Annotated in this window: 46 protein-coding genes and 1 riboswitch (2 of these 47 only partly in view); of the genes, 25 read left to right on the forward strand and 21 right to left on the reverse strand. The window is 65.4% G+C overall.

What is annotated here, in order from left to right; genetic code table 11:
• A protein-coding gene (locus RZV17_RS14500; protein WP_355604446.1) for an ATP-binding protein crosses the window boundary here: on the reverse strand, nucleotides 1-1,837 show its 5' portion. The gene continues 1,739 nt to the left of window position 1, outside the view; the window shows 1,837 of its 3,576 coding nt (coding positions 1-1,837); its start codon is at nucleotides 1,835-1,837; its stop codon lies off the left edge, out of view.
• 96 nt (nucleotides 1,838-1,933) lie between these two features.
• Between RZV17_RS14500 and RZV17_RS14505 the strand changes: the two genes are divergently transcribed.
• The 4 genes from RZV17_RS14505 to RZV17_RS14520 all read left to right on the forward strand — a co-directional run bounded on the left by RZV17_RS14505 (nucleotide 1,934) and on the right by RZV17_RS14520 (nucleotide 4,435).
• Nucleotides 1,934-2,590, forward strand: a complete 657-nt coding sequence (locus tag RZV17_RS14505) for a YceI family protein (RefSeq protein WP_179454374.1) — start codon at nucleotides 1,934-1,936, stop codon at nucleotides 2,588-2,590.
• Entirely contained in the window at nucleotides 2,587-3,150 is a 564-nt protein-coding gene (locus tag RZV17_RS14510; RefSeq protein ID WP_179454375.1) for a cytochrome b, read from the forward strand. The genes RZV17_RS14505 and RZV17_RS14510 overlap by 4 nt, the downstream gene beginning before the upstream one ends.
• Nucleotides 3,151-3,159: 9 nt before the next feature.
• On the forward strand, nucleotides 3,160-3,729 hold the full coding sequence (locus RZV17_RS14515; RefSeq protein WP_355604451.1) for a YceI family protein: 570 nt from the start codon (nucleotides 3,160-3,162) through the stop codon (nucleotides 3,727-3,729).
• 130 nt (nucleotides 3,730-3,859) lie between these two features.
• Nucleotides 3,860-4,435 carry an excalibur calcium-binding domain-containing protein gene (locus RZV17_RS14520; protein ID WP_355604454.1) on the forward strand — a complete coding sequence of 192 codons (576 nt, stop codon included), beginning with the start codon at nucleotides 3,860-3,862 and terminating at the stop codon, nucleotides 4,433-4,435.
• Between the two features lie 94 nt (nucleotides 4,436-4,529).
• Here the strand turns inward: RZV17_RS14520 and RZV17_RS14525 are convergent, their stop codons facing one another.
• Nucleotides 4,530-4,763, reverse strand: coding sequence for a glutaredoxin family protein (locus tag RZV17_RS14525; protein ID WP_355604457.1), 234 nt, complete (start codon nucleotides 4,761-4,763; stop codon nucleotides 4,530-4,532).
• 86 nt (nucleotides 4,764-4,849) lie between these two features.
• Here RZV17_RS14525 and RZV17_RS14530 point away from each other — a divergent pair, with 86 nt between their 5' ends.
• Nucleotides 4,850-6,232: an L-serine ammonia-lyase gene (locus RZV17_RS14530; RefSeq protein ID WP_047697415.1), complete on the forward strand. Its 1,383-nt coding sequence runs from the start codon at nucleotides 4,850-4,852 to the stop codon at nucleotides 6,230-6,232.
• A gap of 576 nt (nucleotides 6,233-6,808) precedes the next feature.
• The gene (locus tag RZV17_RS14535; RefSeq protein WP_355604460.1) at nucleotides 6,809-7,816 is read left to right on the forward strand and encodes an alpha/beta hydrolase; all 1,008 of its coding nucleotides are present in this window, start codon (nucleotides 6,809-6,811) and stop codon (nucleotides 7,814-7,816) included.
• A gap of 199 nt (nucleotides 7,817-8,015) precedes the next feature.
• Here RZV17_RS14535 and RZV17_RS14540 read toward each other — a convergent pair whose 3' ends face one another.
• Genes RZV17_RS14540 through RZV17_RS14550 form a run of 3 tightly spaced genes read right to left on the reverse strand, consistent with a single transcriptional unit; the run spans nucleotide 8,016 to nucleotide 11,346 of the window.
• Entirely contained in the window at nucleotides 8,016-9,104 is a 1,089-nt protein-coding gene (locus tag RZV17_RS14540; RefSeq protein ID WP_355604463.1) for a homoserine dehydrogenase, read from the reverse strand.
• Nucleotides 9,101-10,318: an O-succinylhomoserine (thiol)-lyase gene (locus RZV17_RS14545; protein ID WP_047697407.1), complete on the reverse strand. Its 1,218-nt coding sequence runs from the start codon at nucleotides 10,316-10,318 to the stop codon at nucleotides 9,101-9,103. The genes RZV17_RS14540 and RZV17_RS14545 overlap by 4 nt, the downstream gene beginning before the upstream one ends.
• Nucleotides 10,315-11,346, reverse strand: coding sequence for a homoserine O-succinyltransferase (locus RZV17_RS14550; RefSeq protein ID WP_355604466.1), 1,032 nt, complete (start codon nucleotides 11,344-11,346; stop codon nucleotides 10,315-10,317). The genes RZV17_RS14545 and RZV17_RS14550 overlap by 4 nt, the downstream gene beginning before the upstream one ends.
• A 71-nt stretch (nucleotides 11,347-11,417) precedes the next feature.
• A riboswitch (SAM riboswitch) is annotated at nucleotides 11,418-11,538 on the reverse strand.
• Nucleotides 11,539-11,706: 168 nt separating this feature from the next.
• Here RZV17_RS14550 and RZV17_RS14555 point away from each other — a divergent pair.
• From RZV17_RS14555 to RZV17_RS14570, 4 genes are all read left to right on the forward strand, one after another.
• On the forward strand, nucleotides 11,707-12,564 hold the full coding sequence (locus tag RZV17_RS14555; protein WP_355609402.1) for a M23 family metallopeptidase: 858 nt from the start codon (nucleotides 11,707-11,709) through the stop codon (nucleotides 12,562-12,564).
• Nucleotides 12,565-12,688: 124 nt separating this feature from the next.
• On the forward strand, nucleotides 12,689-14,293 hold the full coding sequence (locus RZV17_RS14560; RefSeq protein WP_047697401.1) for a peptide chain release factor 3: 1,605 nt from the start codon (nucleotides 12,689-12,691) through the stop codon (nucleotides 14,291-14,293).
• A 75-nt stretch (nucleotides 14,294-14,368) separates the two neighbouring features.
• On the forward strand, nucleotides 14,369-15,013 hold the full coding sequence (locus tag RZV17_RS14565) for a hemolysin III family protein (protein ID WP_039413436.1): 645 nt from the start codon (nucleotides 14,369-14,371) through the stop codon (nucleotides 15,011-15,013).
• A 54-nt stretch (nucleotides 15,014-15,067) separates the two neighbouring features.
• Nucleotides 15,068-17,023 carry an AsmA family protein gene (locus RZV17_RS14570; protein WP_355604470.1) on the forward strand — a complete coding sequence of 652 codons (1,956 nt, stop codon included), beginning with the start codon at nucleotides 15,068-15,070 and terminating at the stop codon, nucleotides 17,021-17,023.
• Between the two features lie 161 nt (nucleotides 17,024-17,184).
• Here RZV17_RS14570 and RZV17_RS14575 read toward each other — a convergent pair whose 3' ends face one another.
• The 3 genes from RZV17_RS14575 to mtgA are packed head-to-tail and all read right to left on the reverse strand — an operon-like array spanning nucleotide 17,185 to nucleotide 19,359.
• Nucleotides 17,185-17,613, reverse strand: a complete 429-nt coding sequence (locus tag RZV17_RS14575) for a CBS domain-containing protein (RefSeq protein ID WP_104579822.1) — start codon at nucleotides 17,611-17,613, stop codon at nucleotides 17,185-17,187.
• Nucleotides 17,573-18,619 (reverse strand): glycosyltransferase family 2 protein, encoded by a 1,047-nt coding sequence (locus RZV17_RS14580; RefSeq protein ID WP_166749070.1) that lies wholly within the window; start codon nucleotides 18,617-18,619, stop codon nucleotides 17,573-17,575. Before RZV17_RS14580 ends, RZV17_RS14575 begins: the two co-directional genes overlap by 41 nt.
• 2 nt (nucleotides 18,620-18,621) lie before the next feature.
• Nucleotides 18,622-19,359: a monofunctional biosynthetic peptidoglycan transglycosylase gene (gene mtgA, locus RZV17_RS14585; RefSeq protein WP_047697395.1), complete on the reverse strand. Its 738-nt coding sequence runs from the start codon at nucleotides 19,357-19,359 to the stop codon at nucleotides 18,622-18,624.
• 75 nt (nucleotides 19,360-19,434) lie between these two features.
• On the opposite strand from mtgA, the gene RZV17_RS14590 reads away from it, so the two are divergent.
• From RZV17_RS14590 to RZV17_RS14600, 3 genes are all read left to right on the forward strand, one after another.
• Nucleotides 19,435-20,325, forward strand: a complete 891-nt coding sequence (locus tag RZV17_RS14590) for an Hsp33 family molecular chaperone HslO (protein WP_355604475.1) — start codon at nucleotides 19,435-19,437, stop codon at nucleotides 20,323-20,325.
• 152 nt (nucleotides 20,326-20,477) lie between these two features.
• Nucleotides 20,478-21,314, forward strand: a complete 837-nt coding sequence (locus RZV17_RS14595) for a hypothetical protein (protein WP_047697435.1) — start codon at nucleotides 20,478-20,480, stop codon at nucleotides 21,312-21,314.
• Between the two features lie 241 nt (nucleotides 21,315-21,555).
• Nucleotides 21,556-24,405 (forward strand): TonB-dependent receptor domain-containing protein, encoded by a 2,850-nt coding sequence (locus RZV17_RS14600; protein ID WP_104579825.1) that lies wholly within the window; start codon nucleotides 21,556-21,558, stop codon nucleotides 24,403-24,405.
• Between the two features lie 115 nt (nucleotides 24,406-24,520).
• On the opposite strand, the gene RZV17_RS14605 is transcribed toward RZV17_RS14600, so the two are convergent.
• The gene (locus tag RZV17_RS14605) at nucleotides 24,521-25,129 is read right to left on the reverse strand and encodes a TetR/AcrR family transcriptional regulator (protein WP_039413419.1); all 609 of its coding nucleotides are present in this window, start codon (nucleotides 25,127-25,129) and stop codon (nucleotides 24,521-24,523) included.
• Nucleotides 25,130-25,265: 136 nt separating this feature from the next.
• Between RZV17_RS14605 and RZV17_RS14610 the strand changes: the two genes are divergently transcribed.
• Both RZV17_RS14610 and RZV17_RS14615 read left to right on the forward strand, forming a co-directional pair.
• Complete coding sequence (locus RZV17_RS14610; protein ID WP_355604480.1) at nucleotides 25,266-26,189, forward strand: alpha/beta hydrolase; 924 nt, start codon at nucleotides 25,266-25,268, stop codon at nucleotides 26,187-26,189.
• Nucleotides 26,186-28,660: an acyl-CoA dehydrogenase gene (locus RZV17_RS14615; RefSeq protein WP_355604483.1), complete on the forward strand. Its 2,475-nt coding sequence runs from the start codon at nucleotides 26,186-26,188 to the stop codon at nucleotides 28,658-28,660. Before RZV17_RS14610 ends, RZV17_RS14615 begins: the two co-directional genes overlap by 4 nt.
• Nucleotides 28,661-28,982: 322 nt before the next feature.
• Here the strand turns inward: RZV17_RS14615 and RZV17_RS14620 are convergent, their stop codons facing one another.
• Both RZV17_RS14620 and RZV17_RS14625 read right to left on the reverse strand, forming a co-directional pair.
• Nucleotides 28,983-29,336, reverse strand: coding sequence for a DUF1304 domain-containing protein (locus RZV17_RS14620; RefSeq protein ID WP_104579827.1), 354 nt, complete (start codon nucleotides 29,334-29,336; stop codon nucleotides 28,983-28,985).
• 409 nt (nucleotides 29,337-29,745) lie between these two features.
• Entirely contained in the window at nucleotides 29,746-31,116 is a 1,371-nt protein-coding gene (locus RZV17_RS14625) for an NTP/NDP exchange transporter (protein WP_104579828.1), read from the reverse strand.
• Between the two features lie 365 nt (nucleotides 31,117-31,481).
• Here RZV17_RS14625 and RZV17_RS14630 point away from each other — a divergent pair, with 365 nt between their 5' ends.
• Nucleotides 31,482-32,825 carry a serine hydrolase gene (locus tag RZV17_RS14630; protein WP_184368158.1) on the forward strand — a complete coding sequence of 448 codons (1,344 nt, stop codon included), beginning with the start codon at nucleotides 31,482-31,484 and terminating at the stop codon, nucleotides 32,823-32,825.
• 828 nt (nucleotides 32,826-33,653) lie between these two features.
• The gene (locus tag RZV17_RS14635) at nucleotides 33,654-34,073 is read left to right on the forward strand and encodes a hypothetical protein (RefSeq protein ID WP_052210071.1); all 420 of its coding nucleotides are present in this window, start codon (nucleotides 33,654-33,656) and stop codon (nucleotides 34,071-34,073) included.
• Here the strand turns inward: RZV17_RS14635 and RZV17_RS14640 are convergent.
• The 9 genes from RZV17_RS14640 to nudE all read right to left on the reverse strand — a co-directional run bounded on the left by RZV17_RS14640 (nucleotide 34,059) and on the right by nudE (nucleotide 41,256).
• Nucleotides 34,059-34,649 carry a hypothetical protein gene (locus RZV17_RS14640; RefSeq protein ID WP_355604486.1) on the reverse strand — a complete coding sequence of 197 codons (591 nt, stop codon included), beginning with the start codon at nucleotides 34,647-34,649 and terminating at the stop codon, nucleotides 34,059-34,061. The genes RZV17_RS14635 and RZV17_RS14640 overlap by 15 nt on opposite strands.
• A gap of 416 nt (nucleotides 34,650-35,065) precedes the next feature.
• On the reverse strand, nucleotides 35,066-35,461 hold the full coding sequence (gene gcvH, locus RZV17_RS14645; RefSeq protein WP_039408896.1) for a glycine cleavage system protein GcvH: 396 nt from the start codon (nucleotides 35,459-35,461) through the stop codon (nucleotides 35,066-35,068).
• A gap of 149 nt (nucleotides 35,462-35,610) precedes the next feature.
• Nucleotides 35,611-36,720: a glycine cleavage system aminomethyltransferase GcvT gene (gene gcvT, locus RZV17_RS14650; RefSeq protein WP_166744583.1), complete on the reverse strand. Its 1,110-nt coding sequence runs from the start codon at nucleotides 36,718-36,720 to the stop codon at nucleotides 35,611-35,613.
• A gap of 155 nt (nucleotides 36,721-36,875) precedes the next feature.
• The gene (locus RZV17_RS14655) at nucleotides 36,876-37,310 is read right to left on the reverse strand and encodes an NfeD family protein (RefSeq protein ID WP_184385556.1); all 435 of its coding nucleotides are present in this window, start codon (nucleotides 37,308-37,310) and stop codon (nucleotides 36,876-36,878) included.
• Between the two features lie 3 nt (nucleotides 37,311-37,313).
• Nucleotides 37,314-38,279, reverse strand: a complete 966-nt coding sequence (locus RZV17_RS14660) for an SPFH domain-containing protein (RefSeq protein WP_355604490.1) — start codon at nucleotides 38,277-38,279, stop codon at nucleotides 37,314-37,316.
• Nucleotides 38,280-38,410: 131 nt separating this feature from the next.
• A complete protein-coding gene (locus RZV17_RS14665) occupies nucleotides 38,411-38,746 on the reverse strand; it encodes a YnfA family protein (protein ID WP_104579833.1) in 336 nt (111 codons plus the stop codon).
• Complete coding sequence (mazG, locus tag RZV17_RS14670; protein ID WP_355604492.1) at nucleotides 38,743-39,600, reverse strand: nucleoside triphosphate pyrophosphohydrolase; 858 nt, start codon at nucleotides 39,598-39,600, stop codon at nucleotides 38,743-38,745. Before mazG ends, RZV17_RS14665 begins: the two co-directional genes overlap by 4 nt.
• Nucleotides 39,601-39,910: 310 nt before the next feature.
• Complete coding sequence (cysQ, locus tag RZV17_RS14675; protein ID WP_039408880.1) at nucleotides 39,911-40,711, reverse strand: 3'(2'),5'-bisphosphate nucleotidase CysQ; 801 nt, start codon at nucleotides 40,709-40,711, stop codon at nucleotides 39,911-39,913.
• Nucleotides 40,708-41,256: an ADP compounds hydrolase NudE gene (nudE, locus tag RZV17_RS14680; RefSeq protein ID WP_039408877.1), complete on the reverse strand. Its 549-nt coding sequence runs from the start codon at nucleotides 41,254-41,256 to the stop codon at nucleotides 40,708-40,710. Before nudE ends, cysQ begins: the two co-directional genes overlap by 4 nt.
• A gap of 41 nt (nucleotides 41,257-41,297) precedes the next feature.
• On the opposite strand from nudE, the gene bioA reads away from it, so the two are divergent.
• Together bioA and RZV17_RS14690 are read left to right on the forward strand one after the other, a co-directional pair.
• Entirely contained in the window at nucleotides 41,298-42,716 is a 1,419-nt protein-coding gene (gene bioA / locus RZV17_RS14685) for an adenosylmethionine--8-amino-7-oxononanoate transaminase (RefSeq protein WP_355604495.1), read from the forward strand.
• Nucleotides 42,707-43,441 (forward strand): 16S rRNA (uracil(1498)-N(3))-methyltransferase, encoded by a 735-nt coding sequence (locus tag RZV17_RS14690; RefSeq protein WP_166749080.1) that lies wholly within the window; start codon nucleotides 42,707-42,709, stop codon nucleotides 43,439-43,441. The genes bioA and RZV17_RS14690 overlap by 10 nt, the downstream gene beginning before the upstream one ends.
• A 566-nt stretch (nucleotides 43,442-44,007) precedes the next feature.
• Here the strand turns inward: RZV17_RS14690 and RZV17_RS14695 are convergent.
• Nucleotides 44,008-45,006 carry a glucokinase family protein gene (locus tag RZV17_RS14695; protein ID WP_184368161.1) on the reverse strand — a complete coding sequence of 333 codons (999 nt, stop codon included), beginning with the start codon at nucleotides 45,004-45,006 and terminating at the stop codon, nucleotides 44,008-44,010.
• 716 nt (nucleotides 45,007-45,722) lie between these two features.
• On the opposite strand from RZV17_RS14695, the gene RZV17_RS14700 reads away from it, so the two are divergent.
• The 6 genes from RZV17_RS14700 to RZV17_RS14725 form a co-directional block, all read left to right on the forward strand.
• Entirely contained in the window at nucleotides 45,723-48,401 is a 2,679-nt protein-coding gene (locus tag RZV17_RS14700) for a TonB-dependent receptor (RefSeq protein ID WP_355604499.1), read from the forward strand.
• A 205-nt stretch (nucleotides 48,402-48,606) separates the two neighbouring features.
• Complete coding sequence (locus RZV17_RS14705; RefSeq protein ID WP_355604502.1) at nucleotides 48,607-50,292, forward strand: alpha-L-fucosidase; 1,686 nt, start codon at nucleotides 48,607-48,609, stop codon at nucleotides 50,290-50,292.
• Between the two features lie 3 nt (nucleotides 50,293-50,295).
• Nucleotides 50,296-51,363, forward strand: a complete 1,068-nt coding sequence (locus RZV17_RS14710) for a glycosyl hydrolase family 18 protein (RefSeq protein WP_355604505.1) — start codon at nucleotides 50,296-50,298, stop codon at nucleotides 51,361-51,363.
• Between the two features lie 208 nt (nucleotides 51,364-51,571).
• Entirely contained in the window at nucleotides 51,572-54,061 is a 2,490-nt protein-coding gene (locus tag RZV17_RS14715) for a family 20 glycosylhydrolase (RefSeq protein WP_355604508.1), read from the forward strand.
• 21 nt (nucleotides 54,062-54,082) lie between these two features.
• The gene (locus RZV17_RS14720; protein WP_355604511.1) at nucleotides 54,083-56,785 is read left to right on the forward strand and encodes a glycoside hydrolase family 2 protein; all 2,703 of its coding nucleotides are present in this window, start codon (nucleotides 54,083-54,085) and stop codon (nucleotides 56,783-56,785) included.
• 536 nt (nucleotides 56,786-57,321) lie between these two features.
• Nucleotides 57,322-57,671: the start of a glycoside hydrolase family 3 C-terminal domain-containing protein gene (locus RZV17_RS14725; RefSeq protein WP_355604514.1), read on the forward strand. 2,311 nt of this gene lie beyond the right edge of the window; only the first 350 of its 2,661 coding nucleotides appear in the window; the start codon lies at nucleotides 57,322-57,324; the stop codon falls past the right edge of the window.

The raw sequence follows: 57,671 nt of genomic DNA on the forward strand, positions 1-57,671 counted from the left end.
TGGTCAATCCATCGCGCGTACCGATGTTGCGCACACGCGCCGGCGTCACCGAAGGGTCGATTCGCCACAACCCTCGCAAACTGGAAACCCAGACCCGACCGCTCGGGTCGATTTGCATCGCCGAGGCGTCGAAGCCGGTCAGTCCTTCGGCTCCGCCGATATGGCGCACGCGCGTCCAGCGCGCGCCCCTTTTCTGCCACTGTTCCGCACCGGAGGCGCGATATACCCACACGCTGCTCGGCGATTGGGTCGCAAACGCCTGGATCGGTGTTCCCTGCAGACCCGCCACGGGCACAAAACGCGTCGAGGCCTCGTCCCAGGCGAACATGCCGCCCTCGCCAGCCGCCCACACGCGCCCGTCGGGTCCCTGCTGCAGTTGCTGCACGGCAACGTCGGTCAGGCCATGCGGATCCTGGGCGGTAATGCGCTGCAAGATCCGTCCGCTGCGCAGATCGCGTTGCTGCAGCATGTCGATGTAGGTCATCCACACGGTGTCACCTTGTTCGGTGATCCACTCGGCCGCAGACAGGCCCGATGCCGGATCGGGACCATCCGACGGCCAGTGCTTGAACTCTCCGGTAACCAGGTCCATTCGTGACAGACCGAAGGTCAGGTTGCCCAGCCACACGCGCTGCAGCCGATCCTCCAGGGCCGACACCAGCTCCATGCCTTTGAGATGCGGCGACTGCAGACCGGTCTGATACTTGTCGCCCGTCCTGGGGTCCGCGCGCAGCAGGCGCCCATCCGCATCGACTTGCCAGAGGCCCCCAGAGCGTGTCGCGGGCGCGAGATTGCAATAAATGGCATCGCCATTGGGCGAGGCCGGCGTGAGCACCGCGCTTCGCTTCCAATCTGCAGGAAGATACCCAAGGCCGGCACCGTGTATCGGAACCCACAGCCCACCGTCGGCAGCGCCGAACAGGCCGATGACGTTACGACGAGACAAGGACCCTTCGCCACTCAGGACAGGCACAGGTGGGCGGTTGCCGCGCGTGCGCCACAAACCCCGTCCGCTTCCCAGCCAGAACTCGCCGTCTGGCGCGGCAACGGCCCCCCAGAACTCGTTGCCGCTGCCGAACATCGTTCCCCAGGACAGTGGCAGCCACTGGTCATCGGGCCCCCTGATGTGCAGCCCTGATTCGCTTCCCAGCACCAAATGATTCCCGGTCCACTGCAAGCCGAAAATGGTGGCCTGCCGATTGGACTCGCCCGGCACGTATTCGCGATGCAAGGTCTTCCCGTCGTAGTACGCCAGACCGCCGCTCGTCCCAATCCACAAGCGATGCTGCGCATCCACTGCCAGGTTCATCACCATGGCCTGATCGAGGCTGCCCTCCACGCTGCCGAGGTCCACCGAGGACATCGCCCCGCTTGCCGCGATGCGAACCAGCGCACCGGTAGTGGTCCCCGCCCACAGATCGCCATCGAAGGACGCGATGCTGTAGATCTCCCCCCCTTTCAAGAGGGGATAGGTCGCGGCAGGATAGTGCTTAAAACGGCTGCGATCCGCGTTCATGACACTGAGCGTCTTGCCGCATCCGACCCAGATCCTGTCGTGCGCATCGATGTGCAGCGCCTGGACCGCGTTGCAGGGCAGCGACCCGGAATCGGCCGGGTCGTGACGCCAGGTTCTGAATCCTGCGCCGTCGTAGCGCACCAGGCCGTCCAGGGTCGCCAACCAGAGATAGCCGGCACGATCCTGGGCGATGGCCACCATCATGGTCGAGGGGAGTCCCTCGCTTGGACCGACGATGCGGAAACGCGGCACTTCCGGGATCTTGGCCGAGCACGGCAAGACACCCAGCAGCAAGACCAGCACCAGCAACACACCACGCATGCAGGAATCCCTTCCTCGTCCAGCCGGCATGCTCGCAATGGATCGTTGCAAGCGCAAGCCGCGCGCGTGCCGCCGGGATGTGTCTAGAATCCGCCCATGACGCCTCTTGCCCGCCTGCTGCTCCTTCCCGCCCTGGCATTGACCAGCCTGGCCGCTACCGCCGCGCCGGTGCGTTATGCACTGGACCCGGTGCACACCCGGGTGCTGTTCGCGGTCGAACATGCCGGGTTTTCCAAGGCGTTGGGCACCGTGTCCGGTAGCAGCGGCACGCTGGTGTTCGACCCCGAAGACTGGGCGTCGGCGCGGCTGGACGTTAGCGTGCCGCTGCAGCGCGCCGACCTGGGCGATGCCAAATGGAACCAGGCCACCCTGGCACGCAACCTACTCGATGCCGAGCGGTTCCCCGACGCGCATTTCGTCTCCACGCACGTGGAAACCAGCGGCGAGAACCGTGCCAGGGTCACCGGCAACCTGACCTTGCGCGGCGTCACCCGCCCCGTGACCCTGGACGTCACCCTCAATGCGCTCAAACGCCACCCGCTGCCACCGTTCCGCCGCACCGCCGGGTTCTCGGCCACGGCCACGCTGAGCCGTGCCGCGTTCGGCGTGGATGCGTGGAAATCGATGATCGGCGACACGGTCGAACTGCGCATCGAAGCCGAAGCCGTCCGCGAAGGACGCGCCGACGATGACGCGGCCCCACCGCCAGCCACCTCCCCAGCACCGCCCGCCAGCCAGGAATCCGGCACATGACCCTGAAGAACATCGAACGCTGGGGCGGCATCAGCCAGGCCCTGCACTGGTTGATCGCAGGTCTGATCCTGGTCCTGGGCATCGTTGGCCTGACCATGGGCGAGCTGCCCAAGACACCGAAGTATTTCTGGGTCTACACCGCGCACAAGTCGCTCGGGCTGACCGTGCTGGCACTGGTGATCGTACGGCTGGGCTGGCGGCTCCATGCGGGGGCGCCGCCACCGGTGGCAGGCACGCCGCGCTGGCAGGAGCGCATCGCCGGGCTGACCCACTGGCTGCTGTACGCCATGATCTTCGCCCTGCCGCTGTCCGGCTGGCTATACGACTCCAGCAGCGGCCTGCGTCCGTTCCGGTGGTTCGGCCTGTTCCCGGTGCCCAAGCTCAGCGCGCCGGACGAGCAACTGCGCGCCACCTCCCACGCCATCCACGAGTGGGGCTTCTGGCTGCTGATTGCCGTGGTACTGGCGCACGCCGGCGCTGCGCTGTACCACCATCTGTTCCAGCGCGATGCCACCCTGGTGCGGATGCTGCCGCGCGGTTGGCTCTCCCCCAAATCCTGAGGAATTCCCATGACGTCCAAGCTGTTCGCCTCTCCCTTGCTGGTCGCCGCGTCGCTGGTCGCCACCTTCGCCAGCGTGCCGGTGCTGGCGGCCGACTATGTCCAGGCCCCTGGCTCGACCCTGGTATTCGCCAGCAAGTACGACGGGGAAGTGTTTACCGGCAAATTTCCCGGCTTCGACACCACGCTGAGTTTCGATCCGGCGAATCTTGCCGGTGCCAAGCTCGATGTGCGCATTCCGCTGGCCGGCGCGATCAGCGGCAACAACGACCGCGACTCGACCCTGCAGGGGCCGGATTTCTTCAATGTCGCCAAGTTCGCCACCGCACGCTATCGCGCCGACAAGCTCCGTGCCCTGGGCGGCAACCAGTACGCCGCCGACGGCACCCTGGAACTGCGTGGCGTCAGCAAGCCGGTCACGCTCACCTTCACCTGGACCCCCGGCGCGCAGCCGGTGCTGGCCGGCAAGGCGGTGGTCAAGCGGCTGGACTTCGGCGTGGGCGGCGGCGACTGGGCCGACACCAAGACCATCCCCAACGAGACCGCGATCAGCACCAAGGTCGTGTTGAAGGTGAAGTAACGCCGCAGGCCGCAACCGGACGCGGCCATTGAGCGGCGGGCCACTCGTCGGGTCCGCCGCTTTTTTCTGCCCGTGCGTCGGATGACACCGCAAGACAGCTAGACTCGGCCACCACTTCAGGACGCCGACGATGCGCACCCACGGAACCTTGACCCGCTGGAATACCGACCGTGGGTTTGGCTTCATCACGCCCGCCCACGCCGGGGATGACGTGTTCGTGCATGTCTCCGCATTCCCACGCAGCCCGGAGCCGCCGCGGGTGGGCGAGTTGATCTCGTTCGAAACGGAACCGGGTCCCGACGGCCGCCGACGCGCAGTGCGCATCATGCGCGCCGCTGGGCATGGCGCCGGACCCGTCCGCTCCACGCCACGCGCGGTCTCGCCCACCAATCCCGCACAAGGGCTGAGCCTGGGCAAGGTGCTGCTGCTCATGCTGCTGGTCGGTGGTGGCGCAGTGGCCTACCAGCAGCGCGATCGGCTGGCCCACCTGGTTGCACCAACAGCGGTCCCCGACCAGACACCCGCGCCGTCACGCACGCCAGCGACCGCCGCTGCGGCATCGCCGCAGTTCAGCTGCGCAGGGCGCACGCATTGCTCGCAGATGACCTCCTGCGCCGATGCCAGGTACGTATTGCAGCACTGCCCCGACACCCGGATGGATGGTGACGGCGACGGCGTGCCTTGCGAAGACCAGTGGTGCCGCTGACGCGAGCGGACCTGGCCGGCCTCGCCGGCACCCAGCTTCGCCGTCGCCCCTTGCGCTGCCACCTGCAGATCGTTGCGGCGCCGGATCGGCTTGCTCAGCTGCCGGCGCCCTGCAGCCACGCACGTAGCGTGGGTACATCGAACGGCCACGCCAGCTCGCGTCCGCGGGCATCGCGCAGCACCGGCACCCGCGCACCGTAAGCGGACTCCAGCGCCACATCATCGTCGATGAACACGCTGCCGAACTCGCCCGCGCGCGCCTGCGCCAGCACTTCCACTGCCTTGTCGCATAGATGGCAATCGTCGCGCTGGTACAGGGTCAGAGCCACCGGACAGGTCTCATGTTGCGCTGCAGCCGTGCCGCAATCGTCGAGCGACTAGAATAGCCGGCTTTACGCTCACCTCTCCGGCACGCATGGCTGTCAGCACGTTCGACCTGTTCAAGATCGGTATCGGTCCGAGTTCCTCCCACACCGTGGGGCCGATGCGTGCCGCCGAGCGCTTCGTGCACCGGTGGTTGCTCGATGCCGGGCGCCTGCAGGACGTGGTGCGCATCCGTGCCGAAGTGTTCGGCTCGCTGGCCCTGACCGGCCGCGGCCATGGCACCGACAAGGCGGTGCTGCTCGGGCTGGAAGGCCATCGCCCGAACCTGATCGATCCGGACATCATCCCCGCCACGCTGGAGCGCATCCGCACCAGCAAGCGCATCACCCTGATGGGCCAGCACGCGATTGGCTTCGACGAAAAGCGCGACCTGCCGATGAACAAGCGGCAGAAGCTTCCGTACCACACCAACGGCATGCGCTTTACCGCCTACGACGCCAATGAGGCGGTGATCGCCACGCGCGATTACTACTCGGTGGGTGGCGGTTTTGTGGTCAATCAGGACGACGCTGCCGACGACCGCATCGTGGCCGACGAGACGCCGCTGCCCTACCCATTCCTCAGTGGCGACGAATTGCTCGCGCAATGCGCACGCAGCGGCCTGAGCATCGCCGCGCTGATGTTCGAGAACGAAAAAAGCTGGCGCAGCGAGGACGAGATTCGTGCAGGCCTGCGCGAGCTATGGAGTGCAATGCAGTCCTGCGTGGCGCGCGGCATCCGCGAGGAAGGCACGCTACCGGGCGGCCTGAACGTCTCGCGCCGCGCACCAGCGCTATACCGCGAACTCTCGTCCAAACCCGAAGCGGCCATGCGCGACCCGTTGACCACGCTGGACTGGGTCAACCTGTACGCGCTCGCGGTCAACGAAGAAAACGCGGCCGGCGGGCGCGTGGTCACCGCGCCCACCAACGGCGCGGCCGGCATCATTCCATCCGTACTGCATTACTTCGACCGGTTCTGCGCCGGCGCCTCCGAGCAACGCATTTTCGATTTCCTGCTCACCGCCGCGGCCATCGGCATCCTCTACAAGGAAAACGCCTCGATTTCCGGCGCCGAAGTCGGCTGCCAGGGCGAAGTGGGCGTGGCCTGCTCGATGGCCGCCGGTGGCCTGGTTGCCGCACTCGGCGGCAACCCAGGACAGATCGAAAATGCCGCCGAAATTGGCATGGAGCACAACCTCGGCCTGACCTGCGACCCGATCGGCGGGCTGGTGCAGATCCCGTGCATCGAGCGCAACGCAATGGGCGCGGTGAAGGCCATCAACGCCAGCCGCATGGCCATGCGCGGCGACGGCAAGCACAAGGTATCGCTGGACAAGGTCATCAAGACCATGCGCGACACCGGCCGCGACATGCAGGACAAGTACAAGGAAACCAGCCGCGGCGGCCTGGCGGTAAACGTCATCGAATGTTGAGTCATTCGTGAGCGAGAGTGGCACCGAGTGAGCGCTTGGAGTGTCGAAACAATCCGCCACACAGATGCGCGCCGATCTCCAGGCAAAAGGTTTGCCAGGCGCGCGTTGATGTAAGGCCCCTGTCTCGCAAGCAGGAGAGGGGCGCACAGCTCGAATCACGAAAACACCTGACGTGAACAGCTGCACTGCCCTTCTTCCGCAGTCGGCAGAGGGCGCAGAGTACTAACGAGGCAGCACCTCGCGCGAACCGGTGCACTCCCCTCCTCCCGCAGTCAACAGAGGGCGCAGAGCGCCAACGTGGCAGCACCTCGCGCGAACCGATGCACTCCCCTTCTCCCGCGCAGTCAGCACAGGGCGCAAAGCGCCAACGAGGACTGGACCTCGCGCGAACCGATGCACTCCCCTTCTCCCGCACGCGGGAGAAGGTGCGCGAAGCGCGGATGAGGGCAACAGGCATCGGCGCCTGCGCTGGTCACCCACGCCATCGCCAGCAACGCGCCGGCAGCGCCCGCCAGACGTTACCCGGCTGTACGTCCCCACCACATCTCCGACTGTACCGTCACAGGCTGGATTCGGATGGAGATCACGATGCAAAAGCGCGCTTGCACCCTCACGCTCGCCCTGGCCTGCAGTCCGCTGATGGCGCAGGAAGCCAGTTATGGCCCGCGCCTGGAAGGCTTCGACTACCCGCACCCGGTCAAGACCTACGCATTCACCTCGCAACAGCAGCCGCTGGAAATGGCCTACCTGGATGTTGCGCCAACCGGCACACCCAATGGCCGCACCGCGGTGCTGCTGCATGGCAAGAACTTCTGCGCCGCCACCTGGGAAACCACCATCGCGGCCCTGAGCAAGGCCGGCTACCGCGTGATCGCACCGGACCAGATCGGTTTCTGCAAATCCAGCAAACCGGCGGCCTATCAGTTTTCGTTTGCGCAACTGGCCGACAACACGCATGCGCTGTTGACCAAGCTCGGCATCGAACGTGCGGTGGTGGTTGGCCATTCGATGGGCGGCATGCTGGCGATTCGCTACGCGCTGATGTACCCGCAAGCCACCGAACATCTGGCACTGGTCGACCCCATCGGGCTGGAAGACTGGAAAGCCGAAGGCATCCCCTGGCGCAGCGTCGACGCCTGGTACGACAACGAACTGAAAACCAGCTTCGAGCGGATCAAGAAGTACCAGATGGACGTGTACTACGCCGGCCAATGGAAGCCGGAATTCGAGCGCTGGGCGCGCATGCAGGCCGGCATGTCGCTGGGCAGCGGCAGGCAGGCGGTCGCCTGGAATCAGGCACTGACCTACGACATGGTGTTCAACCAACCGGTGGTCTACGAACTGCCAAAACTGGCGGTGCCGACCACGCTGTTCATCGGCCTCAAGGACCGTACCGCCATCGGCAAGGACACCGCACCGCCGCAGGTCAAGGCGCGCGTCGGCGATTACACCACGCTGGGCAAGCGCGCGGCGGCCGCAATTCCGAATGCGACACTGGTCGAGTTCGCCGACCTGGGGCATTCGCCGCAGGTGCAGGACCCAACACGCTTCAATGCCGCGTTACTCAAGGCGGTGACGCGGTAAGCAGCACCGGCGGCAACACCACTGGCATGACCAACGCATCCCTGAAAGCAACAGCTCGCGTACCGGCGAGCTGCTGCTGGAGACGCTTGCAATCGCGGCGTGCAACCAGGTTATCCGCGCAGTCGATGACGCCATCGACCGCATGCGCATCGACGACGTCCCCCACGGAGAGCCTGCGCCGCCCCGCTCTCTCAACCAGCTACCCGGCCACGATCCGCAACACGTCATCCAGCAACGCAGCCGCCGTTACCTCGGCACCCGCGCCCGGCCCCTGGATCAGCAATGGCTGCGCGCGATAGCGATCGCTGCTGATGGCGACACGATTGTCGGTGCCGGCACCACCCGCCAGCGGGTGATCCAGCGCCAGCTCGCGCAGGCCCACGCTTGCACCATGCGCGTCCACCCGGCCGACAAAGCGCAGGCAGCGCCCTGCGGCGCGCGCCTGCTGCCAGCGCGCACCAAGCCCGGCATCCAGCGCCTCCAGGTGCGCATGCAGTTCGCCCAACGGCACGTTGGCGAGGCCGGCAGGCACCAGCGATTCCACATGCACCTGCTCGGCCTCCAGCTGCCAGCCGGCCGCGCGTGCCAGGATCAACAGCTTGCGTCGCACGTCTTCGCCAGACAGGTCGATGCGCGGATCCGGCTCGGTATAGCCGGCTGCCACCGCTTCACGCACGCAGCCGGAAAACGCACCACTGCCGTCGTACCGGTGAAACAGCCATGCCAACGATCCCGACAACACACCTTCGATCGAATGGATATGGTCGCCGCCCGCCACCAGCGCACGCACGCTGCTCAACACCGGCAGGCCGGCGCCCACGGTGGCGCTGTCGCCGTAATGCGCGCCGGTGGCATGGCGCGCGGCCTGCAGCGCCTGCGCCCGCGCCAATGCCGTGCCCTGGCCCAACTTGTTGGCGGTGACCACGTGGACGCCGCGGCCCAGCCATTCCACATGCCAGTCGGCCACCACGTCGCTGGCGGTCGCGTCCACCAGCACATCGCCGGCGCGCAGCGCCACCGTTTCTGCCCAGGGTTGCAACACCGCCTGCCCGCGCGGGGCGGCATTGGCCTGCTGCAGCGCCTGCTCCGCACTTACGCCACAGTCGTGGGCAATGCGCGAATTGGCCAGCCAGTCGAAGCGCGGCAACCGGAGCTGGCGTTGCTGCAACGCGGTGTAGCGCGTCACGAAGGCACGGCCCACGGTGCCGGTACCCAACAGGGCCAGGCGTGGGGTCGGGGTCACCGATGCGGCCGATGCACGACGCGACTCGGGCAGCACGCTGCTCACGCGTCGACCTGTTTGCGGGTGTCGGTGGTCAGGGTGGCCTCGGCGCGCGCCAGACCGGCGCGCAGATCGATCAGCAGGTCTTCGGCCGATTCGATGCCGATCGACAACCGCAGCAACCCATCGGAAATTCCGGCCGCAGCGCGCGCTTCGGCGGTCATCGCCGCGTGCGTCATCGAGGCCGGATGCGCGATCAGGCTTTCCACCCCGCCCAGCGACTCGGCCAGGGTGAAATAGCGCAATCCATCGACAAACGCGCGCACCGCCGCTTCGCCGCCGTTCAATTCGAAACTCATCATCGCGCCAAAGCCCTTCTGCTGGCGCGCGGCCAGCGCATGGCCCGGATGCGCCGCCAGTCCCGGGAAATACACCTGGTTGACCACCGCGTGCCCATCCAGCAATGCAGCGATCGCGTCGGCGTTTTCCTGGTGCACGCGCAGTCGCGCGTCCAGTGTGCGCAGGCCGCGCAAGGTGAGAAAGGCATCGAACGGCGAGCCGGTCAGGCCCAGCGCGTTGGCCCACCACACCAGCTGCTGATGCAGCTCGGCATCGCGTGCCACCACCGCGCCACCCACCACGTCGCTATGGCCATTGATGTACTTGGTGGTGGAATGCAGCACCAGGTCGGCACCAAATTCCAGCGGCTTCTGCAGCGCCGGCGACAGGAAGGTGTTGTCCACAACGGTCAACGCACCGACCTTCTTCGCCGCTTCGATGACAAAGCGCAAATCGGTGATGCGCAGCAGCGGATTGGACGGGGTTTCGATCAGCACCAGCTTGGGCGACTGCGCCAACGCATCGGCCAGCGAACGCGGATCGGTGAGGTCGGCGGTGATCAGCGCGAAGTGGCCTTTCTTGGCCAGCGCATTGAACAGGCGCCAGCTGCCGCCATAGGCATCGTGCGGCACCACCAGCGTGTCGCCGGGCTGCAGCACCGCGTTGAGCACCAGGTTGATCGCGCCCATGCCGGTGGAGGTGATCACCCCGCCCGCGCCGCCTTCCAGTTCGGCCAGCGCTTCGCCAAGCAGGTCGCGGGTGGGATTGCCGCTGCGGGTGTAGTCGTACTGGCGCTTGTTGCCGAACCCGTCGAAGGAAAAGTTCGACGACAGCACGATCGGTGGGGTCACCGCACCGTAGGCGGTATCGCGGTCGATGCCTGCGCGCACGGCGGCGGTAGCGGCGGTACAAGGGGCGGCTGCAGGGTCACGAAAGCTCATGCGGTTTCTCCGGTGCTGCGAAGGGCAGTAGTGAGGATCGCGTCGATGCGATCGATTTCTTTCAGGAAGGCGTCATGCCCATACGGCGAACGCAACACGCGCAGGCTGCCGCGCGGGCCCAGGCCTTCGACCAGGCTGACCAGGTCGGCCAGCGGCACCAGACGGTCGCCTTCCACCGCTACCACGACGGTGGGCACGCGCACCTGCGCCGGCTCGATGCGGTGCAGGTCGATCGATTCGGACAAGCGCAGGTAAGCGGTGACAGGCGTGCGCGCCACGTACTGTGCGCCGGCGGCATCCAGATAATCTTCGGCCGCCACACGCACACGGCCATTGATCACTTCCGGTGGCGCGTCGAAGCGTTCGCTGAATTCTTCCGGCGTGCGGTAGCTGAGCATGGCGAACTGCCGTGCCAGCGCCAGCCCGTGATGCTCCGCGCATTGCAGCTGGCCCAGCGCCACCGCGCGACGCTGCAATGCGCGCCAGGCCGCCGCATATGGATGCGCACGATGCGCACCGCTCACTGCAATCAAGGTGCCCACGCGGCCGGAATGACGGGTGGCAAATTGCAGGCCGACCAGCGCACCGTACGAATACCCGACAAAGCCGTGCAGACGCGCGATACCCAGCGCATCCAGCAACGCGGCAATCGCGTCGGCCTGGTCGGCGGTATCGATCGGCGCATCCAGCGTGCCATCGGCGCCAAGAAAATCGAACGCCAGCAACCGGCGCCGCGCCGGGTCCAGTGCACGGCCCGTGCCCACCAGGCCTTCCACCCAGCCCTTTTCGGCAAAGACCTCGCTGGCGGCCAGATGCCGGTGTGCCGAGATGCCGCCGGCCACGAACACCACCGGCGCAGTGGCAGCACCGATCAGCTCGTAGCGCAGGCGCACCTCGCGCATGCCGGCATGACGCATCGGCAAGGACACGGCGATGTCGCCGCGCACAGCGAGCGGGCCGTCGATCTCGGCGGCATGGGTGTCTGGAGAATCAATGGTGGTTGGCGATGCTGTGGTCACGAGGCTCATGGCGATGTCCGGGGTGGATCGGCCATCGAGCTTCGCGGGAGCTCGCGTTCGACGTGCGGAAGGCACGAGTCGAACCATCTTTCGGCGGACGCGAAGGTCCCCGCAGGATTTGGCACCAAACGCGGGCGCTTGCGCGCTCCGCTGGCTGCCCCGGCATCAAAGGGCCTGTCCCTCCGCCGGTCTCGATGGTGAGGCAACGATGCCACCGGCCTTGTGCGATGTCAATCTCTTCATGCGGATGGAAAGATATATTTTCATCCGATACCACCCAGCACTGTGATGGGCGGCATACTTGCGCCCCCACCCGTCCAAGCCAATCGCGTGCCTCACCGCGTTTCTTACCCGTGTTCGCCCGTGCATATGACGGTGTGGCTGGCCGCCTTGCTGAGCGCTGCACTGCCTGTCCAGGCGCAGCAACGCTGGCATTGGGGCAGCGCTACGACCATGAACCCGCCTGCCGCCATCCCTGCCCCGACCGGCGCCGGCCCGGCCCTGCAGCTGGAATGGCAGGCGCCGGTCTATCTGGCGTGGGTGACCAATCCGCTGGACGGGCCGGCGCAAGTGCGCCTGAGTGCGCCACCCACCGACGACTATCGCGCCGTGCCGCAGCTGCCGCAGACCCTGTCGCTGGCCGCACGCGAGCGTCGCCTGCTCACGCGGCTGTATCCGGCCAGCAACCAACGCACGCTGGACGGGCTGGGACTCAAGCTGGACCTCGTCCCCGGCGATCCGCGCGCCCAGCCCCAACCGGTGCACTACCAACTGCCGTTCCGCGACGTGCAGATCTTGGTGGATCAGGGGTTTGGCGGCCAGTTCAGCCACGCGGATCTGCCCAACTGGTACGCCGTGGACTTCGCACTACCGCAGGGCACGCCGGTACTGGCGGCGCGCGAGGGCGTGATCATGGAGGTGCGCCAGGACGTGAGCGAGGGCCATGCGCACGACCCAAGTGCCGGCGGCGGCAACCTGGTGCGGGTGCTGCACGCCGACGGCAGCATGGCGCTGTACGCCCATCTGGCTCCGAACGGGGTGGAGGTGCGCGCCGGCCAGCGCGTCGGCACCGGCCAGCGGCTGGGTACCTCCGGCAATACCGGCTACAGCACCGGTGCGCACCTGCACTTTTCGGTGCAACGCAACGCAGACCTGCAGCTGGTGTCGGTGCCGTTCCGCATGCTGGGCCCGCAGGGCGAACTGCAATTTCCCTCCCCCGCCCCCTGAGCGGCCTTGCACCGGGCGGCTCACTCGGCTCCGGCAGATCACCCGGCAGGGCCTGCCCGCCGAAGCCGCTATAATCACCGGCTTCCTCAGTTTCCGCAGGCGTCCGACCGGGCGCGCCCAGCCCATGTCCGAAGTCTCCAACGAAGCCGCGCGCCGCCGCACCTTCGCCATCATTTCCCATCCCGATGCCGGCAAGACCACGCTGACCGAAAAGCTGCTGCTATTCGGCGGCGCGATCCAGATGGCCGGCTCGGTAAAGGGCCGCAAGGCCGCCCGCCACGCCACCTCGGACTGGATGGCGCTGGAAAAGGAGCGCGGCATCTCGGTGACCTCCTCGGTGATGCAGTTCCCGTACGAGGGCAAGATCGTCAACCTGCTCGACACCCCCGGCCATGCCGACTTCGGCGAGGACACCTACCGCGTGCTCACCGCGGTGGACTCGGCGCTGATGGTGATCGACGTGGCCAAGGGCGTGGAAGAACGCACCATCAAGCTGATGGAAGTCTGCCGCCTGCGCGACACCCCCATCATGACCTTCATCAACAAGCTCGATCGCGAGGGCAAGAACCCGATCGAGCTGCTGGATGAAGTGGAAACCGTGCTCGGCATCCAGTGCGCGCCGGTCACCTGGCCGATCGGCATGGGCCAGCGCCTCAAGGGCGTGGTTCATCTGATCACGGGCGAAGTGCATCTGTACGAACAGGGGCGCAATTTCACCCGTCAGGACTCGACCATCTTTCCGTCGCTGGATGCACCCGGCCTGGCCGAAAAGATCGGCGAGCAGATGCTGGCCGAGCTGCGCGATGAGCTGGAGCTGGTGCAGGGCGCAAGCAATCCGTTCGACCTGGAGGCCTATCGCGCCGGTCAGCAGACGCCTGTGTTCTTCGGCTCGGGCGTCAACAACTTCGGTGTGCAGCCGCTGCTGGACTTCTTCGTCGAACACGCGCCGCCGCCGCAGGCACGCGACACCACCGGCCGCCGCGTCGAAGCGACCGAGGCCAGGCTCAGCGGCTTCGTGTTCAAGATCCAGGCCAACATGGACCCGCAGCACCGCGACCGCGTGGCGTTCATGCGCGTGTGCTCGGGCAAGTTCACCGCCGGCATGAAAGCCCTGCACGTGCGCAGCGGCAAGGACCTCAAACTCGCCAACGCGCTGACCTTCATGGCTTCCGACCGCGAGATCGCTGCCGAAGCCTGGCCGGGCGATGTCATCGGCATCCACAACCACGGCACCATTTCCATCGGCGACACCTTCACCGAAGGCGAATCGCTGTCGTTCACCGGCATCCCGAACTTCGCGCCGGAACTGTTCCGCCGCGCGCGCCTGCGTGATCCGCTCAAGCTCAAGCAATTGCAGAAGGGCCTGGCGCAGCTGTCCGAAGAAGGCGCCACCCAGTTCTTCCGCCCATTGATGAGCAACGACCTGATTCTCGGCGCCGTGGGCGTGCTGCAGTTCGACGTCGTGGCCTACCGCCTCAAGGACGAATACGGCGTGGATGCCATCTTCGAGCCGGTGAGCGTCACCACCGCACGCTGGGTGCATTGCGCCAATGCCAAGAAGCTGGAGGAATTCCGCGAAAAGAATGCCGGCAACCTGGCCATCGATGCCGCCGGCGAGCTGGTCTACCTGGCACCGACCCGCGTCAACCTACAGCTCGCGCAGGAACGCGCACCGGACGTGCGCTTCTCGGCCACCCGCGAACATGCGCATGCCAAGGCAGTCGATTGACCCACGCTTGAACTTTCGCAAGCGTACGCTACTGCCTGCAATGCGAATTGCGCGCAGTTGCGGTACCTTTTTGGCATGAATGCAGACGCTTCCCCCTCGACCGACCTGCGCGACGAAATTGCCAGTGCCGTGACCCACGGCCTGGGTGCCATCGCCGCCCTGGCGGGCGGCTCGGTGCTGATCACCCTGGCCGCCATCTATGGCGATGGCTGGCAACTGGCCACCTCCATCGTGTTCAGTGCCACGCTGGTGCTGCTCTACGTCGCCTCCACGCTGTTCCATGCCATTCCGCATCCAGGCGCCAAGGCGCGTCTGCAGGTGCTCGATCACTGCGCGATCTATCTGTTGATCGCCGGCACCTACACCCCGTTTACGCTGATCAATCTGCGCGGCCCCTGGGGCTGGGGCCTGTTCGCCGCGATCTGGACGATTGCCGCGGCAGGCGTGATCTTCAAGCTGTTTTTTACCGGGCGCTTCCGGTTGCTGTCGACCATCCTGTATCTGGCGATGGGCTGGCTGATCATCGTGGCGATCCAGCCTCTGCTTGCCTCGGTCGACACCTGGTCGCTGTGCTGGCTGCTGGCCGGCGGGCTCTTCTACACCCTTGGCACGTACTTTTATCAACGCGATACGCAGCGCTACTTCCATGCCATCTGGCACCTGTTCGTGCTTGCCGGTAGCGCTTGCCACTTCGTTGCGGTGATCGAACAGGTGGTGTGATGGCGGCGTGGCGCGTTCGCGCCCCGTGCACGAAGCATCGCCAACCATGCGCACGTGAACAACGTGACCCCTGCCGCTGCTGCCCACACCTCCCGCTCACCGCGTCGCCGCCGCTGGCTGATCGGGTCCGGCATCGTTGCCGCCATCATCGTGATCTTCGTGCTGGTGTTCGACTGGAACTGGCTCCGCGGCCCGGTCGAGCGCGTGGTCAGCGCCAAGACCGGACGCGAGTTTCGGCTGGGGCACCTGGATGTGGACCTGGGCCGCACCACCACCGTCCGCGGCGAGCGCATGCGGCTGGGCAATGCATCCTGGTCCAAGCGTGGCGCAATGGCGGAAGTGAATGCTGCCGAGATCGATGTCGAGCTATGGCCGCTGCTACGCGGCAAGGTGCGCCTGCCGGAGATTCGCCTCGAGCAGCCGTCCATCCTGCTGGAAGCCGGCAACGACACACACCCGGGCAATTGGGTGTTCGACCAGAACGATGGCGACGGCAGCATGCCGCGCCTGGGCCGTCTGTTGGTCAGCAACGGGCGGCTGCAATACGTCGACGATGCCAACCGCTCGGACATCGACGTGGCAATCAACAGCCTTGCACCGCCTAGCAGCGACCAGCGCGCCGCACCGATCGGCATCGATGGCAAGGGCCGCTGGAAGGGCTACCCGTTTACGTTGAAGGGCGATACCGCCTCGCCGCTGGAGCTGAGCCAGAGCGAACACCCCTTCCGCATCGATCTACGCGGCAGCGCTGGCGCAACCCGTACGCATGTGCGCGGCACCTTGACCAATCCGTTCCAGTTCCGGGTGTTCGATCTGCAGATGGCGCTCAGCGGCCAGGACATGGAAGACCTGTATCCCCTGACCGGCGTGGCCATGCCGTCCACACCGCCCTACACCCTCGACGGCCGCCTGCGCCGCGATGGCGACGTGTGGCGCTACGAGAAGTTCACCGGCACCGCTGGCGACAGCGACCTGTCCGGCACCGCCGAAGTGGACCTGCGCAACAAGCGTCCACTGCTGCGCGCCGACCTGGCATCCAAGCGACTGGATTTCGACGATCTGGCCGGTTTCGTCGGTGCACCGCCCAAGACCGGTGCCAACGAGTCGGCCAACGCCGAGCAAAAGAAGCAGGCCGCGCAACTGGCCGCCAGCGCGCGCGTCCTGCCCACCACGCCCTACGACCTGTCCAAGCTGCGCGCCATGGATGCGCAGGTGCGTTGGCGCGCGCAGCGCATCAATGCGCCCTCCTGGCCACTGGACGACATGGATGCGACGCTGAAGCTGAAGGACGGTTTGCTGCAGCTGGACCCGCTCAACTTCGGCGTTGCCGGTGGTGACATCCGCTCCACCATCCGCATGGATGCGCGCAACGAGGTCATTACGACCCAGCTGAAAGCTGGCATTCGTGGCATCCGCCTGGACCAGTTGTTCCCCGATGCCACGCTCGCCAAGCAGGCCTCCGGTGCGATCGGCGGCGAGCTGGACCTGCGCGGTCGCGGCAACTCGATCGCTGCAATGCTCGGTACTGCCGACGGCTCGATCGGCGTTGGCATGGGACGCGGCCATGTGGGCAACCTGATCATGGAACTGGCGGGTCTGGACATTGCCGAATCGCTGAAATACCTGGTCACCAAGGACCGCCAGATTCCGGTGCGCTGCATCTTCGGCGACTTCGGCGTGCAGGACGGCCTGATGCAGTCGCGCGCATCGGCCTTCGACAGCACCGACACCATCATCGTCGGCGAGGGCACCATCAGCCTCAAGAACGAGACGCTCGACCTGCTGCTGCGCCCGCGCCCCAAGGACCGCAGCATCCTGAGCCTGCGCTCGCCGCTGCGCATTGCCGGCACCTTCAAAGACCCCAGCTTCCGCCCGGATTTCAAGGCACTTGGTGTCCGCGGCGCCATTGCCGTGGCGCTGGGCAGCATTGCGCCGCCGGCGGCGCTGCTGGCGACCTTCGAGCCCGGCCCGGGGCAGGACAGCGATTGCGGCGGCAAGTACGCGCAGTAACAGCGAGCAAACGGACGGCGGCACAGTCGTCGTCACGACATCTGCCTGCAACCGGGCGATGCAAGCCACGCCCGGTGCCACGCTGCCATCGTCAGATACGCCGCCAATCAGCAGCACGCCTCAGGCGTTCAAGCTGCTTCAACCGCGACAACGCAGCGGGGTCAGCTGGCGATATAACGCTGCAATTGATCGATATCGCGCTGCTGGGTCTCGATCACCGCCTTGACCAGATCGCCGATCGAGACAACGCCCTGCACGCGGCCGTTTTCGACCACCGGCAGATGCCGAAAGCGCCCGTCGGTCATCAGCTGCATGCAACGCTCCACCGAGTCCGATGGCGAAACCGTCACCACTTCAGTGCTCATGATTTCGGCAACGCTGGTGGTCGATGACGACCGATCGCGTAGCACCACCTTGCGCGCGTAATCGCGCTCGGACACGATGCCGACGAGGCGCTGCCCGTCCATCACCAGCACCGCACCGATGCCTTTCTCGGCCATCAGCCGGATCGCATCGATCACCGCGGCATCGGCCGCGACGGCGAATACCTCAACCTGCTTGGTCCCCAACAGCTGTCGTACGGTCTGCATGGCCCGCTCCGCGCTTGGTCTGGTCGTCGCAGCCTACTCCCACCGCGCCGTGGTGGGTATCGACCAGGTACAGCGGGCGCTGCTTGGCTTCGTCATACAAGCGCCCCAGGTATTCGCCGATCAATCCCAACGCAATCAGCTGGATCCCGCCCAGGAACAGGATCACCGACATCATGGTCGGCCAGCCGGCCACCGGGTCGCCCATCAGCGCCGCCTTGACCACCACCCACGCCCCGAACACAAAGGCCGCCAGCGCTGTCAGCAGCCCGAGATAGGTGGCGGCGCGAAGCGGCACGGTGGAAAAACTGGTGATGCCGTCGAGCGCGAAATTCCACAACCGCCACACGGTGAATTTGCTGCGCCCCGACAGCCGCGGCGCGCGCCGGTACGGTAATGCCACCTGACGGAATCCCACCCAGCCGAACAATCCCTTCATGAACCGGTGGCGTTCGCGGAGCTGCTGCAAGGCCTGCACCACACGCGGCGACAGCAAGCGGAAATCGCCGGTATCGGCTGGAATGGGCGTGCGCGACAGGCGCCGGATCACCCGGTAAAACGCGTGCGCTGCGCTGCGCTTGAGCCAGCTCTCGCCTTCGCGGAACACCCGCGTCCCGAAGATGTTGTCGTATCCAGCACGCCATAGCGCGACGAATTCGGGGATCAACTCCGGCGGGTCCTGGCCATCGGCATCGAGCAGCACCACCGCGCCCGGCAACACATGGTCCAGACCGGCAGAGACCGCCACTTCCTTGCCGAAATTACGCGACAGCCGCACCACGCTCACCTGCGTATCGGCCTGCGCAAGCGCCTGCACGACGTCCCAGGTGCCATCGGTACTGCCGTCATCGACATACAGCACACGGGTCTGCAGGTCCTGCAGGCCCGCCAGCACGGCGCACAGCCGCGGATGCAGCAACGGAATGCTGGCCTCTTCGTTATAGGCCGCGATCACCACCGTCAGGCGCGCGGCGGCATCCGGTGGCTGGGCTGCGTCGAGGCTGCGCATGCTCACGGCGCCTGCAGATACGCAGCGCCGCCAAGCTGGCGCGCCTGACGCTGGATCCAGGCCGTGCGCCGCTGCACATAGGCACCGGGGCGGCGTGCGTCATAGCGACGGGGCGAAGGCAACACCGCTGCCAGACGCGCCGACTCGGCGGCCGACAGGCCGGCGGCATCCTTGCCCCAGAACTGCCGCGCAGCTGCCTGTGCGCCGTAGACCCCGTCGCCAAACTCGGCCACGTTGAGGTACATCTCCAGAATGCGTTGCTTGGGCCAGAGCAGTTCGATCAGCACCGTGTACCAGGCCTCCAGCCCCTTTCTCACCCAGCTGCGGCCTTGCCACAGAAACACGTTCTTGGCGACCTGCTGGCTGATCGTGCTGGCGCCACGCACCCGCCCGCCGCGCGCGTTGTGATCGCGCGCCTTCTCGATGGCCTGCAGATCGAAACCGTGGTGGATCGGAAACTGCTGGTCTTCTGCAGCCACCACCGAAATCGGCAGGCTGGCGGCAATCTTCTCGTAGTCGCGCCATTGCTGGTGCAGCGAAAAACTCCAGTCGCCGTCCCCCCACGCCTCCAGATAGCGAGCCACCATCATGCTGCTGACCGGTGGATCCACCACTCGGAGCACCAGCACCTGCAGCACGCTGGCCGCCGCAAACAGCAGCGGTGCCGCCAGTATCCAGCGCAGCCAGCGCCTGCGCCGCCCGGGCGCACCCTGCTTGCCATCCAATGCATCCGTCCCCATTAGTGTGCTTCGACCTTCAATCCCGATGCCTGCCGCATTATCCGGCAACCGGCGTCCCTTACGTCCGATGTCTCCATGACCGATCACGATCAGCTTTCCCGCTTCCTGCTGCCCGCCGCCGGCGTACGCGGTGTCCATGTGCGTCTGACCCAGGCCTGGCACGACATCCAGGGCGCCGCCGAGTACCCGCCGGCGGCACGCCAGCTGCTGGGCGAAGCGGCGGTGGCGTCGGCCCTGTTCACCGGCCATACCAAGGTCGACGGGCGGCTGTCGGTGCAATTGCGCGGCAACGACACCCTGCGCACCCTGTTTGCCGAATGCACCGCTGCCGGCACCTTGCGCGGCATCGTGCAGTTGGCCGATGGCGCGGATGCTCCCACCGACCTGCGCGAGCTGGGCGAGAGCGCACTGTTGGCCATCACCATCGAGAACCCCGGCCTGGACCCGCGCGAGCCGCAGCGCTACCAGAGTCTGGTCGGCCTGCAGGCCCCCGATCTGGCCGAAGCCTTCGAAACCTACTTCCAGCAGTCCGAGCAGCTGCCAACACGCCTGCTGCTGGCGGCCGCCCCGGGTCAGGCTGCCGGTCTGCTGCTGCAGAAACTGCCCGGCGACGAAGGCGACAATGATGGCTGGACCCGCATCGGTGCACTGTTCGACACCCTCGGCGCGCCGGAATTGCTGTCGGTGGCCGGTGAGGACCTGCTGCATCGCCTGTTTCACGAAGAGGATGTCCAGCTGCTGGGCGACAGGCCGCTCAGCTTTGGCTGTTCCTGCTCGCGCGAACGGGTGGCTTCGATGCTGCAATCGCTGGGCGAGGCCGAAGCGCGCGCCGCCGCCGAAGACACCGGCGAGGTAGAGGTGCGCTGCGAATTCTGCGGCCGTGAGTATCACTTTCCGTTGACCGAGCTGGACGTACTTTTCAGCGCAGCGCAGCCCTCCCAGCAGGCGCCGGAACGGTTGCAGTAGAGAGCATCGCGGGCGCGTTCTGGGGAGCGTGACTACTTGTTAAATAATCATAAACACCCTAGCATCTTCCCTGCCCGCTCTCGGGAACTTAACAACTGCCCCTGGGTCTGATCTCTGGTATGCGACACCTTCTGCGCCTTCCGCTCGCTCTGCTGGTTGCCCTTGCGGCAGCCACGGGTGTGCATGCGCAGTCGACGTCCCAGCAGCTCCGCGAAAGTACGATCCTGCCGGTGTGGAACAAGGGCAGCGGCAAGGTGGAAGCCTTTCTGTACCTGGAGCCCACAGGCGAGCAAAAAGCCGGTGCGCGCTGGCATTTCGGCCGCAACTCGCTGGACGCTGCGTTCGGCCTGACCTCGGGCGATTCGCTTGGCTTGCTGTGCAATAGCAGCCGTGGCACCAACATCAGCGGGCTGGCCAGCCACTGCCTGCTCGCCGGGATCGGCGACGAAGAAGAAGACAGCGCCGCTGCCGCGCGCCGCGTTTCCGGGACGTTGGGCTTCAACCGTGCCGGTGGCCGGGTTGGGGTCACTGCAGGCACCGGTCGCGACACCCTGCCCGCCTGGCTGGTCGGCGCAGGCAAGGCTCCGTTGACCCGGGTCGAACAGAACGACCTGACCGTCTTCGGCCAGAAGAACATCGGCCGCGAAGGCTTCGTCTCGATCGGCGGCACCTACGCCCGCGCCCGTCTGGTTCCGCTGGCCGACGTTTCCCCGGCGATTGCCGACCAGTGGGACAGCAAGACCCTCAGCGTGGGCGGTGGCTATGGGGCTTTCAGCGCGAACGTGATCGGCCGCGTGGTCGACGTCCCCGGCCAACCGGAAAAATGGGAAGGGCTTGGCCTGGGCCTGACCTGGCGTACCCCCTGGAGCGGCCAGCTGACCGTCGGCGCGGAGAACGTGATCTCCCGCGGCAAGAACCCCTTTGCCCCGAACAACGACAGCAACAGCGACGGCACCATCCCGTACGTCAGGTACGAGCAGGACCTCTAATCCGCTGATTTAAAAGGATTTTTGAGTGCGCCACCGAGCTTCCGCCGGTGGCGTTTTGCGTTATGACCACTCTCCGCCGCACGTGCTTTCACGGCTTTCTTCTTTTTCGTTAACGGGACTTTAATTTCCCGCACAACGCATATACCATCGGTTCACCCTGACGTTTTGGATCCGCTTCTTCGGAGCCCCCGTTAGGCAAACAACCCTTGGCAGTACCCAAGATCACTTGGAGAGAGAGCTAATGAATTGCAAGTCCAACAAGCTGCGCGATGCAGTTGTCCTCGCGCTTGTCGTGGGCGTGGGCGGTACCGGTACCGCCATCGCTCAAGACGCCGGCACCACCAACCTCGACAAGATCGAAGTGACTGGTTCGCGTATCAAGCGCGCAGACGTCGAAACGTCGCAGCCGGTCTTCAGCATGAGCCGTCAGCAGATCGAGTCGCAGGGCCTGACCTCGATCGGCGACGTGATCCAGAACATCAGCTCGGGCGGTTCGGCGCTCAACAGCAACGTCAACAATGGCGGCAACGGCGAAACCCGTGTCAACCTCCGCAACCTCGGCTCCAACCGTACCCTGGTGCTGGTCAACGGTCGTCGCTGGGTCGGCGGCACGGGCCTGGGCGGTGCGGTCGACCTCAACACGATTCCGACTGCTGCCGTTGAGCGCATCGAAGTCCTGAAGGACGGCGCTTCCACGATTTACGGTTCCGACGCCATCTCCGGCGTGATCAACATCATCCTGCGCCAGAACTTCGATGGCGCCGAAGCAAATGCTTATTACGGCCAGTACGACAAGGGCGACGGCAGCCGTGAGTCCTACGACTTCACGATCGGCTCCACTGGCGATCGCTGGCACGCCACGTTGGGCGTTGGCTACGTCAAGGAAGAGCCGGTGTGGGCGGGCGATCGCGAAATCTCGTCGGTCCCCGTGTTCGGCGCCGTTGCCGGAACCGGCAACAGCACCACGATTCCTGGTGGTCGCTTCGGCATTTTCGGGCCGACCGGCACCAGCGCCACCGGCACACCAACCTTCGGCGCAACGCGCTTCAACGGCACGCCCGGCTTCTCGATCACCAACGATGGTGGCACCACGCAGCGCAACTACACGGCTGCCGACAGCTACAACTTTGCACCGGCCAATTATTTGGTGACCCCGCAGGAACGCAAGTCGGTGTTTGCCGACGCCGGCCTGTCGATCACCGACAACGTGCGCTTCAAGACCACCGTGACCTACAACGAGCGTGAGTCGAGCCAGATCCTCGCGCCGATGCCGGTCGTGCTGGGCCGTTCCGCGCCGGGCACCAATGGTGCCGACATCGTCATTTCGGCGGCTAACATCTACAACAACACCGGCCGCGATATCGATTACATCCAGTACCGCGCAGAAGAAACGGGTGGTCGTATCTTCACCCAGAACGTCAAGACGTTCGGTTTCAGTGGCGCCTTTGAAGGCGACTTCGAAGTTGGCCAGCGCTTCTTCAGCTGGGAAGCCGGTATGTTCTACGGCAAAAATGACCAGACCGATCGCACTACCGGCCTGTTCAATATCTCTGCGCTGCGCAATGCACTTGGCCCGTCGTTCGTCGATGCAGGTGGTGTCGCACGCTGCGGCACCGCCGCCAGCACCATTGATGGCTGCGTCCCGATGGACATGCTGAGCGGCCCCGGCTCGTTGACCCCTGAAATGTTGAGCTATGCCGGATTCAATGCGCATGACCTGTACGGCTATGAGCAGAAGACCTACTTCGGCAACATCGGCGGCGAACTGTTCGATCTGCAGGGAGGCGCGTTTGCATTCTCCTTGGGCGCTGAACACCGCGAAGAGTCGGGCTTTGATGATCCGGACGCGCTGATCAACTCCGGCGACACCACCGGCAATGCGCGTACCGCCACCAACGGCGGCTACAAGCTGGACGAAGCCTACCTCGAACTCGCCGTGCCGCTGCTGGCCGACCTGCCGGGCGCACAGTTGCTCGATTTCAGCCTGGCAACGCGCTATTCGGATTACAGCAACTTCGGTGACACCACCAACAGCAAGTTTGGTTTCCGCTGGAAGCCGATCACCGACTTGATGATCCGTGGTAACTGGTCGCAAGGCTTCCGCGCCCCGTCGATCAACGAGCTGTTCCAGGGCGTGAGCGATACCTTCGAAGACGTACGCGATCCTTGCGCGGGCTCCTTCAGCGATGGCTCCGTCAATGGCACCCGTCCGGGCTCGTGCGGCGCAGTGCCGGCTTACGCTCAGGCCAACCCGCAGGTACGTACTGCAACCGGCGGCAACCCGAACCTGCAGCCGGAAACGTCCACATCCAAGACCTTGGGCTTCGTCTATAGCCCGGGTTGGGTGACCGGCCTGGATATCTCGCTCGACTGGTGGAACATCGAGATCGAAGATGCCATCGACACGCAGACCGTGCAGGAGACCCTGGACAGCTGCTACCTGGCCGGCATCGCCAACGCCTGCTCGCTGATCCAGCGCGAGCCGACTGGCGAAGTCTCCAACCTGCTTGCAGTGCCCAACAATATCGCCAGGATCGAAGCGGAAGGTTACGACCTGACCGTGGGCTATCGCCTGCCTGATACCGCATGGGGCAGCTTCAGCGTGGTGTGGGACTCGACCTACATGAGCAAGTTCGTGGTTGAGAAGCCGCTGCAGGATCCGGAAACCCGCGTTGGTCTGTACCGTGGCGGTTCGGCACGTGACAACAATTGGCGCATCCGCTCCAACCTGATGCTGAACTGGGAATTGGGTGATGTCGGCGGCTCGGCATCCATGCGCTATTACAGCTCGCAGGTTGAAAACTGCACCGGCGCCAATGTCGCTACTCCGGCCAACGTTGCACTGCTGTGCTCGGATCCGAATCGTAGAACTGATGCTGGCGCTGCTCCGCGTAACCACGTCCCGAGCGTCACTTACACCGACCTGGCCGCTTACTGGAAGGCTCCGTGGAATGCCCGCGTTACCGTCGGCGTGAACAACGCTTTCGACCGCGATCCGCCGCAGGCCGCAACAGCGTTTGCAAATAGCTTCGACTCGCAGTACGAAATCCCGGGTCGTTTCTATTACATGCGCTACACCCAGAAGTTCTGATAAGCAGCTTGCGTAATCTGTAATCAAAAAGCCGCGACTCGAAAGAGTCGCGGCTTTTTTGTGAGTGTCGGCTTGAGTTGCCTGGGCGCGTTCTGCGATATGCCAGCCGAATCCTCTAGCCCGGAATCAACGTCTGAATCACATGCTCGACGTAGGATTCGAATTCTTCGCGTGCCTGTTTGGGTTGTTGCAGCTGCAGCGATAGTTGCAGGAAGCCGACGTAGGCGGCGTAGGCCAAGCGGGCGCGGTGTTGGGCGTCGGTGCGGGACAGGCCGGCCTGGCGGAACGAGGCGATCAAATAATCGAGGCGGCGTTGCGAGACGCGGTCGATGACCGGGCGCACGGCCGGGTGATCGAGCGCCTTAAGCAGTTCGCTATAGATGACATGCGGTTTAACTTCGTGCGCGACCAATTGAAACAGCGCGCGCAAGCGGGCGCTGGGGTCGGGTACGTCTTCCAGGCTGCCGAACACTTCCTTTTGTTCGAAGATCTCCCAGCGCTCCAGGGCGGCCTGCAGCAGGGCGTCCCGCGAGGGGAAATGCCAATAGAAGCTGCCTTTGGTGACGCCGAGACGGCGTGCCAACGGCTCCACCGCAACTGCGCCCACGCCTTGTTCGGCGATCAGGTCCAGCGCGGCTTGCGCCCAATCGTCCGCGCTGAGGCGGTTGCCGCGACCGGAACTGGCGCGGGGCGTAGTGGGGCTGGCGTCGGTAATGTCGTTCATGGCGCGATTTAACCATACGCCTGGGTCAGTTGCAGTATGCATCACAAAAACGCCACACAACCGACACGATTCAACGGCTTAACCGTCCATACCAAGGAGTATTGACAGAGAACAGGCGGCATCCATACCATTAGGTATGGTCACCGTCCCCTCTACGCTTGCACACCCTGCGCACTTGTCGCCTGTCAGCGTTGGCGACGCAGCGCTGGCGGTGTCGGTGCAAGGCGCCGAATACCGGCAGACGGTATTGCTCGCGCATGGGTTCGGACAGACCCGGCATGCCTGGGAGGCGACCGCAACAGCGCTGGCGCACGCCGGCTACCGTGCGCTGTCGTATGACGCACGGGGGCATGGCGATTCGAGCTTCAATGACGCTGCCCTGCCCTACTCCGCCACCCAGTTCACCGACGACCTGATCGTGTTGGCAGGTGAGCAACCCGAACCGCCGGTATTGGTGGCTGCCTCCATGGGTGGCCTGTTCGGCCTGCTTGCGGAGGCACGCTGGCCGGGCCTGTTCCGGGCGATCGTGTTGGTGGATATCACCCCGCGCTGGGATACCACCGGCGTGGAGCGCATTCTGCGCTTCATGACTGCGCATCCGGACGGGTTTGCCTCGCTTGACGCCGCTGCCGATGCCATCGCCACGTACCTGCCGCATCGCCCGCGCAAGACGGCAAGCCAGCTGCAGGGCCTGCTGCGCCTACGCGACGATGGCCGTTGGCAGTGGCACTGGGACCCGCGCCTGGTCGACGAACTGGCGGGGCAGGATCCACAGCTGCAGCAACAGGCCTTGCTGGAAGCCGCCGCGCAGGTGCGGTGCCCGATGCTGCTCATCAGCGGCGGGCGCAGCGATCTGGTAACGCCGGCCAACATCACCGAATTCTTGTCGATTGCGCCGCACGCGCAGCATGTGCAGGTGGCCGATGCCACGCACATGCTGGCCGGCGACGACAACACCACGTTTACCGCCACCGTGTTGCATTATCTGGACGCACTGCCCTCGGTTGGCACCATTGCAGCGTCCAACATCACCGAGCATGTCACTGGAGCAAGACCATGAGCATCGTTGCACCGTTCCTCCTCGTCATCCTGGCGGCGGGTATCGCTGCCTATCACCGCATGCGCCTTGCCACCTGGGTTGCGATCAGCGCCTGCGTGCTGGTGGGGTGCTGGTTGCTGGGTGCCAATCTCACCGCGACGATCGTCGCCGCCGCGCTGGTGGTGCTGGTGGCCGCTCCGGTGCTGTTGCCCTTCCTGCGCAAGCCGCTGCTGACCACGCCGTTGATGGCGTTCTTTCGCAAGGTGCTGCCGCCGCTGTCGCAGACCGAGCGCATCGCGCTCGAAACCGGCTCGGTGGGTTTCGAAGGCGAGCTGTTCACCGGTGATCCGGATTGGCAGAAGCTGCTCAACTATCCCAAGCCGCAGCTCACCGCCGAAGAGCAGGCGTTCCTGGATGGCCCGGTGGAAGAGCTGTGCAAGATGGTCAACGAGTGGGAGATCACCCACGTCCACGCCGACCTGCCGCCGGAGCTGTGGGACTTCATCAAGAAGAACAAGTTCTTCGGCATGATCATCCCCAAGCAATACGGTGGCCTGGGCTTCAGTGCGCTGGCGCACCACAAGGTGATCCAGAAGCTGTCCTCGATCTCCAGCGTGGTGAGTTCCACCGTCGGCGTGCCCAACTCGCTCGGGCCGGGCGAGCTGCTGCTGCATTACGGCACGCCAGAGCAGAAGGACTATTACCTTCCGCGCCTTGCGGTCGGTGCGGAAGTGCCGTGCTTCGGCCTGACCGGCCCGTTCGCCGGTTCCGATGCCACCTCGATTCCGGACTACGGCATCGTGTGCAAGGGCGAGTGGAATGGCGCCAACGTGCTCGGCGTCAAGCTCACCTTCGACAAGCGCTACATCACCCTGGCGCCGGTCGCTTCGCTGATCGGTCTGGCGTTCCGTGCCTATGATCCGGAAGGCCTGATCGGCGACAAGAAGGACATCGGCATCACGCTGGCATTGTTGCCGCGCGAAACGCCCGGTGTGGAAATCGGCCGTCGCCACTTCCCGCTCAACTCGCCATTCCAGAACGGCCCGATCCACGGCGAAGAAGTGTTCATTCCGCTCAGCCAGTTGATTGGCGGCGTGGAGATGGTCGGCAAGGGCTGGAACATGCTCAACGAGTGCCTGGCGGTGGGCCGTTCGATCACCCTGCCCTCTACCGCCAGCGGCGGCAGCAAGGCTGCGGCCGTGGTCACCGGTGCGTATGCGCGCATCCGCAAGCAGTTCGGCCTGTCGGTCGGTCGTTTCGAAGGCGTGGAAGAGGCGCTGGCGCGTATCGGCGGCAAGGCGTACGCGATCAGTGCGTTGTCGCAGGCGACCGCCGCGGCGGTGGATCGCGGCGATGTGCCGTCGGTGCCGTCGGCGATCGCCAAGTATCACTGCACCACCATGGGTCGCGAAGTGGTCAGCGACATGATGGACGTGATCGGCGGCAAGGGCATCATCCTGGGGCCGCGCAACTTCGCTGGCCGTGCCTGGCAGGCTGCGCCGATCGGTGTGACCGTGGAAGGCGCCAACATCATGACCCGCAGCCTGCTGATCTTCGGCCAGGGTGCGATCCTGTGCCATCCGTGGGTGATGAAGGAAATGCTGGCGGCGCAGGATCCGGACACGCGTCGTGGTCTGGAAGCCTTCGACCAGAGCCTGTTTGGCCACATCCGCTTCGGTATTTCCAATGCGGTGCGTTCGTTCTGGTTTGGCATCACCGGTGCGCGCATCGGCGCGGCGCCGGGCGATGCCTACACCCGCCGCTTCTTCCGCAAGCTGGACCGTTACTCGGCCAATCTGGCATTGATGGCCGACGTGTCGATGCTGATGCTGGGCGGCAAGTTGAAGTTCAAGGAGTCCTTGTCCGGCCGTCTGGGCGATGTGTTGAGCCATATCTACCTGACCAGTGCGATGCTCAAGCGCTATCACGACGAGGGCGCGCCGGCCACCGACCAGCCGCTGCTGGCCTGGGCCTTCCACGACAGCGTGCACAAGATCGAAACCGCCTTGTCTGCGGCGCTGCGTAACTTCCCGATCCGCCCGGTGGGCTGGTTGATGTGGATGTTGATCTTCCCGCTGGGCCGTCGAGCCGAAGCGCCGGGTGACCGTCTGGGCCACCGCGTCGCCTCGATCCTGATGGCGCCGAACGAGGCGCGCGACCGTCTGGCGCAGGGCGTATTCCTGACCCCGTGCGCCAACAACCCGGGCGGCCGCATCGCCAGCTACCTGACCAAGGCAGTGATGGCCGAGCCGGTGGAGCGCAAGTTCCTCAAGGCGCTCAAGACCAAGGGTATCGAGGCGCTGGACTTCACCGCGCAGCTTGACGAAGCAGTGGCCGAAGGGGTGATCACCCTGGAAGAGCGCAAGTTGCTGGAAGAATTGCGCGAGATCATGATGGACACGATCACCGTCGACGACTTTGATCCGCACGAGTTGCGGGCGGCCAGCTTCTACGACAAGCCGCAGATGCAACAGCCGCGCGAAGCGGCATAACAGCACTGCCAGGTGATGCGGACTACGGCGGGCTTCTGGCCCGCCGTTGTCGTTTGTAGGGCGGCGCGCTACGCGCGGGCTGCAGCGGTGAGCCGCAAGTGGTCAGGTCTCTTGCCGCTCGACACACGGAGGCGGGCTTGCCCCACGAGGAGGCATTGTTGCTACACGCCTAAGCGAGGCCGCTGGTAACACGCTGTCGCGGTCAGGCCCGCTCCTACGGGAGACGACCCGCTACCGAAGACGCCAGTGTGGGAGATCGCTGGTCATGCCTGATCGCGGTCAGGCTCGCGCCTGCACGAGGCGACTCGCGGCCGAACATGCCTCAGTGCGGCAGCCACACCAGGCACAGTGCGATCAACGCAGGCAGGGCCTGCACGAAAAAAATGCGGCGATTGACGCTGTAGGCACCATAGCAACCCGCCACGATCACGCAGCCCAGGAAGAAGCTCAGCACATCGGCGCGTGCCGCCAGTGCCCCCCAGAGCAGACCGGCCGCCAGAAAGCCGTTGTAGAGCCCCTGGTTGGCCGCCAGTACGCGTGTGGCCCGGGCATTCTCCAGCGTGTTGCGGAAGGTCTTCAGGCCCAGTGGGTGCGTCCACAGCGCCATCTCCAGCACCAGGATGTAGACATGCAGCAGGCCGACAAGGACACCGGCAACGATCGCGAACAGGGACATGGCGAAAAGATCTGATGGACGTGCGGCAAGCATAGCCGCGATGGCGCTGCGGCTGTCTGGCAAGACGCCCCCCCCCCCGGCCGATGTCTGGTGACCGGATGGCGTCACCAGCTCGGCAACCCGCGCGTAATGACGGGGTGCCTGGGCCATCGAATCAATCACCATGGGCGCAGGCCTGCAGCCGCTAAGAAGCGGCGCGGGCGGCACTCCGAGCTAGCCTCCCGAAGCATGATCGGCGCCCGCGCGTTGTCAGTCGTTTGCCCTTGGCAGCACAGCCTGGGTCGAGGCATGGAGACGGCAGGGGGCACGTCGATTGCCCCATCAACCGCACAGCCTCAGCGCCCTGTCGATGCCACCCTGACCGGAGCCGACAGACGCAACGACACGCACCCGCACGACCCGATACTGATCAGCCCTGCGATTCCGCCACGCGCTCACCCGCCCCGCCATCGCGCTCTGCCGGCAGCTTGCGTGCCTCACGCAGCAGCCCGAACGCACCCAGCGTCATGCCGGCGGCGGCCAGCAGGCCGACGACGAAGACAGCGCTCGGGCCCAGGGCCGATACCAGCTTGTGGATCCAGACAAAGCTCAAGTCGCCGCCGCGATAGACCACAGTGTCGATTGCCGCGCCGGCCTTGTAGCGCCATTCGCGATTCACGCGTGTGTAGAGCGTTTCACGCGCAGGCTTGGCCAACGCAAACTCGCTGGAGCGGGTGATCACCTGCACGATCGCGATCATCATCGGCAGCGGCGACGCGGCAAGCACCGCATAGCCCAGGGTGATGGCGACTCCGGGAATCAGCAGCGCCGGCGCAATGCCGAAGCGCGACAGCAGCGCGCGGGTTACCAGTAATTGCAGCACCAGCGTAAGTGCATTGACGGCCAGGTCGATGCCGGCGTAATACGCGGTGCTCGCTGCCGCATCCGTGTACAGGCGCCGCACCAGCGCAGCCTGCTCGTTGTACAGCAGGGTACCGACGCCCACGCCGAACAAGGTCATCAGCGCCAGCCAGCGCAGCAGCGGCTCGCGTACGATCAACTTGAGCCCGCCAAACACATCGCCGCCCATCGGCACTTCGCCGGAATCGAGCCGAAGCTCCTGTTCGCGCGCCACCGCCCACAGCCTCAGGCGCAGCACGCAGACCACGCACACCGACAGGAAGCCGGCCGACACCAGCATCAGATGTGCGATGCCGATGCGCTCGACCAGGGTGCGGGTCAGGATCGGCCCGAGAAACGCACCCAGCGTGCCGGCCGCGCCGATGTAACCGTAGTAGCTGCGCGCCTCGGCATTGCTGAAGACATCGGCCATGAAGCTCCAGAACACCGCCACCGCAAACAGGTTGAACACGGTCACCCAGAGGAAAAACGCCATGCCGCGCCCGGGTACGTCACTGTTGAACAGCGCGTAGAACAGCAACAGGGTGGCGATGAAAAAGCCGTACACCGTCGGCAGGAACACACGACGCGGGAACCGGCTGACCAACGCGCCGTAGATTGGCTGCAGCAACAACATGATCAGGAAGGTGCAGGTGAACAACACCTGCAGGGCCAGATCCTTGAGCGGCATGCCGTGCGCGGCGAAGAAAGCGATCATGCCGGCGGGGAAGATCGCCTGCAGGTCCGCCGAGGCGCCCATCGCCTCGCGCACCGGGCGCAGCACGTAATACCCGCTGAGCAGGCAGAAGAAATACAGGAACGACCACGCCAGCGGCGGCGAGTTGCGCAGCGCTGCGCCCAGACGGCCAACCGCAGAGCGCGGCGCAGACGGAGCGGTCATGGTGTCAGCGCCTGCGCGAACGAACCCGACAGCAAGACCATGGCGGTGGTAGTACCCGACTAGAAGTAGCGCGCACGTTAGCCGATGCCGCGCTGCACCACCAGCAGCGCTGGCCCGCTGCGGCCATGCCCGCGGACGGCGCGCGGCACGTAGCTTGCAACCTTCAACTCAGCGGCCACTGCCGATCGCCAACGCTCTGCGATCGGCTCGCTTTCTGAACCCAAATCGTCAATAGGATCAATATGATGCCCATTCATCTTCTGGCAGTTTGTGCTATTGCGAAGCGCGGCGCTAGAATCGCCGAAGGCAGTGGATCAGGCGGGAAAACCATGACAGTAATGCGCAGGCACCGACGGTTCCGTCCGTTGGCCATCGGGCTGCTCGGGGCGTTATTGCCTCTGGCCCTTTCTTCCACGGCACAGACGCCTGCGCCCACCGCTTCGACCCTGCAGCCGGCAACCGTGGTGCAATCGCCCACTGCCCCGCTCCCGTACCGCGCTTCGCTGCCCGCCAGCAAGGTGTTGGCGCCGGCCGCCGGCTTCGATGTGGCGGCCTTCGAATCGATGGCCGACCAGCTGACCTACGGCAATCGCTTGCCGGGCATGGCAATGGCCATCGTGCAGGGCGGCAAGGTGCTCAGCGCGCGCGGTTATGGCGTCACCGACGTCAATCATCCGCAGCCGGTCGATGCGCACACGGTGTTCCGTCTTGCCTCCCTGTCCAAGGCCTTTGCCGGCACCATGGCCGGCCTGCTGGTCAACGACGGCGTGTTGCGCTGGGACAGCAAGGTGGTCGACTACGTGCCCGGCTTCCAGCTCAGCGACAACCTCGCGACCCGTCAGCTGACGGTGGCCGAAGTGCTCAGCCATCGCGTCGGCCTGACCCGCAATGCCTACGACCGCGATATCGAATCCAACGTCGATTACTACTCGCTCAGCCACAAGCTGGCGACCGCACCGCTGCGCTGCGCGCCGGGCGATTGCTACGCCTATCAGAACGTGGCCTTCAGCCTGGTCGGCGATGTGGTGTTCGCCGCCTCGGGCAGCTTCTACGAGCAGTCGGTGGAGCGGCGCATCTTCAAGCCGCTGGGCATGAACGATGCCAGCATGGGCCTGGCCGGCATCCAGGCCAGCCCGCGCTGGGCGCGGCCGCACGTGCGCAGCCGCAACGGCTGGGTGTCACTGACGCCCAAGCCCACCTACTACCGGCTGGCGCCTGCCGCCGGCGTCAACGCCAGCGCCAGCGACATGGCGCAATGGCTGCTCGCGCACACCGGCCATCGCACCGACGTGCTGCCGGCGCCCCTGCTGGCCACCTTGCACGCACCGCTGATCTCCACGCCGGGCGAAATGCGCTCGGGCTGGCGTCACGAGCGTGTGGATGCAGCCAGCTATGCGCTGGGCTGGCGTGTGTTCGACTATGCGGGCCATCAGGTGGTGTTCCATGCCGGTGCGGTGCAGGGCTACCGCGGACTGGTGGCGCTGTTACCCGAGCGCGACCTCGGCATCGCCATCATGTGGAACGGCGAAAGCGGCCTGCCCTCAGGCATGCTGCCCACCATCCTCGATCGCGCACTTGGCCTACCGGCCAAGCGTTGGCTGGATATCGATGTGGACGGTGACTTCGGCAGCGAGAACATGCTGGCCGAAAAGCCCGACCCGGCCGGCAAGGGCACCTCGTCCGGCAAGTCGGTGGCATCGCCGCGCTGAGCCGCCTGCCGCGCCGGCACTGCATACCTGCAGCGGTAGCGCGCTGCATGCTCAGACACAGGCGGCTTCGGCCGCCCGCGTTGTTTCTGGCTGTCGCCGCGCTACACCTGGTTGCACGCTGAGCCCGAGGGCGCCTTGGCAAGTGGTCGATGTCGATCTGCATGGTCGAGATCGCGGGCGTGGACTGCCCTTCGAACGTTGACCGCAGCGCCGTCGCTCTGAGCCAGGCAGTCCATGCACGCACATGCGTTTCGCGCGATGGATGTTGCGGGGCCGCGGTGCTGCCGTCGAGAACGATGCGCTGGGTCCGTCCACGTACCGGATCGGACGTGCGTGCGTGCGTGCTCAATTGAATCCAAGAATCCTCGACGCTGGCCACGCTGGGCCTTTGCTCGCTGCTTCGCCCGCACCGGCCGTCTTGCGCAGCGAACATCGTGAGAGAGCGCTTGGGCGCCGCAAACGACGAACCCTGCCCGCCTGCCGCTCCGGCTTGCGTGCCGGCTACGACCGAGGGACTCACGCTGGCAGATGTCGTGACTGCTGGAAGAGCCATGGCTGCACGGCGCTGCAAAGCCACCATGACGGCGCAAACCAACGGCAAGGCTCGCCTGCCCTGCCCTGCCCTGCACCATTGCATGATCGACCGTCGTGCCGACGACGGTCACTGCGCGATCACTGCCTCGCGCCTGGCCCGGACGGCCGTGCAATAAAAAAGCTCCCTCCCCGCTGGGCGTCGGGGAGAGAGCTCGATGTTTACGGCGATCGGGTGTTGCAGATCAGATCAGCGGTGCCGGGGTAGCGGGCAGCGCGACCGGAGCGGCCTTCTTCTTGCGAGCGGCCGGCTTCTTCTTGGCGACCTTCTTCACTGCAGGCTTCTTGGTAGCGGACTTCTTGGTGGCGGACTTCTTGGTCGCCTTCTTCGCTACGGCCTTTTTCGCAGTCTTCTTGGCGGTCTTTTTGACGGCCTTCTTGGCGGCAGTCTTCTTGGTCGCCTTCTTTGCGGTCTTCTTCACCGCCTTCTTGGCGGCAGTCTTCTTGGTTGCCTTCTTGGCAGTCTTCTTCACTGCCTTCTTGGCGGTTGCCTTCTTCGCAGTCTTCTTGACGGCCTTCTTGGCGGCGGTCTTCTTCACTGCCTTCTTGGCGGTTGCCTTCTTCGCGACCTTCTTGGTCGCCTTCTTGGCGGCGGTCTTCTTCACTGCCTTCTTGGCGGTGGGTTTCTTTTTCGCAGCTTTTTTAATGGCCATGTAATTGGCTCCTCGTCAGTGAACTATGGAGATGAAACGCCCAGTTGAACCAAACCCCGCGCCGGCATGCCGTCGTCGGGAACCGTCCGCAGATGATGCGCGACGGGACGGATACAGAAACACCCGCATCGAACGGCGACACGGGTGCGTGATCGAAACGACAACTGCTTTTCTGGAGAGAAGCGGACCCGACTCCACCAGTGATCGTGCTTCGGTGGACGTCTTGAACAAGCGTGTCGGCTTGATGTCGATTCTGCTCACTCTCTTTCGCAGCAATGTCTGCTGGGCGAAACCTAATCACGCTTTTTTTTACTGTCAACACTCTTTTGCATTTTTTTTTCAGTTCGCCATCGCCATGCCTGGCATCGACGTCCGGCAAGCGCACCACGCGCGCGGCACGGCGCAACGCCAACGCACGCACCGCTGCGTCGCTGCCATCAAAAAAGCACTTCTTTTCTGCTGTTTTTCTAAATCGTTGCAACGACGCGCGCCGTGCGCCGCCACGACGCCACGGCGGTGCACTGCACCTGGCGGCATTGTTCGCCGCCTGTCCGCCAGCTGAAAATTTTTTGTCCGGCAACTCCACTTCCGGTGTCGCACACGCCCAAATGCGCAAACTTATTGCGTGGTTTGATCGCCGCATGCGTGTCGTTACGCGCTGGTCGCCACATGCAGCGCGCGCTGGCTCGCTTGGTCGACGCGCGTTGCCACGGGCAACTTTTTCACCAGGCGCACGCCAGATCCTCACGGGTGACTCACGTCAGAAATCCGACGCGCGTGTTCGCCGGTGTTCGCATCGGATCACCGCGCCATGGATGCCGCCATCCAACGTGGTCGCGTTGCCGTCGGCGCTTGATGCCCATGGCCGATCGAGCGCATGCACAGGCGACTATCCATGCGCCCACCCGGTCATGCTCGCGCATCGGCATCTCCCGCATCGCGCAAAAAAATGGCCGCTCCAGGAGCGGCCATCGGAGTGCAACAGGCGAGATCGCCTCAGTGATCGTCGTCTTCGAGCAGCTCGGCATAGTCGTCGGGCGACAACAGTTCGTTGAGCTGGTCCTTGTCGTCGAGTTCGACGACGAAGATCCAGCCTTCGCCGTAGGCGTCTTCGTTGATGGTTTCCGGCTTGTCGCCCAGCGCACTGTTGACCTCGACCACGGTCCCGCTGACCGGGCTGTAGACATCGGACGCCGCCTTGACCGACTCGACGACCGCGGCGCCGTTGCCGGCCTGCACGGTGTCGCCGACGCTCGGCAGTTCGACATAGACCAGATCGCCCAGCAAGCCCTGTGCGTGATCGGAGATACCGACGGTCACGCGGCCGTTGCTCTCGACGCGGGCCCACTCGTGGGATTTGAGGAACTTGAGGTCGCCAGGAATCTCGCTCATGGGTGTGCTCCGGGAAAGTTGGGTCAGGGAATGGGGTCGGGACAGGTGGTTAGTTTAGACCGCGCGACAAGACAGGTGCACGCGCGGCGGTATGGCTGGGTTGCATGCGATTGCATGATGCCGGCCAGCGACGGCCGACATCGTCGGGCTCACTCGCCCAGGACGCCGGGCTGCGCCTGGCCGTCGCGCACGAACGGGAACTTCACTGCGCGCAACGGCACCTGCTTGCCACGGATGTCCACGCGCAGCTGGTCGATGCTGCCGGCCGGCACGCGTGCAAAGGCAATCGCCTTGCCAAGCGTCGGCGAGAACGTGCCCGACAGGATTTCGCCCTGACCGGCAGCGGTGAGCACGGTCTGGCCGTGCCGCAGCACGCCTTTCTCATCCATCACCACGCCGATCATCTGGCGCGGCGCACCGTGCGCCTTCTGCGATTCGAGCACGGCACGGCCGATGAAGTCGCGGCCTTCGTCGAGCGTGATCGTCCAGGCCAGTGCGGCTTCATACGGAGTGACCGCGTCGTCCATGTCCTGGCCATACAGGTTCATGCCAGCCTCCAGCCGCAGGGTGTCGCGTGCTCCCAGGCCGGCCGGCTTGACGCCCTGCGCGAGCAGCGCATTCCAGAACGTCACTGCAGCATCCTGCGGCAGCACGATCTCGAAACCGTCTTCGCCGGTGTATCCGGTGCGTGCCAGGAACAGTTCGATGCCATCGCGCGATCGGGTCTGCAATGCGGCAAAACGGCTGAGCTTGCTCGCCGCGGCGGTGTCGGCAGGATCGAGCAGGTCGATGACCTTGGCGCGGGCGTTGGGGCCTTGCACCGCGATCATCGCGAAGTCGCCGCGCTCTTCCACGCGCACCTCGAAGCGGGCCGCCTGCTCGCCGATCCACTGCAGGTCCTTCTCGCGGGTGGCGGCGTTGACCACCAGGCGAAAGAAGTCTTCGCGCATGTAATAGACGATGAGGTCGTCGATCACTCCGCCCTGCGGATTGAGCATGCAGGTGTACAGCGCCTTGCCGGCGACCTTGAGCTTGTCCACCGAGTTGGCGAGCAGGTAGCGCAGGAACTCACGCGCGCGTGCGCCGTGCAGGTCGACCACGGTCATGTGGCTGACATCGAACATGCCGGCGTCGCGACGCACCTGATGGTGCTCGTCCAGCTGCGAGCCGTAATGGATCGGCATGTCCCAACCGCCGAAGTCGACCATCTTGGCGCCGAGCGCACGATGGGTGTCGTTGAGGATGGTCTTCTGGGTCATGAGCGCCGGTCCAAGGGAAAGACGCCCATTATCGCTGCCCGGCCGCACTTGCGGGCAAGCCGTGCATACGCACAGCCGGAATCCAGGGCGCGCACGCCTGACACTGCCACCCCGCACTGCAGCATCCGGAGCAGCACGCGATATCTGCACACGAATCAGCCGGCCGCTTCCACCAGCAAGGTCATGCCATCCACACCGACGATACGCACCGCTGCGCCGGCCGGCAGCTCCGGACCGCTGACCACCCAGAACGCGTCGTCGACCTTGGCGCGACCGCGGCCATCGTGGATGGGCTGATCGAGCAGCACGCGACGGCCGATCAATTGCTCGGCGCGCCGGTTGAGCAAGGGCCGATCGCTCTGCCGCCCCTTGCCGCGAAACCAGCTGCGGTAGACCTGCACCGACACGAAGCTGAGCAGCACGAACGCCACGATCTGCACCAACAGCGACATGCCCGGCATTGCGAGCACCAGCAGGCACACCGCCGCCGCGGCGATGCCCATCCACAACAGGAATGCACCCGGCACCAAGGTCTCGGCGGCGATCAACAGCAGCGCAAGCACCGCCCATACCACCACGTCCCAACGCATGGCTCAGACTCCCGCGCGCGGCGGCATCGGCGGCATGCGTACGCCGGGGGTATCGGGCTTGGCCAGCGCTTCCTTCGCCAGGTCGGCGATGCCGGCGATCGAGCCGATGATGCCGCTGGATTCCATCGGCATCAGCACGAACTTCTGGTTGGGTGCGGTGGCCAGCGCCTTGAACGCCTCCACATATTTTTGTGCAACAAAGTAATTGATCGCCTGCACGCTACCGTTGGCGATCGCATCGGACACCACCTGGGTGGCGCGGGCTTCGGCCTCGGCCAGCCGCTCGCGTGCTTCGGCATCGCGGAAGGCGGCTTCCTTGCGGCCTTCGGCCTCGAGCACGGCGGCCTGCTTCTCGCCGTCGGCGCGCAGGATTTCCGATTGCCGCGAGCCTTCGGCTTCGAGAATCTGTGCGCGCTTTTCGCGCTCGGCCTTCATCTGCCGCGCCATCGAATCGATCAGGTCGCGCGGCGGCTGGATATCGCGGATCTCGATACGAGTGACCTTGATGCCCCAAGGATTGGTGGCCTGGTCGACGACGCTCAACAACTGGGCATTGATGGTTTCGCGCTGGCTCAGCGATTCGTCCAGGTCCATCGAACCGATGACGGTACGGATATTGGTCTGCACCAGCGCGATCGTGGCGATTTCCAGGTTGGAGACCTCGTAGGCGGCCTTGGCCGCATCCAGGACCTGGAAGAACACCACCCCGTCCACGCGCACCACGGCGTTGTCCTTGGTGATGACGTCCTGGCTGGGCACATCCAGCACCTGTTCCATCATGTTGATCTTGCGGCCCACGCCGTAGACCACCGGCACCAGGAAGTGCAGCCCGGGACTCATGGTGTGGGTGTAGCGGCCGAAGCGCTCCACCGTCCACTGGAATCCCTGCGGCACCATGCGCACGGTCTTGAACAACACGATGACACCGGCAACCAGAACGGCGATGGCCAGAAACGAAGTTGGAAACATGTGCAGCCCCTTTGCAGTGACGAGTCGGTCCTGCGCGAAGTATGCACCCGCTGCACACACCACACTGGCGGCAATGGACAAGGCTGCGCGGCGCCACACCGGCCGGCGTGCGCGACCAGCGCCTACCCGGCTCAGGCGTTGCGTGGCGCGAACATGATGACCGCCATGCCCAGCAGGCAGCAGCCGGCACCGAGCAGGTCCCAGCGCGTGGGCGTGATGCGGTCCACCCACCACAACCACAGTAGCGCACTGGCGATGTAGACCCCGCCATAGGCTGCGTAGGTACGCCCGCTGGCAGTGGGATGCAGGCTCAACAGCCACACGAACAGCGCAAGGCTCAGTGCGGTGGGCAGCAATAACCACGCACTGCCGCTCTTGCGCAGCCATAGATAAGGAAGGTAGCAGCCCACCAGCTCGGCCACGGCGGTGGCGACGAAGAGCAGCAGCGTGCCCAGCGCGGAGTTCATCGGCGTGCCACAGGGTCGGAATCGGGCATCGGGGCTGCAGCCGCTTCGTCCCGCTTGACCTGTTGCCACAATGCTTCCTGCGCGCCCAGCGGCAGCGCGTCCAGTCCGGTGCCCTGCGCATGCGCCAGCGCTTCCATTGCGCGGAAGCGACGTTCGAACTTCAGGTTGGCGTGCCGAAGTGCCGCGCCCACGTCCACCTTGGCATGCCGCGCAAGATTGGCGCAGACGAACAGCACGTCGCCGAGTTCGTCTTCCAGACGCGCCTGATTGTCGGCCACCGGGCCACGCGCGAATTCCACGCGCAACTCGTCGAGTTCTTCCTGCAACTTATCCAGCACCGGCGCCGGGCCCGGCCAGTCGAAGCCAACCCGCGCCGCACGCGACTGCAGCTTGGTGGAGCGCTGCCACTCCGGCAGACCGCGCGCGATGCCGGCCAGCGCCGACTCGTCCTGATGCCCGGCGACGCGGCGCTCCTGGCGCTTGATCTGTTCCCAGTTGGCGCTCACCGCCTGGGCGTCGTCGGCCGCCTGCGCTGCGAAGACGTGCGGGTGGCGACGCACCAGCTTGTCGCTGAGCGTGGCGACCACCTCGGCAAACCCGAACGCGCCCTGTTCGGACGCCATCTGCGCATGGAACACCACCTGCAGCAGCAGGTCGCCCAGCTCGTCGCGCAACCCCGGCAGGTCGTTGCGATCGATCGCGTCAGCCACTTCGTAGGCTTCTTCGATGGTGTACGGGGCGATGCTGGCAAAGGTCTGCTCCACATCCCAGGGACAGCCGTGCTCGCGATCGCGCAGGCGTGCCATCAGCTGCAGCAGGCGTTGGATGTCGCCGGTGGGCGGAGTCTGGGACATGGTGTCTTCCTGAAAACGGTGGGCAGGCGCACAGCGCCGCCGCGATGCTCCATGCGCAATGCGGCGGCAGCGTGGCGATCGCGCATGCGTGCAGCGGATGAACCTCAGGCGCGCAAGGCTGCCGCAGTGTACCTGTCGGCCGATACGGAGCTGGCGGATGCCGCGATGCGCAGGCAGCATCGCAGGCACGCAGCACAAACGCGATACGGGCCGCACCCGAGCGCTCGGCGTGCGGGTGGGGCGTGCCACGACGGGCGCGCATGCGTTAACAGACCGGCACACCGACGCCGCCGGCCTTCGCCGGGCACGCTTACGCCAGCCAATCGCGCCAGGGCAGATTGGGATCGCCCATCGCGATGAAGTCGCCATTGAGCAGCGTGTCGCGACGGTTGTAGCGGAACGGTTTGCCGGAGCCGCCCGCCAGCAGCACGCCACCGGCGGCGTGCAGCACGCACTGGCCGGCCGCCGTGTCCCACTCGGAGGTGGGGCCGAAGCGCGGATAGACATCCAGGTCGCCTTCGGCGATGCGGCAGAACTTCAACGACGACCCTTGCGCGACCACGTCGATCTCGCCCATGCGCTCCAGCGCGGCGGCGGTGCGCGCATCGCGATGCGAACGGCTGGCCGCCACCCGCAATGGCGTGGCGGCCGGGGTGCGGGTCTGCAGCATCTCGTCGCGATCGCCGTCGCGGCGGTAGGCATTCTCGCCGCGCGCGGCGTACCAGACCCGGCCATCGACCGGCGCCTGCACCACGCCGAGCACCGGCGCGCCCATGTGGATGAGTGCGATGTTGACGCTGAACTCGCCGTTGCGTTTGACGAACTCACGCGTGCCGTCGAGCGGATCGACCAACCAATAGCTGGTCCAGTACTGCCGTGTTTCCCAGGCGACATGCGCAGACTCTTCCGACAGCACCGGCACGTCGGGTGTGACCCGGCGCAGGCCGTCGACGATGACGCGATTGGCAGCCAGGTCGGCCTGGGTCAGCGGGCTGGCATCGTCCTTGATCTCGACTGCGAAGTCCTGCGCGTACACCTGCATGATGGCCTCGCCGGCCTCACGGGCGATGGCGATCACGGTTTCGCGCAATTCCATCGGGATGCGGATCACCGGTTGCGCTCCAGCCACTCGCGCGCGATGAACAATGCCGCCAGCGAGCGCCCCTCCGAGAAGTCCTCGCGCAGCATCAACTCGTCCAGACGCGCCAGTGGCCAGGGCACGACTTCCATCTCTTCCGGTTCGTCGCCCACCAGGCGCTCCGGGTAGAGATCGCGCGCGAGCACCAGCCAGGATTGGTGACTCATATAAGTAGGAGCAAGCGTCATCGCGCGCAGCACCTGGACCTGGCGCGCGCCATAGCCGGCTTCTTCCTTGAGCTCGCGGTCGGCGGCCTGCTCCGGGGTCTCGCCGGCATCGATGCGCCCCTTGACCAGGCCCAGCTCGTAGCGATGCACACCGGCCGCGTATTCGCGCACCAGCAGCACCGTCGTCTCGTCGAGCATCGGCACCACCACGACCGCGCCATGACCCTGGCTGAGTTGGCGCTCGTACAGGCGGCGTTGCCCGTTGGAAAACTCCAGATCCAGCTGCTGGCGACGGAACGGCCCGTCCCCCAGATCGGTGATCTTGTGGATGGTCGGCAGACGCGGGCTCATGCGTGGCACGCAGCCGCGGAGCGGACCGATAGAATAGGCAGATGCATCGACATGTTCATGAGCCCGAAATCCTAGCAGACCCTGCAGCCTCCGAAGCTGCCCAACAGTGGCGGCAACGCGATCTTGCGGTGGTGTGGCACCCGTGCACGCAGATGCGCGAGCATCCGCACACGCTTCCCCTGGTGCCGATCGCAAGCGGCAGCGGCGCGTGGCTGGTCGGCCACGATGGCCGCCGCTATCTGGACGCGGTCAGCAGTTGGTGGACCAACCTGTTCGGCCACGCCGAGCCGCGCATCGGTGCGGCCATTGCGCAACAGGCCGGCACGCTGGAGCAGGTGATGCTGGCCGGCTTCACGCACGCACCGGCGGTGCAGCTGGCCGAGCGCCTGCTGGCCATTGCGCCACGCCAGCCCGACCGCGCGCCGTTGTCCAAGGTGTTCTACGCCGACAATGGCTCGGCCGGCGTGGAAGTGGCCTTGAAGATGGCCTTCCATTACTTCCACAACCGTGGCGAGCATCGCCGCACGCGGTTCATCGCGCTGGAAAACGGCTACCACGGCGAGACCATCGGCGCGTTGTCGGTGGGCGACATTCCGCTCTACCGGCGCGTGTATGCGCCGCTGTTGCTGGAAGCGACCTTCGCCCCCTCGCCCGATGCCTACCTGGCCGAGCCCGGGCAAAGCGCGGAAGCGTACGCGCTGCAGGCCGCCGATGCGCTGCAGGCACTGTTCGAGCAAGCGCGCGGCGAGATCTGCGCGCTGATTCTGGAACCGCGCGTGCAATGTGCCGGCGGCATGCGCATGTATCACCCGGCGTATCTGCGCCGCGCACGCGCCTTGTGCGATGCGCACGGCGCATTCCTGATTGCCGACGAGATTGCGACCGGCTTCGGCCGTACCGGCACCTTGTTCGCCTGCGAGCAGGCCGGTGTGATGCCCGATCTGCTGTGCCTGTCCAAGGGCCTGACCGGCGGCTTCCTGCCGTTGGCGGCGGTGCTGGCCACCCAGCAGTTGTACGACGCGTTCCTGGACGATTCGCGCGAACGCGCCTTCCTGCACTCACACAGCTACACGGGAAATCCGCTGGCCTGCGCGGCCGCGTTGGCGACCTTGCAGATCTTCGCAGACGACGACGTGATTGCGCGTAACCAGCACACCGCCGCGCACATGAGCACCCTGGCCGCGCAGATCGGCGAACACCACGCGGTGGCCGACGTGCGCCAGGCCGGCATGATCGTCGCCTTCGAACTCACCCGTGGCGGCGACAAGCGCACGCCTTTCCCCGCGGCCGCGCGCGTCGGCCTGAAGGCGTATCGCGCCGCGCTGGAACGCGGGGTGGTGCTGCGGCCCCTGGGCGACGTGCTGTACTGGATGCCGCCGTACTGCGTGGACGAGGCGCAGCTTGCCTTGCTGGCGGCAACCACGCGCCAGGCCATCGAGGAGGCCGTCGCATGCGCGTGACCCGCTCCCATGTTGCGCTGCCGCTGCAGTGCGACCAGGAAGTGACATTGCCCGAGGAATCGGCCAACCACCTGCTGCGCGTGCTGAGGCTGCGCGAGGGCGACGGCTGCATCCTGTTCAATGGCGATGGCAGCGACTACCACGCACGCATCACCGTGGCCGGCAAGCGCGAGGCACGCGCGATGGTGGAACGTGCCGAGCCGCTGGCGAACGAATCGCCACTGCGCATCACCCTGATCCAGGGTATCGCCCGAGGCGAAAAGATGGATCTGATCCTGCAGAAAGCCACCGAGCTGGGCGTTGCAGCCATCGTGCCGGTAAACGCCGAACGCACCGAAGTGAAGCTGGATGCGGCGCGCCTGGAAAAACGCGTGGCGCACTGGCGCAGTGTGGTGGTGTCTGCCTGTGAGCAATCCGGCCGGGCGCGCGTCCCGGCGCTGGCAGCACCGACCGGCCTGCAGGAGGCGGCAGTGGCCAGCGACCCGCAGGCGCTGCGGCTGACCCTGGACCCGCAGGGCGAGCATCGCCTGGGCAGCTTGAGCGCGGGCACGCAGCGGGACGTCATCGTGGCGATCGGGCCGGAAGGCGGTTGGTCACCGCGCGATCGGGCGACGCTGGCCGACGCCGGGTTCACCGGCCTGCGCCTGGGGCCGCGCATCCTGCGCACCGAAACCGCCGGGCTGGCCGCCATTGCCGCATTGCAGTCGCGGTTCGGGGATCTGTAGGCCGCCGACGTGGCGGGGGATCGTTTGTCGGGCGTGGGACAGCCCGACGCAGGCAGCGCTCCGGTAAGGCGTAGGAGCGCACCCGGGCGCGACGGGGCCTTCCCGCGGAGCGACGTTTCCGATCGTCTTGGTGTTTGTCGGCAAGGCCTCTCGCGCCCAAGGGCGCTCCTACGAAGCTTTTGCGGTCGCGAGATGGCGGGTGGATCGTTTGTAGGTCCGTGGGACAGCCCGACGCAGGCAGCGCTCCGGTAAGGCGTAGGAGCGCACCCGGGCGCGATGGGCCTTCCCGCGGAGCGATGTTTCCGATCGTCCTGGCGTTTGTCGGTAAGGCCTCTCGCGCCCGAGGGCGCTCCTACGAAGCTCTTGCGGTCGCGAGATGGCGGGAGGATCGTTTGTAGGTCCGTGGGACAGCCCGACGCAGGCAGCGCCCCGGTAAGGCGTAGGAGCGCACCCGGGCGCGATGGGCCTTCCCGCGGAGCGACGTTTCCGATAGTCCCGGTGTTTGTCGGTAAGGCCCCTGCGGCCGCAAGCGCCCCTGCGGCGTGGATGCGATCCGGGGTTCTGGCCTAGCGAGCGTGCTGGAGAAGCCAGCTGGCCGCGCCGATGACGCCGAGCTGGCCGTGTTCGACGATGCGCACCGGCACCTGCTCCAGCGCCGGGCGCAACGTGCCCTTGTCGAGCAGGCGGGTGACGAAGTCGCTGGCGGCGATGAAGTCGGCGATCTGCGGCAAGAATCCGCCAGCCAGATACACGCCGCTGCGAATGCCATACAGCAGCATCATGTCGCCGACCACGCTGCCCATGAAGCCGCAGAATGCCTGCAGCGCGTCGCGCGCGAGCACGTCGTTGCCGGCCAGCGCAGCGGCGGTGACATCGGCCGGGCCGGCATGGGTGGCCCGCTCGCCGCGCAACACGGCCAGTGCGTGATAGAGATTCAACAGCCCCGGGCCGGACAACAACGTCTCGGTGCCGACATGCGTGCGGGTGCGCCGCAGTTCCTGCAGCAAGGCCACTTCCAGATCGCTGGCGGCGGCGAGCGCCGCGTGGCCGGCCTCGGTCGGCAACACCACCGGATGGGCGCCATTGGGGATCCACACCGCCGCGCCCAGGCCGGTGCCCGGGCCCAGCACCAGCGCCGGACCGGGCGCACCCTGCGCCGGGCCCGAAAGCTGCATCACCTGACTGCCGGTCATGTAGTTGGCCGCGTAGGCGACCGCCTCGAAATCGTTGACCAGATGAAGCACCTGCATGCCGAGCTGGCGACGGATCTGTTCCGGTGCCAGCACCCACGGCAGGTTGGCCGTGATCACGCTGCCGTCTTCGAGCGCGTATCCGGCACTGGCGATCACGCCGCGCTGCACCGGCGCACATCCCAGTTCGGCGAAGAACGCGGACATGATGTCGGCCAGGCCCGGGTAATCGGCGCAGCGGTACTTGCGGTAGTCCAACACCGTGACCGGCTTGCCTGCATCGGCGCTTTCGCAGACCAGCGCCAGGCGCACATGCGTCCCTCCCACGTCTGCGGCAACGAAGGTGTCGGGGCGCGGAAAGGCCACCGCTTCCATTGGGCTGCTTGCGCTCACGCATTCTCCTGTTAAGTGGCAGCGGGCTGGCGTCAGGTCCCGTTGTCCGACGAACGGCAGCGGGTAGACAACGTTGTCAGTAATTGCCGTGTAAAGCAACCGTGGAGCCCACAATCAAGGCGATCCAGGGCCGCCCCCATCATCCGCGAAAAATCCGCACGCATGGCAAGGATTCCGGCACAAATTTCGCCAGACGCTGCGGCACGAAACGTTTCCAGCATTGAAAGCGCCAATCGACCCGGCACGGCAGACGCACGGGCACGCGGGACTGGTCGACTACGTCGACGATCGCGCTGCAAAAATGCTGCATTGCAGCGCAATCGCAGCTGCATCAGAGATCTGTGACGACGTGTTGACAACGCTGTCAGCGCTACGCGAGACTCGGTCCAAATCGGGGTTCTGGCAGGAGGGGCCATGGACTGTTCGGTACTGAAGAACGGCTCTTCCCTTCCCTGCTGATTCCAGGTTCGCGGGTTCTGCGTCATCAGACGCCGGGCTCGCCGATATCGCGTTCGCTCCACCGCTTCACCACACGGGGGACACCTCCTCTACCACGCGAATCGACACCGCCCGCTGCCGTTGCCGAGCACGGAGTTGCGATCACCGCGATCGGTCAGGGCGTGTTGTTTTGCCGGCCACGCCGAGCGCGATGCCTTTCCACGGCGCGCGCTCACAGCACTAACCAACGAGGTTTAGCCATGCACAGCCGCACCACGACGTTAGCACTCTGTATCACCGCCGCTCTGTACTGCTCCGGCTCTGCAATGGCTGCCGGACAAGAACAACAGGCGCCTGCGGGCGCATCCTCGGCCACCACCGAGCTGGACACCATCACCGTCACCGGCTATCGCGCATCGCTGGAAAAGAGCCAGGCGGTCAAGCGCTCGGCCAACTCCATCGTCGATGCCATCAGCGCCGAAGACATCGGCAAGTTCCCGGACATCAATGCGGCCGAATCGCTGTCGCACCTGCCGGGCATCAGCGTCGACCGCCAGTTCGGCGAAGGCGAAAAGGTCAGCATCAACGGCACCGACCCGGCGTTGAACCGCGTGCTGCTCAACGGCCAGACCATCGCGTCCGGTGACTGGGGCGGTAACCCGACCGATACCAGCGGCCGTACCTTCAACTACACCCTTTTGTCGCCAGAAATCATCGGCCTGATGGAGGTCTACAAGACCCCCGAGGCGCGCATCGACGAAGGCTCGATCGGCGGCACCGTGATCGTGCATACCCGCAAGCCGCTGGAGCTGCCCAAGAACACCATCCGCGGCTCGATCGGCTACAACTACAACGATCGCTCGGAAGAAGGCAACCCGCGCGGTTCGGCGCTGTGGAGCTGGAAGAACGACGACGAAACCTTCGGCGCGTTGATCTCCGCCACGCACGACAAGCAGGACCTGGCGCGCGCCGGTATCGAATACTTCGGCTACACCACCGGTGCCAACATTCCCGCTAGCGCCACCATCACCGGCGACGGCAGCGATGTGGCTACCGCACGTGTGCCCGCCGGCATCAGCAGCGCGTTCTTCCAGCAGACCCGTGAGCGCAGTGGCCTGCAGGGCGCGTTGCAGTGGAAGCCCGACGAGCAGAACGAGTTCAACCTGACCGGTCTGTACATCAAGGGCAAGTACAACAACTTCAGCCAGGCGCGTTATGTGTGCCCGGCCTGTAACGACGACCGTCAGAAGATCACCCAGGCAAACGTACAGAACGGCGTGGTAACCTCGGCCACCGTCAGCGACGGTGCCGCCGGTCAGCCGTATGCGCAGCTGGATGCCAACTATCGCGAAAGCACCGTCACCACCAAGAGCCTGAACCTGCGTCACGACTGGTCCGGGGAAAAGTGGGTGTTCACCACCCAGGCCGGTTACACCGAAGCCACCGGCGGCAAGAACCCCGAATACCTGATGAAGTACCTGATGCAGGACGGCGGGTACAACTACGCGTTCGACGGCCGCAATACCTCGGTCAACTACGACAACGGCGGCGCCTCCAACTGGGCATTGCCGGGCAACCCCGCCGGCCTTGCGCCGGGCCAGGAAGGCAATATCCCGGGCACCACCACCGGCATCATGCAGGCCGGCGGTATCGCCTACCAGAAGAGCAAGGACGATGAGAAGTACTTCCAGTGGGACGCTTCGCGCGATCTGGAATGGGGCCCGTTCACCAAGCTGCAGTTCGGCTACAAGTACATCAACCACAACAACGGTGTGGACGCGCGCGGTAACCGCATCAACACCACCGACCCGGTATCGCTGACGCAGTTCAATCCGGGCACCACGCCGAGCAGCCTGTACGATGGCCTGGGCGCCAGCGGCGATCTGACCACCTGGCCGACCGCCAACCTGGGTGCCGTGCGCAGCTACCTGCTGTCGCAGCCGCAGGGCGCATACCGCACCGACTTCGGCGCCTCGTTCGACGTCAAGGAAATCACCCAGAACGTCTATACGCAGTTGAACTTCGAGTCGGGCCAGTGGCGCGGTAACGTCGGCGTGCGTCTGGTGGACACCACCGACAAGTCGCAGTTCTGGCAGAGCAACGACGGCGGCACCAGTTTCCAGCGCGTTGCCGAGACCAACGACTACCGCAAGGCGCTGCCGAGCTTCAACATCGCCTACGACATCACCGACGACACCGTGCTGCGCTTCTCGGCGGCCAAGGTCATCGCACGTCCGCGTTACGCCGACCTGGCCGGTACCTTCACCGTCAACAGCGGCAACGGCAACCTGACTGCCAACGGCGGCAACCCGGATCTGAAGCCGTACGAATCCACCAACTACGATCTGGCGGCCGAGTGGTACTTCGCACCCTCCAGCATGTTGTCCGGTGAAGTGTTCTATCGCGACATCAGCTCCTACATCGTCAACACCACGGTCACCCAGCAGCTGAATCCGGCACCGCCGGCCATCGCTGGCCTGTACCAGGTGACCACGCCGGTGAACGTGTCCGATGCCAAGGTCAAGGGCGTGGCGGTCAACTACCAGCAGACCTTCGGTCTGGGCTTCGGCTTGCAGGCCAACTACACGTTCGCCGAGTCCGACTCCAGCTCCGGTCTGAACCTGCCGTACCTGTCGCGCGATACCTACAACGTGATCCCGTACTGGGAACACGGCGACTGGACCGTGCGTGTGAACTACAGCTACCGCTCCAAGTACTTCACCCAGATCGGCCGCCTGGAATCGCGTGACTTTGCCGATGCCTACAAGCAGCTGGATCTGAATGCCTCGTACCAGATCACCGATTACATGGGCATCACCTTCGGAGCGACCAACCTGCTGGATTCCACCTACCGGGTCTTCAGCAACACGCGCGATACCCCCACGGCGTTCTACAAGAACGGCCGCGGCTACCAGGCCCAGTTGAACTTCAAGTTCTGATGTAGCACCCGGCGCGCCACCGACCCTCCACGGTGGCGCGCTTTTTTTGAGCTGTGCGTTGCATGCAGCGCACAGCGCGATGTTGTAACAAGGAGTGGTACTGGCCACGCCCCTTCGCGATTGAGGGAGCATGGCCAGGCCCGCTTTTGCCATCCACGCACGGTTGCATCGCCGGCGCGTCTTGCTCAACAGGAGTGCAGTTCCCATGACGACCGATAGCCGCGCGTTTGCGGCTCCATCCCGCCGCCACGCCGGAGCTGCACCCAGGACCAGAGCGCTCGCGCTCGGTCTGCTGCTCGCGCTTCCGGCGTTTCACGCGAGTGCCGCGCAATCGCCCACCGCACCGACCGCCACCACGCTCAGTCCCGAGGTGATCGACCAGCAGTGGCTCGATGCCACCGCCAAGTACGCGCCCGAACGCGAGCGCCTGGTGCGCGAGGCCGAAGCCGGTGCACGCAAGGGTCCGTTCCGACCCGACTGGGCCGCGCTGAAGGCGTATCAGTCCCCGGCGTGGTACGACAATGCCAAGTTCGGCATCTTCATCCATTGGGGCGTGTTCTCGGTGCCGGCGTTCGGCAGCGAGTGGTATTCGCGCAACATGTATCTGCAAGGTTCCAAGGAGTTCGCCCATCACGTGGCCACCTACGGGCCGCAGGCCAGCAGCGGCTACAAGGATCTGATTCCCAAGTTCACCGCGCCCAAGTTCGACCCCAATGGCTGGGCCAAGCTGTTCCGCGAATCCGGCGCGCGCTATGTGGTGCCGGTGGCCGAGCACCATGATGGCTTCGCGTTGTACGACTCCAAGCTGTCCGACTGGACCGCGATGAAAATGGGGCCCAAGCGCGACCTGCTGGGCGAGCTGTCCAAGGCGATCCGCGCGCAGGGGCTGCACTTCGGCTTGTCGTCGCATCGCGCCGAACACAACTGGTTCTTCGATGGCGGGCGCACCTTCGACTCAGACGTCAACGACCCACGTTATGCCGCGCTGTACGGCCCGGCGCAGGTGCGCCTGCCAGGCAAGGACGATGCCGATGTGGCCAACGACTGGACGCCAGTGTCGCAAGCCTGGCTGGACGATTGGCTGGCGCGTACCACCGAGTTGATCGACACCTATCAACCGGACCTGATCTATTTCGATTGGTGGATTGCCCACCCCACCTTCCGCCGCAGCCTGCCGACGATGCTGGCGTACTACTACAACCAGGGCGCAGCGCGTACCGAAGCCGACCGCGGCGTGGTGGTGAACTACAAGCTCGGCGCGTTTCCGGAAGGCGCCGGCACGCTGGATATCGAGCGCGGCCAGCTCACCGGCATCCATCCCACGCATTGGCAGACCGACACCTCGGTGAGTAACGCCTCGTGGGGCTACATCGAAAACGACACCTACAAGTCGCCCACCTTCATCATCCACATGCTGGCCGATGTGGTGGCCAAGAACGGCAACCTGATGCTCAACATCGGCCCGCGTGCCGATGGCTCGATCCCGGACACCGAGCGCGGCATCCTGCTGGCGATCGGTCGTTGGCTCAAGATCAACGGTGGCGCGATCTACGACAGCACGCCGTGGCGCGTGTATGGCGAAGGTCCCACCGAAGTGGTGGGCGGCACCTTCCAGGACGTCAAGACCAAGCCGTACACGGCGGAAGATTTCCGCTTCACCACCCGCGATGGCGCGTTGTATGCGATCGAGCTCGGCTGGCCTAGCAATGGCGAAGCGGTGATCCGCTCGCTCAACGCCGCCGATGGCGTGCGCGCAGTGACCTTGCTGGCCAACGGCAAGAAGATCCCGTTCGAACAACGCACCGATGGCCTGCATCTGCGGCTCCCGGTCAAGCCGGTCGGCGAGAGCGCGTACGTGTTCCGCATCGACCTCTCTTCCCCCACTCCCTGACGGATGTTGTCTTTCATGAGCAAGCGATTGACCTGGATGTTCCTTGCGCTGGCACTGGCCTGCGCCCCGGCCCTGGCCAAGAATCCCACCGCGTTGTTCTATCTGATGAACACGCAGAAATCGACCAACTCGTTCATTGCCAATGTCGACAAGATCGACGTGGTGGTGCCTACCTGGTACGGCGTCGACCAGAACGGCCTGGTCAACGGCACGCCCAACATGTACCTGTACGACATCGCCAAGCAGCACAAGCTGCGGGTGATGCCGATCCTGTCGATGACCACCGGCCGCGACGGCTTCCACAAGCTGATGCACGATGAGGCGGCCAAGAAGCGCATGATCGAATCGCTGCTGATCCACGGCAAGCAGCACAAGTACTACGGCTTCCAGTTCGATTTCGAAAACATCGCCTGGACCGATCGCGATGCCTACACCCTGATGGTCAAGCAGACCGCAGACGCGCTGCACAAGGCCGGTTTCAAGATGTCGGTGGCGGTGGTGCCCAATGCACCGGGCCATGCCGAAGGTGGCCAGTTCTCCAAGTGGATGTGGGAATACTGGCGCGGTGCCTACGACCTCAAGGCGCTGGGCCAGGCTGCTGATCTGGTCAGCATCATGACCTACGACCAGCACACCCGCTGGACCACGCCCGGCCCGGTCGATGGCATGGTGTGGATGAAGAAGCACCTGGATTACGCCATTACCCAGGTGCCGAAGGAAAAGCTGTCGCTGGGCATCGCCACCTACGGCTACCGCTGGTACACCGGCAACCCGGTGAAGGAAGACGGCACCGAAGCGTCGAATATCGCAGCCGCGTATATCGATGCCGACGAATCCTTCCCGCTGGCGATCGAACAGAACGCCACCGTGCAGTGGGATCCGGTCGAACAGGAGTCGTGGTTCTATTTCTATCGCGACGACATGCGCGAGTGGGTGTTCCGCCCGGACGCACGCAGCTTCAAGGCGCGTTACGAGCTGACCAAGCAGTACGGCCTGGAAGGTTTCAGCTGCTGGGTGCTGGGCGCCGAAGACCCCAAGGTGTGGGACGAGCTGCCGACTGCGCAGCGTTGATCATCGACTGCAGGCGGGCGCGCGGCGATGAAGCGTGCGCCAGTCCCTGCGTGATCCGCGGCGGCTTTGCTACTGTGCAGGGCTGCCGCGCTTCGATGTCTTCGGCAGGATCGAGCAAGGCTGTCGATGCGATATGGTGTCGTTCCACTTGGCTGCGCGCATGCAACAGTGCAGCCACACGCTCTCCGTCATCCCGGGATGTGATTGCATGATGTCCAACCTCAGCCGTACGCCGCGCATGCTGTTGTCGAAGGCGCTGTTGATGGACAGGCGAGCAGCGTACCTGCCGTCACTCACGACATTACCGTTGCGGTTGCTTGCGTTGTCGCTGGCCGTACTGGCGCTGGCCGGATGCGGCAAGCGCGAGGCAGGCACGGCGCCGGCAGTGGCAAGCGCGGGCGCTGCGGTGGCACCGGCGTCCGCCACGGCACCGTTGCCGCTGATTCCCGCACCGGTGGAGGCCAAACGCAGTGCCGGCAGTTTTACCGTCGGCACCGGCACGGTGATTTCGATCCCCGCTGGCGATGCCGACACGCGGCGCAGTGCCGAGCATCTTGCCGGCCTGCTCAAGCGTACGCGTGGGCTCGCACTGGAAGTGCGTGCAGAAGCAACGCCCTCGCCCGCCAGCATCCGTCTGCAACGCAACGCGCAGGCCGCGGTGACACAACCGGAAGGCTATCGCCTGGACGTGGATGCCAACGGCATCCGTATCGACGCGCGCGACGGTGCCGGCCTGTTCCACGGCGCCATCAGCGCCTGGCAGTTGATGACGCCGGATGCGCGCAAGGGCGCGGTGACCGTGCCCGCGGTCGCCATCCGCGACTGGCCACGTTTCGGCTGGCGTGGCCAGCATCTGGACGTGGCCCGTCACTTCCACGATGTGGACACGGTCAAGCATGTGCTCGATGCGATGGCCGTGCACAAGCTCAACGTCCTGCACTGGCATCTGACCGACGACCAGGGTTGGCGCATCGAGATCAAGCGGTACCCCAAGCTCACCGAGGTCGGTGCCTGGCGCACGCCGCCGGGTGCCGGCCGGCACGGCACACCGGAGCGCTCCGGCGGCTTCTACACGCAGGAGCAGATCAGCGAAATCGTCGCGTATGCCGCACGCCTGCATATCACCGTGCTGCCCGAGCTGGACATGCCCGGCCATGCGCAGGCAGCCGTTGCCGCCTATCCGGAAGAAGTGGGCGTGCCCGGTGTGCGCACCCAGGTGGGCGTGGACTGGGGCGTCAACCCGTATCTGTTCAACACCAGCGAACGCAGCCTGACCTTCATCACCAATGTGCTGGATGAAGTGTTGACGTTGTTCCCCTCGACCTACATCCACATCGGCGGCGATGAGGCGGTGAAGGATCAGTGGGAAGCCTCGCCTGCGGTGCGCGCGCAGATGCGCAAGCTCGGGGTCAAGGACGCCCACGCAATGCAAGGCTGGTTCAACGAACAGCTGGCCGCCTACCTCACCCGGCACGGCCGGCGCATGATCGGCTGGGATGAAATTCTGGAAGGCGGCGTGCCGGCGAGTGCGTCGGTGATGTCGTGGCGCGGCGTCGAAGGTGCGGTGTCCGCGGCCAGGCAAGGCCACGATGTGGTGCTGGCACCGGGCGACTGGCTGTATCTGGACAATTTGCAGACCACGCGCAGCGACGAACCGAACGGTCGCCTGACGGTGCTGCCGTTGTCCAAGGTCTATGCGTTCGACCCGGTGCCGGCCGATCTCACCGCCGACCAGGCCAGGCACGTGCTGGGCGCGCAGGGCGCGTTGTGGTCCGAATACATCCCCTCGCGCTGGCATGTGGATCACGCGTTGTTCCCGCGTCTGTCTGCGGTAGCAGAGATGACCTGGTCGCCGGTGGCAGCGCGCGACTGGAACAACTTTCTGGCGCGCCTGCCGGCACAGCTGCAGCGCTACAAGGCGCTGGGCATCGACTACAGCGACGGTGCCTTCGCCGCGGAGATCGCCCTGGAAAACGGCCCCAACCCGGTGCTGGCCGGCGGCCCGGCCAAGGTGGCGCTGAGCACGCAGACCGGCGCCGGCGTGCTCCACTACACCGTCGACGGCAGCGACCCGACGCCTGCATCGCCGCGCTACCAGGCACCCTTCGCGATTCAATTGCCCACCACGGTCAAGGCTACTGCGTTCACCGCCGATGGCATGCCGCTGGCGGCGACGCGCAGCCGCAGCTTCGATCGCACCTCACTGTTGCGTGTGGACACGCAGGGACTGCGCCATTGCGTCGCACAGGGCGCACTCGGCCTGCGCCTGCCGCTGCTGCCGGAAATGACCGGCGCCGACACGCCGGTCTACAACGTCGACCTGTTCCATGCCTGCCGCATGTATCCGCAGGCACGCCTGGATGGCGTCGGCGCCATCCGCATCGACGCCGCACGCCTGCCCAACAACTTCGGTCTGGCGCACGAGCAATCCAAGGTGGTGCAGTACCCGGCCAACACCCGCGGCGGCGAACTGGAAGTACGCCAGGGCTGCGAGGGCGAGCTGATCGCCAGCGTGCAACTGCCGCGCAGCGACACCGTGGGCGAGCAATTCACCCTGGAAGCGCCACTGCCTGCACGCACCGGCGTCCACGATCTCTGCCTGCGCTTCACCGCGCCCATTCGCGGCCCGTTGTATGCCATCGGCGCCGTTCAATTGATTGAAACCACCGCGCAGGCGCCCCCCGCCGCCACGCGCTGATCCATCCAAGGAGATCCACCCATGCCCCTGTCGCACCGCACTGCCCCCGCCTCGTCCATGCTGACGCCCGCCCGGCTCGGGCTTGCCCTGGCCTTCGCGATCTCACAGGCCTGGGCGGCACCGCCCACGGCCGTGACCCTGGACAGCGGCTGGCAGGTGCGCCTGGTGCCGGGGCAGCAACAGGCCAAGACCTACCCCAAGGCCGCCAGCTGGATGCCGGCGCAGGTACCGGGCGTGGTGCAGACCGATCTGATCGCCGCCAAGGTGGTGCCCGACCCGTTCCTGCGCGACAACGAAGGCAAGATCCAGTGGGCGGGCTTAAGCGATTGGCAGTACCAGACACGCTTCAATGTGGATGCGGCGATGCTCAAGCGCGAGCATGTGGAACTGGTGTTCGATGGACTGGACACGCTGGCCGAGGTCACCCTCAATGGCAAGAAGCTGCTCAGTGCCGACAACATGTTCCGGCAGTGGCGCGTGGACGCAAAGCCGCTGCTCAAGCGCGGCGACAACGTGCTGGAAATCAAGTTCCTTTCGCCGATCAAGAAGATCCAGCCGTGGTTGGCCAAGCAGCCGTATGCGCTGCCGGGCGCCTACGATTCGGCGTTCGGCGATGAGCCCGATGGCCGCCACAGTTCGACCTATGTGCGCAAGGCGCCGTATAGCTACGGCTGGGACTGGGGCCCGCGCATGGTCAATGCCGGCATCTGGAAGAACGTGCGCGTGGAAGCGTGGGATGCGGTGCGCGTGGACGGGCTGCATATCGCCCAGCAACGCGTGGACGCCGACGCTGCGCAACTGCAGGCGCAACTGGAACTACAGGCCGGCCGCAGCGGCCCGGTGCAGGTGACGCTGGATGTGCTGGGCCCGGATGGGCAAAAAGTCGGCCAGTTCACCCAGGACGCGGTGGTCGACCCGGGCCAGAACCGCATCGGCCTGGCCGTGCGCATCGCCAAGCCCAAGCGCTGGTTTCCGGCCGGCTACGGCGCGCAGGACCGCTACACCTTTGTCGCCAACGTGCGCGACGCCGATGGCGACAGCCAGCAGATCAAACGCGTGACCGGCCTGCGCTCGGTGGAGCTGCGCCGCGAGAAGGACCAGTGGGGCAAGAGCATGGAGATCGTGATCAACGGCATCCCGATCTTCGCCAAGGGCGCCAACCTGATCCCGCTGGACGCCTTCCCCTCGCGCGTCACCGCCGAGCGCATGCGCAGCACCCTGCAGGACGCGCGCGATGCCAACATGAACATGCTGCGCATGTGGGGCGGCGGGCATTACCAGGACGATCACTTCTACGAGGTGGCCGACGAGCTGGGCATCATGATCTGGCAGGACTTCATGTTCGGCGGCGCGGTGCCGCCGTACGACGTGGAGTTCCGCGAGAACACGCGGCAGGAGGCGATCGAACAGGTCAAGCGCCTGCGCGACCACCCCAGCGTGGTGCTCTGGTGCGGCAACAACGAGGTGCAGACCGGTTGGGAAAACTGGGGCGACCGGGTCAAGTTCAAGCAATCGCTGGACCCGGAAGAACGCGCCCGGGTGGAACGCGGCATGACGACCTTGTTCGGCACCGTGTTCCGCGAAGTGGTGGCCACCTACGACAGCGATGTGCCGTACTGGGCCACCTCGCCGGGCACCAACTTCGATGGCGCTGCAGACCAGACCAATGATGGCGACATGCATTACTGGAAGGTATGGGGCGGCCCTGCCCTGCCGGTCACCGAATACCTCAACGTGACCCCGCGTTTCATGTCCGAATACGGACTGCAGTCGTTCCCGGACATGCGTACCGTGCGCGTGTTCGCCGATGCGGCCGACATGGACCCGGAATCGCCGGTGATGCGCGCGCACCAGAAGTTCGACAAGGGCAATGGCAACAAGCGGCTGATGCTGTACATCCGCCGCGAGTTTGGCGAGCCCAAGGATTTCGAAAGCTTCGTCTACCTGAGCCAGTTGATGCAGGCCGAAGGCATCAACCTGGCCGCCTCGCATCTGCGCGCCTCGCGCCCGCAGTCGATGGGCTCGCTGTACTGGCAGCTCAACGACGTGTGGCCGGGCGCGTCGTGGTCCAGCGTGGATTACTACGGCCGCTGGAAGGCGCTGCAGTACCACGCGCGCCGCTTCTACGCGCCGGAAATGATCGCTGCGCTGCGCAACGACAAGGGCCAGACCAAGGTCTCGCTGGTGTCCGACCGCACCACGGCCCTGGATGCGCGCTGGCGCATGCGGGTGATGGGCATGGACGGCAAGGTGCTGAGCAAGCGCGAGCAAAAGGCCACCATCAAGCCGCTGAGCAGCCTGCAGGTAGGCGACTTCAGCGATGCACAACTGCTGGGCAAGGCCGACCCCAAACGCAGCTATGCGGTGTTCGAGCTGCTAGAAGGCGACACGCTGCTCTCGCGCGAAGTGGTGTTCTTCGCGCCAGCCAAGCAGCTGGCCTTGCCGACTGCGAAGATCGACAGCCAATGGCGCGCCGATGGCGATGGCTACGCGCTGACCCTGACCAGCGACACGCTGGCGCGCGAGGTGTGGCTGTCGTTCGGCGATCTGGAGGTGACCCTGGCCGACAACGCGTTCGACCTGCTGCCGGGCGAGCCGCTGACGCTGCACGTGGCCAGCAAGCTGCCGATGGCGCAGCTGCAGGCTGCGTTGCAGGTACGCGACCTGGCATCGACGCTGGCCGGTGCGCCGCCGGAGCCACCGGAGGCAGCGGCGGCGAAATGAGGGAGGGGATGTCCCTCATCATGAGGAACGGAATGGCCCTCATCCGCCCTTCGGGCACCTTCTCCCGCCAGGCGGGAGAAGGGGGGATGACCTGCCAGGCTAGAGGAGGCGATGTTCTGCCATGTGTGCACTCGGATGCGTGCCTTGCTCCTCGCTTGCGTGCCCTCGGATGCCTGCCTTTCTCCTCGCTTGCGTGCCATCGTCTCGCGCTGGATGTCCTTCTCCCGCTGGCGGGAGAAAAGGAAGCGATGTTCTGCCATGCGTGCGCTCGGATGCATGCCTTGCGCCTCACTTGCGTGCCATCGGATGCCTGCCTTCCTCCTCGCTCGCGTGCCTCGTCTCGCGCTGGATGTCCTTCTCCCGCTGGCGGGAGAAGGTGCCCCGCAGGGGCGGATGAGGGCGCACCGCCACCAGCAACAGCCACCCACCCAACGCGCGCATGACACCGCCGCGCCGCATCCCCACCCTGCCGCAGCCCCTTGCGGCACTCACAGAACAACGCCCGGCGGATCTCACCGCTGCGCAGGAGTAGATCGATGTCATCCGTGTTTGTCTCGCGTCTTGCCATGGCACTGAGCCTGAGCCTTGGCCTGCCCTGTCTCGCACTCGCCGCGCCCGCCGACCGCGGCAGCACGCCCGAACAGCGCGCCGCCGCGCTGGTGGCGCAGATGAGCCGCGACGAAAAGGTCGCCCAGGCCATGAACGATGCACCGGCGATTCCACGCCTGGGCATCCCCGCCTACGAATGGTGGAGCGAAGGCCTGCACGGCATCGCCCGCAATGGCTATGCCACGGTGTTTCCGCAGGCCATTGGCCTGGCGGCGAGCTGGAACACCACACTGATGCAGCAGGTGGGCACGGTGGTCTCCACCGAGGCGCGCGCCAA

Source organism: Xanthomonas cannabis (assembly GCF_040616535.1).
Lineage (GTDB): Bacteria > Pseudomonadota > Gammaproteobacteria > Xanthomonadales > Xanthomonadaceae > Xanthomonas > Xanthomonas cannabis.

Coding starts and splice junctions, on each gene's coding strand:
- bioA (WP_355604495.1), top strand. CDS start 41,298: ATGCATCGACATGTTCATGAGCCCGAAATCCTAGCAGACCCTGCAGCC.
- mazG (WP_355604492.1), bottom strand. CDS start 39,600: ATGTCCCAGACTCCGCCCACCGGCGACATCCAACGCCTGCTGCAGCTG.
- RZV17_RS14510 (WP_179454375.1), top strand. CDS start 2,587: ATGACCCTGAAGAACATCGAACGCTGGGGCGGCATCAGCCAGGCCCTG.
- RZV17_RS14545 (WP_047697407.1), bottom strand. CDS start 10,318: ATGAGCTTTCGTGACCCTGCAGCCGCCCCTTGTACCGCCGCTACCGCC.
- RZV17_RS14705 (WP_355604502.1), top strand. CDS start 48,607: ATGACGACCGATAGCCGCGCGTTTGCGGCTCCATCCCGCCGCCACGCC.
- RZV17_RS14715 (WP_355604508.1), top strand. CDS start 51,572: ATGATGTCCAACCTCAGCCGTACGCCGCGCATGCTGTTGTCGAAGGCG.
- RZV17_RS14615 (WP_355604483.1), top strand. CDS start 26,186: ATGAGCATCGTTGCACCGTTCCTCCTCGTCATCCTGGCGGCGGGTATC.
- RZV17_RS14505 (WP_179454374.1), top strand. CDS start 1,934: ATGACGCCTCTTGCCCGCCTGCTGCTCCTTCCCGCCCTGGCATTGACC.
- RZV17_RS14690 (WP_166749080.1), top strand. CDS start 42,707: ATGCGCGTGACCCGCTCCCATGTTGCGCTGCCGCTGCAGTGCGACCAG.
- RZV17_RS14720 (WP_355604511.1), top strand. CDS start 54,083: ATGCCCCTGTCGCACCGCACTGCCCCCGCCTCGTCCATGCTGACGCCC.
- RZV17_RS14515 (WP_355604451.1), top strand. CDS start 3,160: ATGACGTCCAAGCTGTTCGCCTCTCCCTTGCTGGTCGCCGCGTCGCTG.
- gcvT (WP_166744583.1), bottom strand. CDS start 36,720: ATGACCCAGAAGACCATCCTCAACGACACCCATCGTGCGCTCGGCGCC.
- RZV17_RS14610 (WP_355604480.1), top strand. CDS start 25,266: ATGGTCACCGTCCCCTCTACGCTTGCACACCCTGCGCACTTGTCGCCT.
- RZV17_RS14565 (WP_039413436.1), top strand. CDS start 14,369: ATGAATGCAGACGCTTCCCCCTCGACCGACCTGCGCGACGAAATTGCC.
- gcvH (WP_039408896.1), bottom strand. CDS start 35,461: ATGAGCGAGATTCCTGGCGACCTCAAGTTCCTCAAATCCCACGAGTGG.
- RZV17_RS14700 (WP_355604499.1), top strand. CDS start 45,723: ATGCACAGCCGCACCACGACGTTAGCACTCTGTATCACCGCCGCTCTG.
- RZV17_RS14665 (WP_104579833.1), bottom strand. CDS start 38,746: ATGAACTCCGCGCTGGGCACGCTGCTGCTCTTCGTCGCCACCGCCGTG.
- nudE (WP_039408877.1), bottom strand. CDS start 41,256: ATGAGCCCGCGTCTGCCGACCATCCACAAGATCACCGATCTGGGGGAC.
- RZV17_RS14530 (WP_047697415.1), top strand. CDS start 4,850: ATGGCTGTCAGCACGTTCGACCTGTTCAAGATCGGTATCGGTCCGAGT.
- RZV17_RS14575 (WP_104579822.1), bottom strand. CDS start 17,613: ATGCAGACCGTACGACAGCTGTTGGGGACCAAGCAGGTTGAGGTATTC.
- RZV17_RS14695 (WP_184368161.1), bottom strand. CDS start 45,006: ATGGAAGCGGTGGCCTTTCCGCGCCCCGACACCTTCGTTGCCGCAGAC.
- RZV17_RS14535 (WP_355604460.1), top strand. CDS start 6,809: ATGGAGATCACGATGCAAAAGCGCGCTTGCACCCTCACGCTCGCCCTG.
- RZV17_RS14655 (WP_184385556.1), bottom strand. CDS start 37,310: ATGCGTTGGGACGTGGTGGTATGGGCGGTGCTTGCGCTGCTGTTGATC.
- RZV17_RS14560 (WP_047697401.1), top strand. CDS start 12,689: ATGTCCGAAGTCTCCAACGAAGCCGCGCGCCGCCGCACCTTCGCCATC.
- RZV17_RS14555 (WP_355609402.1), top strand. CDS start 11,707: ATGACGGTGTGGCTGGCCGCCTTGCTGAGCGCTGCACTGCCTGTCCAG.
- RZV17_RS14660 (WP_355604490.1), bottom strand. CDS start 38,279: ATGTTTCCAACTTCGTTTCTGGCCATCGCCGTTCTGGTTGCCGGTGTC.
- mtgA (WP_047697395.1), bottom strand. CDS start 19,359: ATGGGGACGGATGCATTGGATGGCAAGCAGGGTGCGCCCGGGCGGCGC.
- RZV17_RS14710 (WP_355604505.1), top strand. CDS start 50,296: ATGTTGTCTTTCATGAGCAAGCGATTGACCTGGATGTTCCTTGCGCTG.
- RZV17_RS14625 (WP_104579828.1), bottom strand. CDS start 31,116: ATGACCGCTCCGTCTGCGCCGCGCTCTGCGGTTGGCCGTCTGGGCGCA.
- RZV17_RS14520 (WP_355604454.1), top strand. CDS start 3,860: ATGCGCACCCACGGAACCTTGACCCGCTGGAATACCGACCGTGGGTTT.
- RZV17_RS14590 (WP_355604475.1), top strand. CDS start 19,435: ATGACCGATCACGATCAGCTTTCCCGCTTCCTGCTGCCCGCCGCCGGC.
- RZV17_RS14620 (WP_104579827.1), bottom strand. CDS start 29,336: ATGTCCCTGTTCGCGATCGTTGCCGGTGTCCTTGTCGGCCTGCTGCAT.
- RZV17_RS14600 (WP_104579825.1), top strand. CDS start 21,556: ATGAATTGCAAGTCCAACAAGCTGCGCGATGCAGTTGTCCTCGCGCTT.
- RZV17_RS14550 (WP_355604466.1), bottom strand. CDS start 11,346: ATGAGCCTCGTGACCACAGCATCGCCAACCACCATTGATTCTCCAGAC.
- RZV17_RS14580 (WP_166749070.1), bottom strand. CDS start 18,619: ATGCGCAGCCTCGACGCAGCCCAGCCACCGGATGCCGCCGCGCGCCTG.
- RZV17_RS14605 (WP_039413419.1), bottom strand. CDS start 25,129: ATGAACGACATTACCGACGCCAGCCCCACTACGCCCCGCGCCAGTTCC.